Origin of the sequence: uncultured Streptomyces sp., from assembly GCF_947488945.1 — a bacterium.
GTDB lineage: Bacteria > Actinomycetota > Actinomycetes > Streptomycetales > Streptomycetaceae > Streptomyces.
In genome coordinates, this window is the sequence record NZ_CANLBS010000003.1 from 342,813 (window position 1) to 399,815 (window position 57,003).

48 protein-coding genes, 1 tRNA gene and 5 pseudogenes (2 of these 54 running past the window's edge) are annotated in these 57,003 nt (G+C 70.9%); 31 read left to right on the plus strand and 23 right to left on the minus strand.

The genetic code is table 11. The features are described from left to right. The 3 genes from Q0994_RS05935 to Q0994_RS05945 form a co-directional block, all read right to left on the minus strand. Window positions 1–663, minus strand: the start of a protein-coding gene (locus Q0994_RS05935; protein WP_299529937.1) for a DEAD/DEAH box helicase. 882 nt of this gene lie to the left of the window's left edge; 663 of the gene's 1,545 nt are visible here — the first part of the coding sequence; it begins with the start codon at window positions 661–663; the stop codon falls past the left edge of the window. 468 nt (window positions 664–1,131) lie between these two features. Continuing rightward, a complete protein-coding gene (locus tag Q0994_RS05940) occupies window positions 1,132–1,335 on the minus strand; it encodes a cold-shock protein (protein WP_014047008.1) in 204 nt (67 codons plus the stop codon). A gap of 419 nt (window positions 1,336–1,754) precedes the next feature. After that, window positions 1,755–2,873, minus strand: coding sequence for an NADH:flavin oxidoreductase (locus Q0994_RS05945; RefSeq protein WP_299529946.1), 1,119 nt, complete (start codon window positions 2,871–2,873; stop codon window positions 1,755–1,757). 287 nt (window positions 2,874–3,160) lie between these two features. On the opposite strand from Q0994_RS05945, the gene Q0994_RS05950 reads away from it, so the two are divergent. Then, entirely contained in the window at window positions 3,161–3,727 is a 567-nt protein-coding gene (locus Q0994_RS05950) for a hypothetical protein (RefSeq protein ID WP_299529948.1), read from the plus strand. A gap of 38 nt (window positions 3,728–3,765) precedes the next feature. On the opposite strand, the gene Q0994_RS05955 is transcribed toward Q0994_RS05950, so the two are convergent. Then, window positions 3,766–4,191, minus strand: coding sequence for a hypothetical protein (locus Q0994_RS05955; protein ID WP_299529950.1), 426 nt, complete (start codon window positions 4,189–4,191; stop codon window positions 3,766–3,768). A gap of 299 nt (window positions 4,192–4,490) precedes the next feature. Here Q0994_RS05955 and Q0994_RS05960 point away from each other — a divergent pair, with 299 nt between their 5' ends. The 4 genes and pseudogenes from Q0994_RS05960 (at window position 4,491) to Q0994_RS05975 (ending at window position 7,876) form a co-directional block, all read left to right on the plus strand. After that, complete coding sequence (locus Q0994_RS05960) at window positions 4,491–4,886, plus strand: hypothetical protein (RefSeq protein ID WP_299529952.1); 396 nt, start codon at window positions 4,491–4,493, stop codon at window positions 4,884–4,886. A gap of 235 nt (window positions 4,887–5,121) precedes the next feature. Further along, window positions 5,122–5,412 (plus strand): annotated as a pseudogene (locus Q0994_RS05965) (cellulose 1,4-beta-cellobiosidase); the annotation flags it as partial. 844 nt (window positions 5,413–6,256) lie between these two features. Then, a complete protein-coding gene (locus Q0994_RS05970) occupies window positions 6,257–6,856 on the plus strand; it encodes a hypothetical protein (protein ID WP_299529954.1) in 600 nt (199 codons plus the stop codon). A 258-nt stretch (window positions 6,857–7,114) separates the two neighbouring features. Then, the gene (locus Q0994_RS05975) at window positions 7,115–7,876 is read left to right on the plus strand and encodes a polysaccharide deacetylase family protein (protein ID WP_299529956.1); all 762 of its coding nucleotides are present in this window, start codon (window positions 7,115–7,117) and stop codon (window positions 7,874–7,876) included. 219 nt (window positions 7,877–8,095) lie between these two features. Here Q0994_RS05975 and Q0994_RS05980 read toward each other — a convergent pair whose 3' ends face one another. The 6 genes and pseudogenes from Q0994_RS05980 to Q0994_RS06005 all read right to left on the minus strand — a co-directional run bounded on the left by Q0994_RS05980 (window position 8,096) and on the right by Q0994_RS06005 (window position 11,631). Further along, window positions 8,096–8,929 carry a PIG-L family deacetylase gene (locus Q0994_RS05980; protein ID WP_299529958.1) on the minus strand — a complete coding sequence of 278 codons (834 nt, stop codon included), beginning with the start codon at window positions 8,927–8,929 and terminating at the stop codon, window positions 8,096–8,098. 388 nt (window positions 8,930–9,317) lie between these two features. Next, window positions 9,318–10,019 (minus strand): annotated as a pseudogene (locus Q0994_RS05985) (nucleotidyl transferase AbiEii/AbiGii toxin family protein). Next, the gene (locus tag Q0994_RS05990; RefSeq protein ID WP_299529960.1) at window positions 10,016–10,363 is read right to left on the minus strand and encodes a transcriptional regulator; all 348 of its coding nucleotides are present in this window, start codon (window positions 10,361–10,363) and stop codon (window positions 10,016–10,018) included. Before Q0994_RS05990 ends, Q0994_RS05985 begins: the two are co-directional and overlap by 4 nt. A gap of 358 nt (window positions 10,364–10,721) precedes the next feature. Then, window positions 10,722–11,045 carry a hypothetical protein gene (locus Q0994_RS05995; protein WP_363325532.1) on the minus strand — a complete coding sequence of 108 codons (324 nt, stop codon included), beginning with the start codon at window positions 11,043–11,045 and terminating at the stop codon, window positions 10,722–10,724. Next, window positions 11,042–11,407: a hypothetical protein gene (locus Q0994_RS06000; RefSeq protein WP_299529962.1), complete on the minus strand. Its 366-nt coding sequence runs from the start codon at window positions 11,405–11,407 to the stop codon at window positions 11,042–11,044. The genes Q0994_RS05995 and Q0994_RS06000 overlap by 4 nt, the downstream gene beginning before the upstream one ends. 29 nt (window positions 11,408–11,436) lie before the next feature. Beyond that, on the minus strand, window positions 11,437–11,631 hold the full coding sequence (locus tag Q0994_RS06005; RefSeq protein WP_299529964.1) for a type II toxin-antitoxin system Phd/YefM family antitoxin: 195 nt from the start codon (window positions 11,629–11,631) through the stop codon (window positions 11,437–11,439). A gap of 393 nt (window positions 11,632–12,024) precedes the next feature. Here Q0994_RS06005 and Q0994_RS06010 point away from each other — a divergent pair, with 393 nt between their 5' ends. Beyond that, on the plus strand, window positions 12,025–12,645 hold the full coding sequence (locus tag Q0994_RS06010; protein ID WP_299529966.1) for a hypothetical protein: 621 nt from the start codon (window positions 12,025–12,027) through the stop codon (window positions 12,643–12,645). A 1,206-nt stretch (window positions 12,646–13,851) separates the two neighbouring features. Here Q0994_RS06010 and Q0994_RS06015 read toward each other — a convergent pair. From Q0994_RS06015 to Q0994_RS34120, 6 genes and pseudogenes are all read right to left on the minus strand, one after another. Further along, window positions 13,852–14,073 carry a hypothetical protein gene (locus tag Q0994_RS06015; RefSeq protein ID WP_299529968.1) on the minus strand — a complete coding sequence of 74 codons (222 nt, stop codon included), beginning with the start codon at window positions 14,071–14,073 and terminating at the stop codon, window positions 13,852–13,854. A gap of 48 nt (window positions 14,074–14,121) precedes the next feature. Further along, complete coding sequence (locus Q0994_RS06020) at window positions 14,122–18,822, minus strand: putative T7SS-secreted protein (protein WP_299529970.1); 4,701 nt, start codon at window positions 18,820–18,822, stop codon at window positions 14,122–14,124. 3 nt (window positions 18,823–18,825) lie between these two features. Continuing rightward, window positions 18,826–19,473: a hypothetical protein gene (locus Q0994_RS06025; RefSeq protein WP_299529972.1), complete on the minus strand. Its 648-nt coding sequence runs from the start codon at window positions 19,471–19,473 to the stop codon at window positions 18,826–18,828. Then, window positions 19,470–19,928 (minus strand): hypothetical protein, encoded by a 459-nt coding sequence (locus Q0994_RS06030; protein ID WP_299529973.1) that lies wholly within the window; start codon window positions 19,926–19,928, stop codon window positions 19,470–19,472. The genes Q0994_RS06025 and Q0994_RS06030 overlap by 4 nt, the downstream gene beginning before the upstream one ends. A 795-nt stretch (window positions 19,929–20,723) precedes the next feature. Further along, complete coding sequence (locus Q0994_RS06035) at window positions 20,724–20,999, minus strand: hypothetical protein (RefSeq protein WP_299529975.1); 276 nt, start codon at window positions 20,997–20,999, stop codon at window positions 20,724–20,726. Window positions 21,000–21,312: 313 nt separating this feature from the next. Next, window positions 21,313–21,573: pseudogene (locus tag Q0994_RS34120) on the minus strand (FAD/NAD(P)-binding protein); the annotation flags it as partial. 77 nt (window positions 21,574–21,650) lie between these two features. Here Q0994_RS34120 and Q0994_RS06040 point away from each other — a divergent pair. Continuing rightward, window positions 21,651–21,917: pseudogene (locus tag Q0994_RS06040) on the plus strand (site-specific integrase); the annotation flags it as partial. A 299-nt stretch (window positions 21,918–22,216) separates the two neighbouring features. On the opposite strand, the gene Q0994_RS06045 reads toward Q0994_RS06040, so the two are convergent. Next, window positions 22,217–22,290: transfer RNA gene (locus tag Q0994_RS06045), tRNA-Gly, on the minus strand. Between the two features lie 833 nt (window positions 22,291–23,123). Between Q0994_RS06045 and dcd the strand changes: the two genes are divergently transcribed. Together dcd and Q0994_RS06055 are read left to right on the plus strand one after the other, a co-directional pair. Next, window positions 23,124–23,699, plus strand: coding sequence for a dCTP deaminase (gene dcd, locus Q0994_RS06050; RefSeq protein ID WP_299529977.1), 576 nt, complete (start codon window positions 23,124–23,126; stop codon window positions 23,697–23,699). 9 nt (window positions 23,700–23,708) lie between these two features. Then, window positions 23,709–24,215, plus strand: a complete 507-nt coding sequence (locus tag Q0994_RS06055) for a phosphoribosyltransferase (protein WP_299529979.1) — start codon at window positions 23,709–23,711, stop codon at window positions 24,213–24,215. A 129-nt stretch (window positions 24,216–24,344) separates the two neighbouring features. Here Q0994_RS06055 and Q0994_RS06060 read toward each other — a convergent pair whose 3' ends face one another. From Q0994_RS06060 to Q0994_RS06070, 3 genes are all read right to left on the minus strand, one after another. Further along, entirely contained in the window at window positions 24,345–25,295 is a 951-nt protein-coding gene (locus Q0994_RS06060) for a YIP1 family protein (RefSeq protein ID WP_299529981.1), read from the minus strand. A 587-nt stretch (window positions 25,296–25,882) separates the two neighbouring features. Beyond that, window positions 25,883–28,153: a (Fe-S)-binding protein gene (locus tag Q0994_RS06065; protein ID WP_299529983.1), complete on the minus strand. Its 2,271-nt coding sequence runs from the start codon at window positions 28,151–28,153 to the stop codon at window positions 25,883–25,885. 82 nt (window positions 28,154–28,235) lie between these two features. Beyond that, window positions 28,236–29,027: a sugar transferase gene (locus tag Q0994_RS06070; protein ID WP_299529985.1), complete on the minus strand. Its 792-nt coding sequence runs from the start codon at window positions 29,025–29,027 to the stop codon at window positions 28,236–28,238. Between the two features lie 280 nt (window positions 29,028–29,307). Here Q0994_RS06070 and dnaK point away from each other — a divergent pair, with 280 nt between their 5' ends. The 4 genes from dnaK to Q0994_RS06090 all read left to right on the plus strand — a co-directional run bounded on the left by dnaK (window position 29,308) and on the right by Q0994_RS06090 (window position 33,543). Then, window positions 29,308–31,161, plus strand: coding sequence for a molecular chaperone DnaK (gene dnaK, locus Q0994_RS06075; RefSeq protein WP_299529987.1), 1,854 nt, complete (start codon window positions 29,308–29,310; stop codon window positions 31,159–31,161). Next, window positions 31,158–31,811, plus strand: coding sequence for a nucleotide exchange factor GrpE (grpE, locus tag Q0994_RS06080; RefSeq protein ID WP_299529989.1), 654 nt, complete (start codon window positions 31,158–31,160; stop codon window positions 31,809–31,811). The genes dnaK and grpE overlap by 4 nt, the downstream gene beginning before the upstream one ends. A 93-nt stretch (window positions 31,812–31,904) precedes the next feature. Further along, window positions 31,905–33,095, plus strand: coding sequence for a molecular chaperone DnaJ (gene dnaJ, locus Q0994_RS06085; protein WP_299529991.1), 1,191 nt, complete (start codon window positions 31,905–31,907; stop codon window positions 33,093–33,095). Between the two features lies 1 nt (window position 33,096). Then, complete coding sequence (locus Q0994_RS06090; RefSeq protein WP_299529993.1) at window positions 33,097–33,543, plus strand: heat shock protein transcriptional repressor HspR; 447 nt, start codon at window positions 33,097–33,099, stop codon at window positions 33,541–33,543. 73 nt (window positions 33,544–33,616) lie between these two features. Here the strand turns inward: Q0994_RS06090 and Q0994_RS06095 are convergent, their stop codons facing one another. Further along, a complete protein-coding gene (locus Q0994_RS06095; RefSeq protein ID WP_299529995.1) occupies window positions 33,617–34,597 on the minus strand; it encodes a helix-turn-helix transcriptional regulator in 981 nt (326 codons plus the stop codon). Between the two features lie 152 nt (window positions 34,598–34,749). Between Q0994_RS06095 and Q0994_RS06100 the strand changes: the two genes are divergently transcribed. Beyond that, the gene (locus tag Q0994_RS06100) at window positions 34,750–35,145 is read left to right on the plus strand and encodes a 5'-nucleotidase (protein ID WP_299529997.1); all 396 of its coding nucleotides are present in this window, start codon (window positions 34,750–34,752) and stop codon (window positions 35,143–35,145) included. 1 nt (window position 35,146) lies between these two features. Next, window positions 35,147–35,467, plus strand: a complete 321-nt coding sequence (locus Q0994_RS06105; RefSeq protein WP_299529999.1) for a (2Fe-2S)-binding protein — start codon at window positions 35,147–35,149, stop codon at window positions 35,465–35,467. Between the two features lie 113 nt (window positions 35,468–35,580). Here the strand turns inward: Q0994_RS06105 and Q0994_RS06110 are convergent, their stop codons facing one another. Further along, window positions 35,581–35,982 carry a pyridoxamine 5'-phosphate oxidase family protein gene (locus Q0994_RS06110; protein WP_299530001.1) on the minus strand — a complete coding sequence of 134 codons (402 nt, stop codon included), beginning with the start codon at window positions 35,980–35,982 and terminating at the stop codon, window positions 35,581–35,583. Between the two features lie 285 nt (window positions 35,983–36,267). Between Q0994_RS06110 and clpB the strand changes: the two genes are divergently transcribed. Then, window positions 36,268–38,853 (plus strand): ATP-dependent chaperone ClpB, encoded by a 2,586-nt coding sequence (gene clpB, locus Q0994_RS06115; protein WP_299530003.1) that lies wholly within the window; start codon window positions 36,268–36,270, stop codon window positions 38,851–38,853. A 197-nt stretch (window positions 38,854–39,050) separates the two neighbouring features. After that, the gene (locus Q0994_RS06120) at window positions 39,051–39,596 is read left to right on the plus strand and encodes a YbjN domain-containing protein (RefSeq protein WP_299530005.1); all 546 of its coding nucleotides are present in this window, start codon (window positions 39,051–39,053) and stop codon (window positions 39,594–39,596) included. 92 nt (window positions 39,597–39,688) lie between these two features. Here the strand turns inward: Q0994_RS06120 and Q0994_RS06125 are convergent, their stop codons facing one another. Beyond that, window positions 39,689–40,864, minus strand: a complete 1,176-nt coding sequence (locus Q0994_RS06125; protein ID WP_299530007.1) for a pyridoxal phosphate-dependent aminotransferase — start codon at window positions 40,862–40,864, stop codon at window positions 39,689–39,691. Between the two features lie 138 nt (window positions 40,865–41,002). On the opposite strand from Q0994_RS06125, the gene Q0994_RS06130 reads away from it, so the two are divergent. The 14 genes and pseudogenes from Q0994_RS06130 to Q0994_RS06195 all read left to right on the plus strand — a co-directional run. Then, entirely contained in the window at window positions 41,003–41,371 is a 369-nt protein-coding gene (locus tag Q0994_RS06130) for a hypothetical protein (protein ID WP_299530009.1), read from the plus strand. A gap of 397 nt (window positions 41,372–41,768) precedes the next feature. Then, the gene (locus tag Q0994_RS06135) at window positions 41,769–42,296 is read left to right on the plus strand and encodes a DUF2617 family protein (RefSeq protein WP_299530011.1); all 528 of its coding nucleotides are present in this window, start codon (window positions 41,769–41,771) and stop codon (window positions 42,294–42,296) included. A 286-nt stretch (window positions 42,297–42,582) separates the two neighbouring features. Then, the gene (locus Q0994_RS06140) at window positions 42,583–44,187 is read left to right on the plus strand and encodes a polyamine aminopropyltransferase (protein ID WP_299530013.1); all 1,605 of its coding nucleotides are present in this window, start codon (window positions 42,583–42,585) and stop codon (window positions 44,185–44,187) included. 117 nt (window positions 44,188–44,304) lie between these two features. After that, a complete protein-coding gene (locus Q0994_RS06145; RefSeq protein ID WP_299530015.1) occupies window positions 44,305–45,306 on the plus strand; it encodes an SRPBCC domain-containing protein in 1,002 nt (333 codons plus the stop codon). A gap of 215 nt (window positions 45,307–45,521) precedes the next feature. Next, the gene (locus Q0994_RS06150; protein ID WP_299530017.1) at window positions 45,522–46,316 is read left to right on the plus strand and encodes an aldose 1-epimerase; all 795 of its coding nucleotides are present in this window, start codon (window positions 45,522–45,524) and stop codon (window positions 46,314–46,316) included. A 31-nt stretch (window positions 46,317–46,347) separates the two neighbouring features. After that, window positions 46,348–46,887, plus strand: a complete 540-nt coding sequence (gene pyrE, locus Q0994_RS06155) for an orotate phosphoribosyltransferase (RefSeq protein ID WP_299530020.1) — start codon at window positions 46,348–46,350, stop codon at window positions 46,885–46,887. Window positions 46,888–47,171: 284 nt separating this feature from the next. Then, window positions 47,172–48,194: a class II fructose-bisphosphate aldolase gene (fbaA, locus tag Q0994_RS06160; RefSeq protein WP_299530022.1), complete on the plus strand. Its 1,023-nt coding sequence runs from the start codon at window positions 47,172–47,174 to the stop codon at window positions 48,192–48,194. A 138-nt stretch (window positions 48,195–48,332) separates the two neighbouring features. Then, window positions 48,333–49,487, plus strand: a complete 1,155-nt coding sequence (locus Q0994_RS06165) for a MalY/PatB family protein (RefSeq protein WP_299530024.1) — start codon at window positions 48,333–48,335, stop codon at window positions 49,485–49,487. A 102-nt stretch (window positions 49,488–49,589) separates the two neighbouring features. Further along, on the plus strand, window positions 49,590–51,203 hold the full coding sequence (locus Q0994_RS06170; protein ID WP_299530026.1) for an MFS transporter: 1,614 nt from the start codon (window positions 49,590–49,592) through the stop codon (window positions 51,201–51,203). Window positions 51,204–51,241: 38 nt separating this feature from the next. Beyond that, window positions 51,242–51,655, plus strand: coding sequence for a DUF3151 domain-containing protein (locus Q0994_RS06175; protein ID WP_299530028.1), 414 nt, complete (start codon window positions 51,242–51,244; stop codon window positions 51,653–51,655). 330 nt (window positions 51,656–51,985) lie between these two features. Further along, the gene (locus Q0994_RS06180) at window positions 51,986–52,834 is read left to right on the plus strand and encodes a tryptophan 2,3-dioxygenase family protein (protein WP_299530030.1); all 849 of its coding nucleotides are present in this window, start codon (window positions 51,986–51,988) and stop codon (window positions 52,832–52,834) included. Then, complete coding sequence (kynU, locus tag Q0994_RS06185) at window positions 52,827–54,074, plus strand: kynureninase (protein ID WP_299530032.1); 1,248 nt, start codon at window positions 52,827–52,829, stop codon at window positions 54,072–54,074. Before Q0994_RS06180 ends, kynU begins: the two co-directional genes overlap by 8 nt. A gap of 622 nt (window positions 54,075–54,696) precedes the next feature. Continuing rightward, complete coding sequence (locus tag Q0994_RS06190; protein ID WP_299530034.1) at window positions 54,697–55,569, plus strand: alpha/beta hydrolase; 873 nt, start codon at window positions 54,697–54,699, stop codon at window positions 55,567–55,569. Window positions 55,570–55,951: 382 nt separating this feature from the next. After that, a pseudogene (locus Q0994_RS06195) lies at window positions 55,952–57,003 on the plus strand (histidine kinase) (its annotated part continues 214 nt past the right edge of the window); the annotation flags it as partial.

Here is a 57,003-nt window from a genome sequence, read left to right on the forward strand (position 1 = left end):
GATGAGGTCCTTGAGCCGGCCCGGCGTGGCGACGACGATCTCGGCGCCGCCGCGCAGCGCGGAGGCCTGCCGGCCGATCGACATCCCGCCGACGACCGTCGCCAGCCGAAGCTTCACCGACCGGGCGTACGGGGTGAGCGCGTCGGTCACCTGCTGCGCCAGCTCACGGGTGGGCACCAGCACCAGCGCCAGCGGCTGACGGGGCTCGGCGCGCTGACCCGCGGTACGGGCCAGCAGCGCCAGGCCGAAGGCCAGCGTCTTGCCGGAACCGGTCCGGCCGCGGCCCAGCGCGTCCCGGCCGGCCAGCGTGTTCGGCAGCGTCGCCGCCTGGATCGGGAACGGGACGCTCATGCCCTCGGACGTCAGTGCGGCGAGGAGTTCCTCGGGCATCACGAGATCGGCGAACGCCTCGACGGCGGGCAGCGCCGGAGTGATCGTCTCGGGCAGTGCGAACTCGCCCTGCACGGCGGAGGGACGCCGGCCGTAACCGCCCGGACGGGAGCCGCCGGACGGGCGGCTGCCGCCGCTGGAGCGGTACGGGGCACCGGAGCGGGACGGGGCGGACGAGCCGAAACGGCTGCCGCGACCGGCGCCCGAGCCTTCGCCGTAACCCGTGTTCGTACGGGTGCGGGGGGAACGGTCGTTCGTACGTGTGCGGTTCATGCGGAACCTTCCTCGATGCGGCGGCGCGTATCAAGGAATTCACGCAGCGAATGAGCAGCACGGTGAATCGCGAGAACGAGCCATATGTGAAAGCGACCTGGGATACCGCCGAAATGACGGGCGGTGGATCGGTCGCAGGAATTCGGGACCCGGGTCACCGTGACGGGTGCTGCCGTACGTGGATCCGCCGGGGGCGGACCGGTTCCAGCAGGTTTTCCGGGCGATCGTCGGTCGTCTTCCCGCCGGACGCCGAGAGGCTCTTCCGGTGGGGAATCCGGTGTACGGAACCAGCCGGATCCTCCGGCGACGGGTCGGTCGCGGAGGGGTGCGGTTCCGGGGAGCACGCCCGCGGCGGAACGCTGCGCGGGCTGCGGAGGGGAGGGCCCGCGGTGTGCGGCGGGCCGGAAAAACGCGAGCCGGGGCCCGCACCCCAAGGTGCGGGCCCCGGCTCGTGACTACGCGTCAGCGTCAGGCGGGAACGATGTTCTCGGCCGTCGGGCCCTTCTGGCCCTGCGCGATGTCGAAGTTGACCTTCTGGCCTTCCTGGAGTTCGCGGAAGCCCTGGGCGGCGATGTTCGAGTAGTGGGCGAAGACGTCAGCGCCGCCACCGTCCTGCTCGATGAAGCCGAAACCCTTTTCGGCGTTGAACCACTTCACGGTGCCAGATGCCATGTCATATCTCCTTCGGGGCAGTGCCCGGAATCCACACCGTGCGGATTCCGTGTCGCCGCGATGATCGCCCCGACCGGAAAAATACCGGCAAACGCAAAAGCATTCCCACCGGGTGTGAGCCCTGCGGGTCCGCTTGAAAATTTTTGGGAACCACAACTGCAACTGGATCGAGACTAGCACGGAAAATCGCTCCGGTGCGGCGGTCGAATTTCGCTCGGTCCGCCGCCCGGAAGAAACTCGTCGCGCTTCACGCCTTTATCTGTTCCCGCGACGACACATATGGACCTGCTCCGGACGGAGTGTTGTTCCGGCGCTCGGGGGTCCGGGGGTCGCCGAGGGCGGGGGCGGGGCCGCATGCGGGCGAAGGGTCCGGCGGGGAGGGGACGGGCCTGTGGCCCGGACCCTCCACCGGCCGCTGCCTATCGCAGGGACTTCAGCATCTCCGCACCGAACGGGGTGATGTCCTCGGTGCTCCCGCGCAGGGTCTTCGCCGCCCACTCCGGGTCGGCAATGAGGGCGCGGCCGACGGCGACCATGTCGAACTCGTCGCGTTCGATCCGTTCCAGCAACTGCTCGATGCCGGTGACCGAGGAACCGTTGCCCCGGAACGCGCTGAAGAAGTCTCCGTCCAGGCCGACCGAGCCCACGGTGATCGTCGGCCGCCCGCTGATCTTCTTCACCCAGCCGGCCAGGTTCAGGTCCGAGTCCGCGAACTCCGGCAACCAGTAGCGGCGCGTGGAGGCGTGGAAGACGTCGACCCCGGCCTCGGCGAGCGGGGTCAGCAGGGACTCCAGCTCCTCGGGGGTTTGCGCGAGCTTCGCCTCGTAGGCGCCCATCTTCCACTGGGACATGCGGAAGACGAGGGGGAAGTCGTCGGAGACGGCGGCCCGGCAGGCGGCGACGATCTCGGACGCGAAACGGGTGCGTGCGACGAGGTCGCCACCGTACGCGTCGGTGCGGCGGTTGGAGCCCGACCAGAGGAACTGATCGATCAAGTAGCCGTGCGCGCCGTGCAGTTCGGCACCGTCGAAGCCCAGCCGCTCGGCGGCGGCAGCGGCGTCGGCGAAGGCCGCGATCACGTCGTCGAGGTCCTGCTGCGTCATGGCCCGGCCCTTGGGTTCGCCCGCCAGGTCCACGCCCGAGGGGCCGACCGGCTCCGCGTCCACGACGGGCGGGGCGCCCACGGCGCGGGCGACGCCCACGTGCCACAGCTGCGGAACGATCGCCCCGCCCTCCCGGTGCACCGCGTCCACCACGCCCGACCAGCCCGCGAGGGCGTCCTCGCCGTGGAAGCGCGGGACGCGGCCGCTGGTGCCCGCGGAGTCGTGGCCGACGTAGGTGCCCTCGGTGATGATCAGACCCACCCCGCCGGCGGCCCGCCGGGCGTAGTAGTCCGCCACGTCCCGGCCGGGGACGCCTTCGGGGGAGAACTCCCTGGTCATCGGGGCCATGGCGATCCGGTTGCGGGAGGTGAGCCCGCGCACGGAGAAGGGGCGCGAGAGGGCGCCTGCGGCGCGGTCGGCGTCTGCGGCAGTCACATGCATGTCCGTTCGTCGGCGGTAGGGGCGAAGGGCTGTCCTCCCGAGGCCAACACCACCCCGCTCGCCCCGCTTCCCGTCGCCTGGGGCGATGTGGTGCGGATCTCCCCGTGCGGGCCCGTCGGAGGAGCCCGGCGGGGCGCCTCCGGGAAGGGTGTGACACGAGATATCGCCAACCTCCGCTTGTAGAAACGGACTTGGTGCCGTTACCGGGCGGGTGGCGGGGCACACGAACGGTCCGGGGGCAGCTGCCCCGTGTGGGCCCGCGGGCCGGGAGGGAGCCAGAGGTGGACAGGATCGACGACTTCGTGGCGGAGCGTCTGTGGCTCCAGGTGGTGCTGTCCGCACTGCTGGCCCCCGCTCTGATCATGGTGATCTCGCCGGGGGAGTCGCCCGCGGCCGTGCTGCTCCGGGTGGGAGCCGCCACGGTCACCGGGGCGTTCGTGGTGGCCGCCCGGCAGCGCAAGGAGCGGCGGGCGACGGGCGCCACGGCGACGGGGGTGCGGTCCCTGGAGCGCCGACTGCGCTCCGGCGAGCCGCCCACCGACCCCGCGGAGCGGTCGGCCATGCGCCGCCTGGTCGACGAGCGGCTCCACCGGACCCGTCACGCCGCCGCGGCACTGGTTGGTCTGAGCCTCATGTTCGCCGCGGTCGCCGTGCTCGCCGCCGTCACCGCGGGCGCGCGCCAGGGCTTCGGCTTCGCCGTCTTCACCGTGGTCTTCGTCGGCTGGCTCTCCCGCTACGGCTCCCTGCAGCGCCGCCGCCTGCGCGCCATGCGCGAGGCCCTGGGGCCGGCCGCCGGACCCGGACCGGACACGGAGGGCGGGGCGGGGCGAGCCGTACCGCCGGCCTGAGTACGGGGGTCTCCGCGTGTAGCGCGTCGTCGGCGCCGTCACTGCGCCGACGTGGGCGGCACCGAGGGCCGCGCGCCTCCCCAGGTGAACGCGAACCGGTCCCGCTCCCTGTCGTAGGTGACGCCGGCGCCCGAGGGAGGCAGGGCGAACCGTCGGCACAACCAACCGTCCATGGCCAGTGCCGACGCCTCGCACCGGTAGTCGCTCAGCGGGAAGTCGAGCGCGACGACCCGGACGACGAGCCCCTCGGGCAGCAGGTCGCTCAGCGCCTGCGCGTGGAGGCGGACGCCGAAGGCGAGCCAGGCGGCATCCTCCCAGTACAGGCCGGAGGCGGGCAGACCGAGCCAGATCTTCCGGTGGATCCGCAGAGCGTGCGGCGGGCCGCCGTTCTCGCTCACCTCGGCGTCCAGGTTCACCGCGAGCCCGCCCGCCGGCCCGCGGAAGCGGAACGCGAACACCGACATCGTGCGTCTCCCGTCGTCCCGCCCACCCTCGCACCTCCGGCCGTCGCAGGTCACCCGCGCCGGACGGAGTGGAGGCGCGCCGGCACGGGAACGCGCGGCGAACCGGCGTCCGTACGGCGGCCGGTGCGGCCGCGGAGGCCCGCAATCTCGTCTCCGGCCGTTCCATGCACGGAAGTTCGGGTACCCGAGTGCAACGAGCGCGACGGTACGCGCGGAGAACGCGACCGACGAACCTCATCGGTTCACCGGGCGAGACACGCGACCGACGTACAGACCGACGGACGAGTTCGGAGAGTGACATGGCGAAGACGAAGGCATCCGGAACCACTCACCCCAAGGCCGCCTCCGCGGCGGGCCGGGCGGCCAAGAGCGCCCGGACCAAGAGCAGCAGGAAGGCCGCCGCGAGCGCGCTGTCGCAGACCTCCGGGAAGGCGGGCAGCGCCTCCGCGAAGACGACCAAGTCCGGCCCGGCGTCGGCCGCGGGCAAGACCGTGGGGGCGAAGAAACGGCCGAAGTCCGAGAAGAAGGCCGCCGCCAGTGCCCTGTCCCAGACCCCGGGCACGCCGGCCCGCCGCCCCGGCAAGAAGGTGCTCACCGCCGCGGCCAAGGTGCTGGCGGACAAGAAGTCGACCAAGGCCGCGCGCTCCGACGCGGCGAGCACGCTCGCCCAGGCCGCGGCGCACGCGCTGAGGTAGGCGCCGGGCGGCTGGCCGCCGCCCTTCCGCGACCGGGTGCGCCGCGGAGCACGTACGACGCGAACGCGCAGCGCGGTCCGGACGGCCGGCCGCCGGTGCACCCACGCCGCGCATCCGGCGCGCCCCGCGGTCGGCGTGCCCTGCGGTCGGCGTGCCGTACAACCCATCGAAGCCGTCATCGGTCCTGTCCAGCGACGTTGATCACCGTCGTCGCTGGACAGGACCGATGGACTCGATGAAGACCGTCAGACCCACCGGACGTACCACCGCCGCGGCCCTGGTGCTGGTCGCGGCAACGGGGGCGCTCCATGCCTCCACCGCATCCGCCGCCGCGGCCGTGAGCTGCACGTCCCCCGTGTTCGCACGGCAGTTCTACGCGAACACCACGTTCTCGGGAACGCCGAAGAAGACGGACTGCGACTCCGCGATCGACCAGAACTGGGGTGCCAAGGCGCCCGTGTCCGGACTCCCGTCGAACAACTTCGGCGTGCGCTGGTCGGTGACCCGCGACTCCGGATCCGGTGGGCTCTCGTACGTCGGCTGCTCCGAGAGCAGCGGCCTCGGCGGCTGCTCCCGGTTCGCGAGCTACCGCGTGGAGCGCTGGGACCCCGCCGCGGCCGCGTACGTCACGCTGGCCGAGGGCGCGGCGGGCGACGCCGCCTTCCACATGGACACCACGGTGAACGGGGACGTGCGCGGCCTGTACTCCTACCGCGTCGTACGGCTGGACGCCTCGGGCGCCGAGGCCGACATCCGGTCGAAGGCGTACGGCATCTGGGACTCCTGGCTCTGAGCCCCGCGCAACAGGAAAAGGGGACCGGGAATTCTTCGGTCCCCTTTTCCTGTTGCACGCTTCAATGTGCGGGCGGGGGTGGACGGGGTGAACCGTCCTGCCGGCCCGGTAAACAATTGTCCAGCGGCTCGTGGCGGTGAATGCTTATTTCGTGTCGAATGAAGAAGGGGCACGAGCGGGCGGATATGCGGTGTTCGGCAGGTTTGCAGGAGTTTGGTGCCCGGTGCCTCTGGTCCGATGTCCCTGGTCCGGCTCTTCGCCGGGGCCGTTGGTGCGCGCTGCGCCGGCCCGTCGGGCCGACTCGCGGACGGGGCCTGCTCCGGAGCGTCCTTGACGTCGGGTCAGTGACGGCGTGGTGGCCTGCGCGCCGTGACCCTGGGGTCCGGACCCGGCGGGCCGATCGCCCTCACGCCCGGCGTGCGGTGCCTCACGGCGGGCGCTCGAAATAGGGCGCCTATTCCGCCGGTCCCGCCGCTCCCGCCGGAAGTGCGATAGTGCGCGGAGGGAAAGTCGGCACCCTTTTTCGTGATAAGCTCTTGAGGAATTGTCTGGACGCCGCGACTAAAAGGGGAATGGCGTGAACACCGAGAAGGTTACGGCTCGACGTCTTACGGCTGATGAGATTTCAGGCTTGGGTCCCCAGGACGCCATCTTCGTCTCGGCGGGAACGAGTGGCCTTCCTCTCGACTGCTACGCCCCGGCTCTCCTCACGGGGCCGGGCAAGAACTTCGAGGGTGGGTCCTTCGCCGCGAGGACGGTCTTCGGCGAGGAGATCCACGTCCTCGCGGACGACCCGGACGAGCCCGGCATCTGGATCGCCGACAAGGCGGGCCAGGAGATCGAGGTGCTGCAGAGCGCCGGCGTCCTCCTGAACCTCGCCCTCTTCGTGCCCGCGGGCGGAGCCGCCTCCCTGGAGTCGCTCTACTCCGCCGCGCGGGAGGCCTTCGGCGCGGGAGTGGTCCAGCGCTGGAGCGAGGAAGTCGTCGAGGTGCCCGACGTGAAGGTCGACCTGTACGAGGAGCCGGCGCGGGCGCGCAAGAACTCCAACGCCCAGAACCGCGACCGCCGCGCCCTGGACATCTACCCGACCCGCGTGCGCTTCCTGGAGCCCAGCGAGGGCTGGAAGTTCGTGGTCGAGCCGCACCAGGAGATCGTCGACGACACCCCGACGATCTGAGCCCGGCGCCACGGCGGTCGCCGTGGCCCGTTTCTCGCCGGAGCGCCCGGCCGGTTCCTTCCGGCCGGGCGTTCTGCATGCGTACGGCTCCGCGGCGGTGGGGTCGGTGCGTTCCCGCACGTCGCGGAACCTCTGCGTTTGTCCCTGACCTCCCGCAGGTTTGTCCGCGCTCGGTAACCGGGGGAGCCCGCGGGGCCGTTCGCATGTCCTGATGGGTGCGCACGGCATCGGTGGAGACGGCAAAAGGGGCGGGCGGACATGGCGAAGCACAAGGGCAGAGCGTGGCAAGGCCGCCTCCTCGCGGCGGCTCTCGGCGTCACGGCGCTGGCCGCCGCCACCTCGGTGTGGACCGCGCAGGCCGACTCCACCGGGGAACGCGAGCCGCAGGCGCGCGCCTCGGCGCCCGCCATCCGGCCCGTCGCGGTGGACATCGCGCACGCCTCGGACCAGGGTGCGCGGGGCGTCAACATCACCATCGACGACGGCCCCGACCCGGTCTGGACGCCGCAGGTGCTCCAACTTCTCCGGGAGCACGGGGTGAAGGCCACGTTCTGCATGGTGGGCACCCAGGCCCGGGCGTATCCGGACCTGGTCAAGGCCGTGGTGGCCGACGGACACCGGCTGTGCGACCACACCATCTCGCACGACACCGCCATGGACACCAAGTCCGAGAGCTACCAGTCCCAGCAGATCCTGGACGCGGAACGCATGATCACCGAGGCGTCCGGCGGCGTCCGGCCCCAGTACTACCGCGCCCCGGGCGGCGCGTTCACCCCGTACAGCCGCCAACTGGCGGCTTCGCGCGGGATGCGGCCGCTCGGCTGGAACGTCGACACCAAGGACTTCGAGCAGCCCGGCGTGGACGCCATGGTCGCCACCGTGCAGCGCGAGATCGCGGACGGCCCGACCGTCCTCTTCCACGACGCCGGCGGAGACCGTTCCCAGACCGTCGCCGCCTTGCGGGAGGTCCTCCCCTGGCTGAAGGAGCAGGGGTACGCCTTCGGGTTCCCGGTACGGTGACGGGCCTTCGCGGGCCTTCGCGGGCCTTCGACGCCGGTGATGCGGCGAGAGGCCCCGCCCGCCGCGCCCGGGGGCCGGGGCGGAGGGCGAGGGCAGAGGCCAGCTTGCGGGGCGTCCACCGGGTGCTCGGACTGCATCCAGGATCGCCCGGGCCGCCTCCGGGTCCTTCCGGGACCCTCCGGGGGCGGCAGGCCTACGCACCGCACTCCGGCCGACGGATCAGCGCAGTCCGGCGAAGAGATCGTCTTCGGGGAGGGGCGCACCGGTGGCGTCCTTGACCCGTAGGAACGTCTCGACCCCCATCCACTCGCGGAACCTCTCCTTGCCCATCTTGAGGAAGAAGATGTTCTCGCCCTGACTGGCGTGCGCGGCCAGCGCGTCGAACTTCTGGTCGCTGAACGCGGTGGCGTCGACCCAGGTGGAGATCTGGTCGTCGGGCAGGCCGATCTCGGCCATCGCCGCTTCCTCGGCGGGATCCGGCGCGGGAGCGTCCTCCTGGAACTCCTGCATGGTCTCGCCGAACCGCCGCATCATCGAGCGGGGCATCGTCGTCCAGTACACCTTGGGCGTCAGCCCGGTCATCTCCAGCGCCGCCATCGTGATGCGGTGGGCCTGGATGTGGTCGGGGTGGCCGTAGAAGCCGTTCTCGTCGTACGTGATGACGACGTCGGGCTCGTACCGCCGCATGAGCTCCGCGAGCCGTGCGGCGCCCTCCTCGACGGGGGTCCCCCAGAACGATCCGGGGGCGTCGTTGGTCGGCCAGCCCACCATCCCGGAGTCGGCGTAGTCCAGCGTCTCCAGGTCGCTGATCTTCAGGACGTCGCAGCTTGCCGCGAGTTCCCGCCGGCGCATCGCGGCGACGGCCGCGGGATCGTGTCCGGGCTCACCCGGTTTGACACCCCCGGGCCCGTCACCGCACCCGCCGTCCGTACAGGTCACCAGAACCGTGCGGACGCCTTCCGCCGCGTACCGCGCGAGGACCCCTCCGGTTCCGGTGGCCTCGTCGTCGGGGTGGGCGTGTACCGCCATGAGCGTCAAGGGCCGGTCGGTCATGAAAACGTCCTCCTGCAGTGCTGCTTCTCGGTCCGGACACGCGGGCGCGGTGGCCCGCGAGCCGGCCGCTGGGTACTCGCCGGTCGGGCGGACCCGGGCGACTCGTCACCTGCCTGCACTCCGGCCTGCGCGAGCCTGCCCGGTACGAAGCCGGTCCCGGGCCGACGGTCTCTGGCCAGCGGTCCAGTGTCTCCGGTTCGTCGCTCCGGCTCCGGATTCGGGACCCGGTCTCCGGTCATGGTCTCCGGGTGCAACCGCGCCGACCGCACCTGGTGTTCCCGGTCGAGCCACTGCTCTTGACCGCTGTTGTCCGCTCCGAAGGGCACGGATGGGGCACGGTCGCTGAGGTCTGAGCAGCCTGATGTGCATCCTGCTGAGCACCCGGTCTCTAGGCAGCCATCAGTCTTCGTGTGGAGCTTCCAGTTCCTGGAGTCGTCCGCGGATGTCGTCCGCCGATGTCGTCGGCCCGTGCGTGTGCCCACTGCCGTAGCCCGGTGATTGCTTGCTCGTCGAGGCCGTAGGCGGCGAATTCTGTGTCGTCGATCCAGTCGGATCCGCCCAGTCGGGCTTGCAACTCGCTCAGCTCGAAGGAGTCGCGTGCATGGCGCCGCCCGAGCCCTTCGAGTTCGACATGGCTCCAGCGGTTCGCAGCCGCCTGCACGTCGATCAGTTCTCTGGCGAGTCTGCGGTCGGCGAGTGTGCGGACCTTGGTCCCGACGACATCATCGAGGGACAGCACCAAGCCGTGCTCTGTGTGTACGGGTGGCCGCCAGAGTGCTTCCTTGAGGATGTCGTCGACCTCGTGCCTTCACGGCTGACGGGATCGGTGACGATCAGGCGTGCGGAGAGTGGGTCTGTTTCCAGAGCGTTGACCTGCCACCCGCGTTGTTCCAGGCCGGCGCGCACGGCAGCAGCGATGTCCTCCATGCGAGCGATCGGGGTTCTCAGTCGCGACGTCGAGGTCTTGGCTGAGCCGGTCGACCAGGCCGTGTGCCTGAACCGCGTAGCCGCCGGTAAGCGCCAGAAGGTATGCACCGCCTACGGCGAGCACATCTGCAAGCAAGCGACGGTGCAGGTCCGTGAGGTTCACGCAGCGGCCCGGGCGCTGGGAGCCAACTCGTCGAAGGAGCGTTCCCAGACTTCACGAACATCACGGCTGATCAGTGTGCGCAGTGTGGGCCACAAGCTGAGGAGGAGGCCGCGATTGAGATATCGGACCAGATCATCGTGCTGGCCCTCGGCCAGGACGATGCGGTAGTAGCTCATCCGCAGCCGGGGCTGGTCGAGGCCGAATGTGGTCAGTCCCGACCACGCCAGGTGAAGCGGCAGGCTTACTGTGCCGTGCTCGGGGCCGACAAGCTCGGACAGCGCTGCGGGCACACGCCGGGCGAACTTGTCACGGCGAAGATCGGAAAGACTGGGCCGTGATGCCACTCCTCGATTATCCAGGGAGAGGCCACCGGGCCGACCGGACGGTGACAAGGTGCGGCATACAAAGAGCCCCCGGCCGCTGGCTTGGGGCTTTTCATGGAGCGGGCGACGAGAATCGAACTCGCGCTCTGAGCTTGGGAATCAACGGTTCTCAAGTTGTTGCAGGGGCTCTGACCTGCGGTTTCGGGTTGGGCAGGTGGATGGCTCCCGGTCTCTGGGAGCCGCATCTGACCGCTGTTGTCCGCTCTGAAGGGCACGGATGGGGCACGCCGACGGCAGGTCAACAACCTGAGGTGACGTGCCGAAGCGGTGGCAGGAAGCGGAAGCCTCCCGTGGCGCAGACGCCGCGGTGACGCAGGCGTCAGGCCCAGAAGGCTTCGGTGACGACGATCTGTGGGTCGGCGTGGCGGCGCATGAAGGTGTAGATGAGCCAGCCGCGTCCGCCGGCAAGGTCCACGATGTGGGGGCCGCCGGGGTTCGTGGAAGCCAGTGGCCGGACGGTCATCCAATGCGGGAGCGAGACGTCGGCGTCGATTCCCCGGAAGTACGGATCTTCAGCGGTGATCAGTTCCGCACGAACACTCATGACCAGGTCACTGCCTTCGGCAGGCATGCTTTCGAAGTCGTGTTGTGCCTGCTTCGTCCAGTCCATCTGCCAGGGTGGCCGGAGTGGTTCGTCGATCACTCTCCGGGCTTCCTCTCGGCGGCTTCGTGCCGCAGACGGCTGTACTCCTCCAGGAGCCGGATGGACTCCTCGGGGTCGTCGGACTTGGCTGCGCGGGCTTCGAGGTCGCGAAGGTGCGAGTCGAGAACGGGATTTCGCGCGATGGCGTACTGCGTCCACCACAGGCGCATGAAGGCAGGCACGGGGGTGATGCTGAAGGCGTCACCAATGACGCGCTTCCAGTGGGCCTCGAAGTCCGGGAGGAGGTGCGGGGCGTGTTCCTGAATGGCCAACCTGAGTGCCTGCGGAGTGCGTTCGGGCATGGGCGGCAACCGCGGGGGTTCCCCCTCGTACCCATCGAAGTGGAGTGCATGGGCGGGCATGGTTCGGGCTCCTTGACGTGAAGGGTGGGTCAGGCCGCCTCGTGCCGGTCCTCGTGCGACTGGTGCCGACGGCTCATCTCCTCGAACCACTCGGCCGGCACCAGGTAGGCGACAGTCTTCCCCTTGCGGGTGATGGCGGCGGCCTCACCGGCGATCCGGGTCCGGTCCAGGATCTCGCCCATCCCCTTGCGCAGGTCGATGGTTGTGTAGGTCTTCGTCTCCATGCGCTGAAGCATATAACAACTATGCTAGTTGATATACCTGCTGGAGAGGTGCTGGCGGCTCGTAGGGGCTGACGGGCGCACTGGGTGGTAAACGCCGACCCGACCGATTTTCGTTGGAGCCCGCCAATGCCAGGTGGCGCCGGTGGAGGGACCGCCCCGCTTGCTCTTACGTAGCGCGGCCACGCCCAAGGTTACGGAGGAGCGAAGGGGCGCACCGCCAATGAGGGGGGCGCACCGGAGTGCGTACCGGCGCGTCCACTGCCACCCGTGATCACCGAGGACTCAGCCGCTTTTCGCAGGTGGGCGGCATCGCCGCAGATGTTGGGCTGATCGGATGGAAGTCTTGTCGGTCTCGGCAAGTGTCCGGTGGCGTGCTGGCTGCGTTGTCCAGGTATGAACAAGCAAGCGCGCTCCGGCGCAGCGGCCTCCGCTCAGCAGATCGCTACTGAGGCACGGACCGCATTGCTCCGCAGTGATTTCGTCGGAGCGTCAGCCCTCGTCGACGTCGCTCACGTCTACGCCCTCATCGCCTCCGGACAGCCGGTCGGTGCCGAGCGTGCGGACCCGGCACCTGTCGTGGCCCGCGTTCCCGCCCCGCCCGTGCCTGTGGACTTCCCAGCGCCTCAGCTCGCCCTGCGCATGGACACGGGCGCAGCGAGTGGCGAGCAGTTCGACGGATCGACCTCGGAGGCCCTGGTCGATGAGTCCGGGGAGGTCTCTGTACCGAGAGACCCGAATACAGGAGTTCCCACCCTTCTGGTCCGCGCCCATGAGGCCATCGTTCGTGCCGGCGGCAAGATGTACAGCGCCGACCTGGCGGCTCATCTGGGCATGGACACGCAGAAGCTCGGGACCGTGCTCACCAAACTTCTTCGCGAAGTGGGGGTCTCCCGCCCTGGGAACGGCATGGTCAGTATCGCCCGTGGCAAGCCATTTCGTACGGGCTTCATCGCCGACACACTTGCTACGGGGATCGCGGCGTACCGGGTCCGAGCCACCTCGGCTGCCGCATGAGACGTGGGGCCGACGCCGTCGTAGCCGTGGTCGCAGGTGCGATGCTCCTGACCGGGTGTGGTCGGGAGGCGGCCCCACCCGGGCACGCGGCACGGCTGTTGAAGGCCGCCAGCGCGACCAAGTTCCGGATCACCTGTGCCAAGGATCGCTGGGAGTCAACCAAGGCGTGACGCCCTCAGCGAAGCCCTGAGACAGCTTTCAGCGGATGGCTCACGCCCACCGGACGTGAGCCATCCTTCTCTCAACACGCGGCGGGCACGCCACCCTCAAAAGGTCGAGCCGACAAGAAAGGCCCCGGTCGTCGACCGGGGCCTTTATCAAAGAGCGGGTGACGAGAATCGAACTCGCGCTCTGAGCTTGGGAATCAGCGGTTCTTGGACCGGCACAGTCGTCCTGACCTGCATGTTTGCTCGGTTCGACCAAGGTTCGTGTGGTACATGGATGCCGCTCTTGACCGCTGTTGTTCGCTCCAAAGGGCACGGGTGGGGCACGAACGGCGGGTACTTGCGCATGTCTGCCGCAGTGCACGCTGATGGGCATGTGCCGGTGCTCGCTTACGCTCGTGACCGATGGGGCAGTCCTCCGCGGAGAACTCCGCGACCGCTGCGTCCGCCACTCCCTCGAGGTCCGGGATGTACGGGCGGACGTCGGGCAGTGGTGTGCAGAAGGTGACGTTGGAGGTCAGTAGCGCCTCGTCGGTGTCGGCGGAGAACGAGACGTAGGACTTCACCGCTGTGTCGCCGAACTGCTCCTGTGCGGCATGCAGACAGGCGGCGACATAGGCCAGGCACCTCCGCACGAGGAGCGGTGCGCGTTCGTCCGTCGCAGTGGGCAGGTCGTAGTCCGTCATTCCCCTGCCGTTGACCGTGATTTCCTCCGCGAGCCGGTCGCACTACTCCGACAGGCTCTCAGGGAGGAGGTCGGTCAGCACCCGCCCGCCGGCGGGTGTCAAAGGCATCCTCGCTCCAGGACTTCACGGAACATAGGAGAGATTTCCTGGTCGCTCAGTCCTGCGGTGTCCGTCTTCTGCAGGAGCGCCCTCATTCGAGCATTGCTTCACATGTCCAGCCAAGGTGGTCATTTGAAACGAGTAGAAATTTCGAGCACCACGTACTCACGTTCATGACTGAGGGCGGTGATTCTCTGTGAGATTTCGGGTCACCGGTGCTGCAGGTGTTCGCGCGGACGCGCTGGGTGGATGATTTCTCAATGATTGGCCCATTCGACTTCCCAATATGCTTCGGCAAAGAATTCTTCCAGCTCTTCGCGGTTCTCTACCCAGTAATCTCCGCACCCATTGAGGAACTCCGAGTCCTCGGCAAGGAGGATCAGATAGCTGGGCGGGTCGTCAGGGAGTTCGTCGATCCTGACGAATTTCCCGAATTCGTCTCCTGCTGCAATCTTGCCGACCTTGCCAATTTTGATCATCTTTTGTTCTCCCGGGAGCGTCCCCTTGCGTGGTGGTGCAGTGAAATCTTACTCGATCAGGGGGACATGGTTGTTTACCGCCGACTTTTTGGCGCCGGGCTCGGGAAAAATCTCGAAGTGTACATGTGGGATGTCAGGCCAATGTTTTCCCTGTATGGAATCAGGATCCATGCGGAATTGTCGTAGTCCGTCTGCGCTGCGGAACACGCCGCGATTCACTCCCTTTTCCACGTAGTCATCACCCAAGAACCTGTGAGCGGCGTCCAGCGCCTCATCGGCTGTCATCGGATGCTCGCTCACGATGCTTCCATCACCTATGCGACCACGTGTTTCGTCCACCGCGGGATGCTCAGGCGGACAGGTCCCTGTGGGGGCCAGTCCCAGAGGGTCGCACCAGGTGTGTGGGTTGTGTACGTACGTCGATGGGTTAGGTGCCGGGGCCAGTCCTAGCGGGTCCGGTGTCAGGTAGCGGGCGGTCTCGGGGTCGTAAAGACGGTGGTAATTGTGGTGGAGGCCGGTTTCGGGGTCGTAGTACTGGCCGGGGAAACGGAGAGGTGTGTACGCGGTGCTGCGTCTGGACCAGCTGGTGGTGCCCCAGAGAGTGGTTCGGGTGTGCCAGGCCAAGGAACCCGTTTCGTCCACGAGTTCGGAGGGCGCGCCGATCAGGTTGGTGACGATGGCGAAGAAGCGTTCATCCACCGCGTGTTGGGAGGAATCGGCGGAGAGGATTCGCTCTGTCTGGGCCAGGGGGCCGAGTCCTTGGTGATCCCAGGTGAGGACGATGGGCCGGGGCAGCGCGGTCGCGATGGTGACTTGTTCGCAGAGGGTGGTGCCGTCCCACGTAAAGCGGGTTTCCTCGACCACGGTCTGGTGGTCGCCACCGAGGCGCTCCTTGGCGATCCGGCGGCCGAGCGGGTCGTAGCGGTACCGCCACCGGGTGCCGTCCGGGGTGGTTGCCGCGGTCATACGGTCTTCCGCGTCCCATTCGTAGCGCCAGGTGTCGGGCTTGCGGGAGAGCCTGGTCTTTTGGCGCAGGGTGGTCCGGCCGGCGGCGTCGTGCTCGTACCGCATGTTCCCAGCACGGGTGATGGTGGTGCCGGTGTACGAACGGGGGCCGGTGGCGTCGTGTCCCGGGTGGGAGGAGGGCCACGTGGCAACGGTCTGATTCCCGGCGGCGTCGTAGGCGTACGACTCGTTCCAGTTGGCGGCCGTGACCCGGGTGACGCGGCCCGCGCCGTCCAGGTCGAAGCGGTGGGCCCCGTTCAGGCTGTCGTCCAGGCCGGTGAGATACCCGTCGGCGCGGTAGGTGTAGGCGCGCGTGCTCAGCGTGGTGTGGTCGCGGCCGACGAGGTGCTGGGTGCTGAGGCGGCCCGCCACGTCCCGGGTGGAGGCGAGGGTGAGGGCGTTACCGAAGGAGCGTTCCCGTTCCCGGCCCGCAGAGTCGTGGGCGAAGGTGATGCGCCGTTCACCGGCGGTCAGTTCAGCGGGCCGACCCGCTGCGTCGTATCCGTACGTGGTGCGTCGGCCGGTGGGGGTGATCCGGCGGGTGCGCCGACCGAGGGCGTCGTACGCGTACGTGGTGGTACGGCCATCCGCAAGCTCCGTCTTCACACGCCCGGCCCGGTCGTACTGGTAGATCAGTTCGGCGTCGGGACCGCTCGCCTGTATCAGCCGTCCAGCCGGGTCGTAAGCGAAGGTGGTCACCCGACCGACGGCGTCTTTGCGAATCACGCGGCCGAGGGCATCGTGAGCGTAGGAGACGGTCTCCCCGAGAGGGGTGACGGAGGCGGTTATTCTTCCGGCCGCGTCGACGGCGTAACCGACGGTGCGATCGTCGAAGTCGGTCTCGGAGACCAACCGGCCGGCCCGGTCGTAGGCGTAGGTCCAGGTGAGTCCCTGTGGGTTGGTTACCCGGGTGAGGCGCAAGTCCGCGTCGTGTGTGAACTCGTACCGTGACCCGTCGGGATCGGTCCGGACCGCCAGCAGGTCGAAATGGGTGTACTCGAAATGGCTTGTTCCGCCGACGGCGTCGGTGTGGGTGAGCCGGTTGCCCTCACCGTCGTAGGTCCACGACTCCGTGGCGCCGTCCGGGCCGGTGCGCTCCACGAGTTCACCGTCGAGGGACCAGCGCAGGAGGGTGACCGCTCCCATTGGGTCGGTGACGCGGACGGGGCGACCCAACGGGTCCCGGTCGTAACGGGTGGTGCCACCGAGCGGGTCGATGATCTCCACGGGCAATCCGGCAGGGTCGCAGCGGACTCTGGTCACGTTGCCCAGTGCGTCGGTAACCGAGGTGACCCGGCCCGCCGCGTCGTAGGTGTAGCGGGTGGTGCTGCCACCTGGCTCGATGACCGCCGTGCAATTGCCGTGGGCGTCGAACTTTTGCAGGCGGTGGGACCCGTCCGGCTCCACGAGCTCGGTCACGAGCCCCAGCCGGTTCCGCGCGACGAGCAGACGGGTGCCGTCCGCCTGCGTGACCCTGGAGACTCTGCCCTCATTGTTGTAGGAGAAGGCGGTGGTGTGTCCTAGCTCGTCTGTGTGCGTCAGCCGGTTCCCGTCGGCGTCGAAGGTGTCGCGGTTGGTGTTGCCCAACGGGTCGGTGGTGGCCAGGACCCGGCACCTGCCGTCGACGAGATGACGTGTGGAGCGACCGTCGGCGGTGGTGAGAGTGGTGGTTCGGTTGCCTGTGGACGGATCGGGTTCGCCATGAGTCAGGGTGACTTGGAAGTGGCCCGCCTCACCGCCTTCCGCGATGACGCGGTCCTGGCCGTCGTAGGAGTAGCTGTACCGGCTGTTGTTGGAATCCGTCCACGCCGTCATTCGGCGACGGTCGTCGTAGGCGAAGGTGAGGGCGGCCCCCGAGGGCTTGGTGACGGTGGTGAGGTTGCCGTCCGTGTAGCCGTAGGCACGCAGCGGAAGAGCCGCCCTCCGATCGGCGGCCGTGGGCGCCGCTCCGCTCGCTGCAAGGGTGAGCAGCGCTAGTCCTGTCACCAGTCCATCAGCCAGCGTCAGCCCCAGGTGGTGGCCGGCCGAGTGGTCCAAGGCCCTGGGTGTGCCGTCCTCAGTGCGGTCGAAGGTGATGGTGTTGCCGTTGCGGTCACTTATCTGTCCGAGCCAGGCGTCACCGTCGCTCCCTGGCTCCGCCCCGTCCGGTGCGTCGAAATGGCGCACGAGTCCGTCGTGGAGGTCGGTGAGCGTGTAGTCGCCTTTCTCGTCGCGGCTGAGGACCCTGCGTGACGTGCCGGATTCCGGGCGGGTCGGTGAGCCGGGGACGGGGTGGGGGTAGGTGATCAGGAGGCCGTCGTCGGTGACGTGGACGACCCCGTTGGCGTCGATCTCCAGGCGCTCGTCGACGGTGGAGGCCCAGGAGGGGCCGAAGAACCGGCCGGCGGTGTAGCCCGACTCCGCACGGCGGGCGAAGGCGAGGGGCAGCACCCCGGGGAGCACCACATCGGTCTGCGGAAGGAACATGCGGCCCGACGCCAGATCGACCGGGTCGGTGCCTTTGGTGGTGCGCTCGCCGTCGGGCCGGTTGTGGGTGCCTTCCGGGGCGTCGTCCACCAGGCGACGGGCCTTGTTCGCGTCCTGTGCGAGGTCCGCGAGCTCTTTCGCGGTCCGGGCTCCCTTGACTCCGGCTCCGGCGCCGCCGGTGGCTGCGGTGAGGACCAGGTCGGGTATGAGCCGGCCGAATCCCTCGGCCGGGTCCTTCATGAAGCTGGTGACCATCTGTTTGCCCGCGCCCCAGGGGTCGTTGGCGACCTGGACCAGCCCGGCAGCGGTGTTGTTCAGCGAGAGGGCGTACTCGGCGGGGTGGGTGAGGTTGTACGGGTCCATCGGGTTGACGCTGCGCGCGAAGGTGAGGAGACCCGCCGTGCCCTTGGCGATCCCGCCGCCGAAGTGGGTCTTCATCACGTCGTACTCGGCCAGCCCGTCTGCGGCCTGCTCGGCGTACTTGGGCTTCTGCGGCGCGGCGTCCCGTGCGGCAGCCACCGCCGTACGAGCAACCTCCGCCGCCGTGTTGCGTTGCTTGCGTGCCTCCGTCAGCAGCCGCTGCGCCTCCTCCATGCGCGCCTTGCCGGGATCCCTGAACGCCCCGGGCTTCGGCGGCAACGTGGACGGATCGCGTTCGTCGGCGGGCATGGCGTTGTACTTGTCAGCGGCCCGGTTGTAGGTGTCGCAACTCTCCTTGTGGGCGTCCATCGCCTCCTCGGAAGCCTTGGTGCCCGCCTTCCATGTGTCGATCGCCGTCTGAGCCTGCCCCTGCGCCCACTCGACCGTCCCGGCGAACGACTCCAGGGCGCCTGCGGCCTTCTCGAAGGCGTCCGCGGCCTTGAACCACTTGGGCGGCTCGACGGAGACCGAAGCCCGGAACGCGTCCGCCGCCTGGCCCTTCAGGGCGGAGGAGTCCAGGCCCCTCATGCCGCCGCCGACCTTGTCGAAAGCGCCCTGAAGGTCCTTGAGGTGGGACGCGGTGGAGCGGAGCTCGGAGGGACTTCCGTAGATGAGTTTCGTCTTGTCCTCGGTCTGTCCGAGGTCCATCTCGTCGACCTCGGCGCCCATCCGGTTCGCCAGCGAACGTGACTGTTCGCGCACCCAGTCGGCGCCGGAGTCCCAGCCCACGTCCTGCAGTCGGTCGGCCGTCCAGTTCCCGGCGTCCTCGACCCGGTCGCCGACCCATTCCGTGCCGTCCTCGATGGCGTCCTCGACGACGTCCGGAGTCAGATCGCTGACGAAATCCCCGAGCCCCATGGATCAGTTCCCCCCACCGTCATGCTGCTGCCGTGCCCGTTCCTCGGGCGACGGCCCGAACGTCTCGTCCACCGACCGGTCGAAGGCTTCCTGATCGACGCCGAGCAAGTCGTTCATCATCTCGCTCTGCCGCCCGCCGTTCCCCTCGGTCAGCAGCGCCCGCCCGGTGTCCTTCCAGGTCTGTCCGGCCTCGTCCGCCGTCCGTTCGAACGACTCCCGGCTGTAGTCCGGGCTGAGGTAGTCCGGAGTGAGCACGTCGCCCCAGTCCTGCTTGACGATCTCGTCCTCGGACGCGTGCGGGTTGCCCACACCGGCATTGACCACGATCTTCAGAGTGCCCTGGACGTACTGGTCCTCCTCCCACACGATCCCGGCGGCCAGGCCCAGTTTCGCCGCGATGGCGTTCGCGTCCTGGACCAAGGCCCGGACTCCCCACTCCCACCGCTCGCAGAAGTCCTCGAAGTCCACCGACAAACCGTGATGGCCCGCCTCCATGCCGGTCATCGACAGGTCCGACAGTCCTTTGCCGAGCACCGCCCCCGTGCCGGTGCCGAACTCCTTCAGCTCCGCCACCGCCGCCCGCAGACCGCTGGTGATCTGCTGGACGCTGACCGGGTCTACGTTCAGATCCCCCGCACCGTCGCCGCTCATCGGCCCCGCCCCCCCTCCTCGGTCCGTGCACCCGGTACGGCTTCCGCCTCCTGGGCGTCGACGGCGACCGCGTCGGGCACGATCCCGGTCACCGGGGGGAAGAGCATCGAACCGTCCGGGTCGGCGATGTTCACCGCGACCCCGGCCGGCGCCCCCATCGCGGGAATGATCTCGTCCAGCAGCCGCGCGCCCCGCAGCTCGGCGAACTCCCACGACCGTCCGACAGAGCCTGCGTCGTCCGCGGTGCTGCGTGCCCGGGCAAACCGGGCCAGCGCCTCCTCGTCGGTGAACCCGCACACCCAGCGGATCCCGCCGAACTCCGCGGTCCACAGGCCGCCACCGTCCACCGGCACGAGCAACAACCCCCGCCGCAACTCACCCAGCATGGCCCGCGGATCTCCGATGCCGGCCCGCCGCTCGGCGATCCGATCCGCCAGTGCTGTCCCCTCAACCATCGAGCCCCCGTCCTCGTGCCACGGTCCACTGGTCCCGGTGCCGGCCCCCGGGTTCGAACACCGTAGGACACCACGCTCAGCATGAACCAGCGGTTCCGCGACGCCGTCGCCCCTTGCGGCATCCCGCCGACCGGCGCTGTGCGACGTGAGACGTCACCCGCGACCTCGCGTCAGCTCACTCGGTGAAGGCCTCTGGTGACCGCTTTTTACTGCTCCTACTGGCACGTTGTGGCACGGCCTCAGCTGGGCTGGTGTCGCGCTCTCGGGGCCATCATGGCAGTCGCCAACGTGGTGGGCGGTGGCTCGGCGGCATTTGACCACCGCAGCCGGCCGCACCTGTTCTCACCGCGATCGCGCCCACGAGTGGCGTCATAGCGTCCAATCGGGATGACGGTTGATCTGCCCTGCCCGGGCACTGAGATGGGACGTCAGAGGGGCCGTTGCCCTGTCAGGACCTGTTGAGTGCCTGCGGTGGCAGGGCGCCTGGGCGGCGATGCCGGGGATGCTCAATGTGGTGAACGAGCCGCCGCCGGTCAGGTCTTCGACCCGTGGGCACGCGGGTGGCTGGGGAGCGGGCCGCCGGACGGGTGGAGTGTGGCCAGGCTGGCGCCCACCAGAGACCGGACCAGTCGCCGGGCGCCGGTGGGAACGCTTGCGGTGGCGGGTTGACCGCGTTGAAGACGGCCTCCGCAGTCTGCTCGCCGTTGTCGTCCCGGGCCCTGAACTGCCCGTTGACCGGCTCGATCGAGCGGACGCCGGAAGTGACGGTGAGCTGACCGGAATCCAGGAGCCGCATCAGGACGGTCGCGTTCGCCGGAACCATGGGAGAGGCGCGCTGGTGACCATGCGCAGGTGGCGCAGGAGCCACACCCGGTCGGATTTGGGCAGTAGCCGCCACGCGTACGGGCCGACGCTGTGGGCCGCCTGCTGAGTACGCGGCAGCCGATCACTGACGAAGTCTTCGAAGTCCTCCCCCACATCCGCCAACTCCATGCGCACAAACCCGATGAGTTCGTCGAGCGCGACGGTCCCCCTTGCTTCGTACAAAACCGACACCTGTTCGGCGGTCACGTGCTGCGGGTGCCGGTCGTCCGGGCGCCGCCAGACATGCGGCAGCACTCCGCTGCGCGAGAGGAGTGTGAGGCGCCCCTGGTGTCCGCGCGCGGCGTGCGACACGACCACGTCGATGGCGGCGAGACCGCAGCCGATGACCGCCGCATCGGCTCTGGCCGGACTTGGCGCAGCGTGTCGGCCAGCGGATAGGGGTCGCCGTGGAAGCCCGGATTGCCGGCGAGACCCTACAGATCCGGGGGCGCCCCTCGCGGACGCACAGCGCCACGCGCGTGGCCTCGTAGGCCTGCGCGTTCTGACTGCGCAGCGCAAGACGGGCTCCGTGGCGGACGACGTCGGTCACGCGGGCGGCCACGACGCGCACGAGCCAACCCCGCTCGCTCAGGGCGGCCGTGGTCTTCTCGGCGGGCTGCGACAGATACTCGCCGTAGAGCGCGCGGGGGACCAGCGGCTGACCCAGCAGCTCGTCGATCTGGTCGGTGGCTCGTTCTCCCAGCCAGGCCGCGTAGTGGACCGCCACATTGGGGCGATCTTCTAAGGTCAGGGCCCCAACGTCGTGCTTTGCCGGGGACATCCACGACCAGCCCGACGCGCCGGAAGCCTGCGGGGGCCGTGATCACTCGCCCCAAATTGGCTCCAGCTCAAAGCCGCGAGAGAGGAGCGGTGCTGCGCGGCACCACCTTCGGCCGCAAGTGGCGCAGGGCCCGGGATAAGGTCGGGCTGCCCGACGGCTTCCGCTTCTACGACCTGCGGCACACGGGCAATACGCTCGCGGCCGACACCGGCGCCAGGCTCAAGGACCTCCTGGTTCGCGCAGGGCAGTCGTCCGAGCGCGCGCAATTGATCTATCAGCACTCCACCAAGGAGCACCAGCGCAGGCTCGCCGCCAACATCGATCTCGATGTGCGCCGTCAGCAGTTGGCCACGGCCTCGGGGAGTGGTGGCGCGACCATGCACCCCGCTGGTGCCGCGTCCGCCCGGACCCTCTGCCCCACGGGCTGCGCGGCGTTGACCGCTGAGGGCCTGCCCCACACCACGAGTGTGGGGCAGGCCACTTCGGAGGGACGGATGATTGCGGGACTCAGAGGAAGGGGTCTCGTCATCAGGAGCATCATTGGCGCAGGTCATCAAGGCCCTTATGGCACGCGAATGGCACGCCCCGGGAAACTGGTCTAGACAACAAGAAAGGCCCCGGTCAATAACCTGGGCCTTCGTCGTGGAGCGGGTGACGAGAATCGAACTCGCGCTCTGAGCTTGGGAAGCTCATGTTCTACCATTAAACTACACCCGCGCAGCGCGCCGATGATCGGCGGAGCATGCTCGCACACTGTACCCCAAGTCAGGACTCCGGCGTATCGCCGTGGGTCCTGATCGTGTTCCGGCGGCGGTTTCGCGGGCGCGGGCGGGATGGTGCGAGGAGTGACGCGGGTGTGGGCGGCGGGAGTTGAGGGCGTAGCGTGTGGGGCGGAGTGCCGCCTGGAGTGACGTCCTGTTCATCCCCTAATGTGGCTTTCTCGTCCACGGTTGGTTGGGGAAGGGACTTGATGCAGTCGATGGAGCGCACCGTCGTTCGTTGTGCCGAGGGCCATGTTTTCGCCACGTCGTCGTTTCCGATGCAGCAGCTCGGGGCCGGCCGGATCGGGCCCGGGCGGCTCATCCGGTGCCCGCGCTGCGCGCGGTTGCGGCAGGCGGTTCCCGTGGCTTTCGAGAAGCGGTAGCCGGTAGCCGGTGAGGTGAGGGCGCGGCCCGGTCGGCCGGGCCGCGCCGGAATCTCCCGGTTCGCGCTGTCCCCGCCTCGCCCGGTCCCCGTGTCCCCGGCCCTCGGGTCGCAGGCTGGCCAGTCCCTGGACCCCGCCCCCCGAGATCCTCCCGAGATCGCCGCCCGAGATCGCCCCGAGATCGGTGCCGGAGACCGTCTCAGGACCGCCCCGGGCCCCACGCGCCCCGTTTCGCCGATCACACCCCGCCCCTCTCCCGCACCCTCCTGTCCTGCCCCCGGCTCCCCGACAGCCCTGTGCGCAGGCCGCTTTCGGGGAGCTGGGGGTGTTTGGGCAGGTGGTGGGGCGGGGGAGGGAGCGTGGTCCGGTTGGGGCGGGGTGGTGCATTCTGCGTATCCTCGGGACCGTGCTTCTCTCAGACAAGGACATCCGGGCCGAGATCGACGCCGGGCGAGTCCGCATCGATCCCTTCGATCCGTCGATGGTGCAACCCTCGAGCATCGACGTGCGGCTCGACCGCTACTTCCGGGTGTTCGAGAACCACCGGTACCCCCACATCGATCCCGCCGTCGAGCAGGCCGACCTGACGCGTCTGGTCGAGCCGGAGGGCGACGAGCCGTTCATCCTGCACCCGGGCGAGTTCGTGCTGGCCTCGACGTACGAGGTCGTCTCGCTGCCCGACGACCTCGCGTCGCGCCTGGAGGGCAAGAGCTCGCTCGGTCGCCTCGGGCTGGTCACGCACTCGACCGCCGGCTTCATCGACCCCGGCTTCTCGGGCCACGTGACGTTGGAACTGTCGAACCTCGCCACGCTGCCGATAAAGCTGTGGCCGGGGATGAAGATCGGGCAGCTGTGCCTGTTCCGGCTGACCTCGTCGGCCGAGTTCCCGTACGGCTCGGAGCGGTACGGATCGCGGTACCAGGGCCAGCGGGGGCCGACGGCCTCGCGGTCGTTCATGAATTTTCATCGGACCCAGGTGTGAGGCTCGGACATGACCAACGTCGGTGACGGACGCGAGAACCTGACCTACGAGGGGTTCGGGCACGCCGTGCGCGAGCTCGCGCAGACGGTCGCGGACGACGGCTACGAGCCCGACGTGGTGCTGAGCATCGCGCGCGGCGGCGTCTTCGTCGCGGGCGGTCTGGCGTACGCGCTGGACTGCAAGAACATCCACCTGGTCAACGTGGAGTTCTACACCGGGGTGGGCACCACCCTGGAGATGCCGGTGATGCTGGCGCCCGTCCCCAACGTGGTCGACTTCTCGCGGAAGAAGGTGCTGATCGCGGACGACGTGGCGGACACCGGCAAGACGCTGAAGCTGGTCCGCGACTTCTGCATGGACCATGTCGCCGAGGTGCGCAGCGCGGTCATCTACGAGAAGCCGCAGTCGCTCGTGAAGTGCGAGTACGTGTGGAAGAAGACCGATCGGTGGATCAACTTCCCCTGGAGCGTGGAGAAGCCGGTCGTGCGCCGGGAGAGCCAGGTGCTCGACTCTTGAGCCGTGCCGTGCCGGTCGTCCGGCGCGCGCGGTACGCCGAGAGGCCCCGGAGCACCTCAGGTGCTCCGGGGCCTCTCGCGTTCCGTCCGGGCGGGACCGGTCAAAGGGCGCCGGCCGGAGGGGGCCCGGTCAGAAGGTGCCCAGCTTGATGAGCGTCAGCAGTCCGACGAGCTGGATCGCCGACGCCCCGAGGGCCTTCGGCCACGGCAGGTCGTGCGATTTGCTGATCATCGAGGTGAAGAGCGCGCCGGCCGCGAGCCAGGTGATCCATCCGACGACCTGGACCAGGGAGTTCTCGCCGCCCAGGAAGAGGGCGAAGACCAGCCGGGGCGCGTCCGTGAGCGACATGATCAGCATGGACAGGCCCACCGTCGGCTGCCACGAGCCGTCACCGCCGAGCTGGCGGGCCACGGTGTGGGTGACCGCGCCGAGGACGAGCCCCCCGATGACGAACGCGACGCCCGTGAACAGCACGTACGGGACGGCCGTCGACAGGGTGGCGTTGATCGCGTCCTCGCGCGCCTCGTCGAAGCCGAACAGCGCGAGCAGGCCGTAGAGGAACGTGAGGATGAGCGCCGGGCCCCAGACCGCGTGGTCGCGCATCCGGAGGAAGGTCGGCGCCGGGCGCAGCACGATCCCCGACAGGAGCTGCTTCCAGTGCAGCCGCGGCCCGGCCGGCTGCGCGGCCTGGCCGGCACGGTAGGTGTTGCCGTCGCCGTACGGGTCGTCGATGGAGAACGCCGTCGTGTGGCCCGCGTTGTTCGCGTACGGGTCGTGGCGCGCCGGCTCCTGGTAGGGATCGCCGAAGTACTCGGGCTCCCCGTGCCCGCCCGCGGTGTTCCCGCCGTGCGCCGTACGGCCCTGCTGCCCCGGTCTGCCCCGGTCCGAGCCGTACGGGGGGCCCTGCGGTGCCCCGTAGGGGGGCGCCCCGTGCGGGCCGCCTCCCGTCTGCGGGGGCCACGGCTCCGCGCCGTACGGCGGCTGTGGAGCCTGTGCGCCGTACGGCTGCTGCCGCGGGGGTTGCTGCGGTGTCTGCGGGGTGCGGTTGCCCCGGCCGCGTCCGATCCTGAATCCAGCCACGGACCGAACGTACCTGGTCCCCTGGGGTGCGGTGAGAGGGCGAGGGAGCCCGGGGTGCCTTTGCGGCCGAGCTGTGACATCCCCTACGGGTGACCCGGAAGGGTTACGGCCCCGCAGGGCGGGGCGGAGGACCGCGGCGGCGGGCAACCAGCAGTGGGCAGGCGGCGGGCAACCAGTAATGGGCAGGCGGCGGGCAACCAGCAGCGGACGAGCGGCAGCGGGCAACCAGCGGTGGGCCGGCAGACGGAGGACGGCAGCAAGGGGCGGGGCACCAGCAGCGGGCCGGCGGAGCACCCGGGGAACGGGGACCTCCCCTGCCCGCCCTGCCCCCGCTCCGGCCTGCCCCTGCCTGCGGTCCCGCTCCCGCACCCGCCTACGACTGCCCCCGCCCCGCCCCCGCGCACGGAAAAGCGGCCGGTCCTGCCCCCGAGGCAGGTCCGGCCGCTTCGTTCTCCGTCGGTGTCCCGTCGGCACCCCCGCGGTCTCCGTCGGCCGCGCCACGGCCACGGTCCGCGGTGTCACGGACCAAGAGCCACGGTCCGAGGTGTCACGGGCCGAGAGTCACGGCCGTAGGTCACGCCCGCGGGTCACGCCGCCGGTTCGGGCTCCGGCTGCGGTTCGGGCTCCGGTTCGACGGGCTTCTTCACGGACTCCAGCAGCAGCTGCGAGACGTCGACGACCTGGGTCGACTCCTTCGCCTTGCCGTCGTTCTTCTTGCCGTTGACCGAGTCGGTCAGCATGACGAGGCAGAACGGGCAGGCCGTGGAGATGATGTCCGGCTCGAGGGAGAGGGCTTCGTCGACGCGCTCGTTGTTGATGCGCTTGCCGATCCGCTCCTCCATCCACATCCGGGCGCCGCCGGCCCCGCAGCAGAAGCCGCGTTCCTTGTGGCGGTGCATCTCCTCGTTCCGCAGCCCCGGCACGCTCTTGATGATCTCGCGCGGCGGTGTGTAGACCTTGTTGTGACGGCCCAGGTAGCACGGGTCGTGGTAGGTGATCAGGCCCTCGACCGGGGTCACCGGCACGAGCTTGCCCTCGTCCACCAGGTGCTGGAGCAGCTGGGTGTGGTGGATGACCTCGTACTCGCCGCCGAGCTGCGGGTACTCGTTGGCGATGGTGTTGAAGCAGTGCGGGCAGGTCGCGACGATCTTCTTCGAGGCCTTCGGCTTCTTCGTCGAGTCGTCCACCGCGCCCTCGTCGTCCAGGGACTCGCCGAACGCCATGTTCAGCATCGCGACGTTCTCCTGGCCGAGCTGCTGGAACAGCGGCTCGTTGCCGAGGCGGCGGGCCGAGTCACCGGTGCACTTCTCGTCGCCGCCCATGATCGCGAACTTGACGCCCGCCATGTGCAGCAGCTCCGCGAAGGCCTTGGTGGTCTTCTTCGCCCGGTCCTCCAGGGCGCCGGCGCAGCCGACCCAGTACAGGTAGTCGACCTCGGTGAGGTCCTCGACGTCCTTGCCGACGATCGGGACCTCGAAGTCGACCTCCTTGGTCCACTCGACGCGCTGCTTCTTGGCGAGCCCCCAGGGGTTGCCCTTCTTCTCCAGGTTCTTGAGCATCGTGCCCGCTTCGGACGGGAACGAGGACTCGATCATGACCTGGTAGCGGCGCATGTCGACGATGTGGTCGATGTGCTCGATGTCGACCGGGCACTGCTCGACGCAGGCACCGCAGGTGGTGCAGGACCACAGGACGTCCGGGTCGATGACGCCGTTCTCCTCGGCGGTGCCGACGAGGGGGCGCTCGGCCTCGGCGAGGGCCGCCGCGGGGACGTCCTTGAGCTGCTCCGCGGTCGCCTTCTCGTTGCCTTCCATGTCCTTGCCGCCGCCGGCCAGCAGGTACGGGGCCTTGGCGTGCGCGTGGTCGCGCAGGGACATGATGAGGAGCTTCGGCGAGAGGGGCTTGCCGGTGTTCCAGGCGGGGCACTGCGACTGGCAGCGTCCGCACTCCGTGCAGGTGGAGAAGTCGAGGATGCCCTTCCAGGAGAACTGCTCGACCTGGGAGACGCCGAAGACGTCGTCCTCGCCCGGGTCCTCGAAGTCGATCTCCTTGCCGCCCGAGGTCATCGGCTTCAGCTCGCCGAGGGCGACCGCGCCGTCCGCGTTCCGCTTGAACCAGATGTTCGGGAAGGCGAGGAAGCGGTGCCAGGCGACGCCCATGTTGGTGTTGAGCCCGACGGTGATCGCCCACGCCATGGTGGTGCCGAGCTTGATCATGGCGGTCAGGTAGACGAGGTTCTGCAGCGTCCCGGTGCTCAGCCCCTTGAACGCGGCGACCAGCGGGTACGAGGCGAAGTACGCGGCCTCGTAGCCGTCCACGTGGTGCAGCGCGCCCTCCAGGCCGCGCAGCGTCATGATGGCGAGGCCGATGATGAGGATGACGGCCTCGACGAAGTACGCCTGGCCCATCTTCGAGCCCGCGAAGCGCGACTTGCGGCCGGGGCGCGACGGCAGGTTGAGCTGGCGGATCACGATGAGGACGAGGATGCCCACCGTGGTGCCGAGGGCGATGAACTCGATGTACAGCTCGTACGGCAGCCAGCTGCCGATGAGCGGCAGGACCCAGTCGGCCTTGAAGAGCTGCCCGTACGCCTGGACGATGGTGAGGCCGAGGGTCAGGAAGCCCACGGCGACGAACCAGTGTGCGACGCCGACGATGCCCCACCGGTTCATCCGGGTGTGGCCGACGAACTCCTTGGCCAGGGTGATCGTGCGCTGCTTGGGGTCGTCGGTGCGGGTGCCTGCGGGGACCGGTTGTCCGAGTCGGACGAACCGGTAGATCTGCGCGACGGCTCGGGCGACGAGCGCAACGCCGACCACGGTCAGCACCAGCGACACGATGATCGCTGCGAGTTGCATTTGGGGGCTCCTCGGGCCTGCGAGGGTGGGATTCCGACACTACTAAGCAGTAACTTAATCAGTCTGTGCTGACACTATCCACTTATTCCGCCAGGGCGTAGCCGGGCGGCCGGTGATCTGTGTCGCTCAGGTCTGCCTTGGTTCCGCGGGCCCCGCGAGCCGCCCGCCGGAGGGCCGGGAGCAGGCCGGCCCGCGCCGCTCCGGCGAGGATCGCCAGGTCGAGCCCCATTGTGCGGTGTTCCGCATAGTGCTGTTCCAGCAGGGCCGGTTCGTCCCAGGACATCCCGGTCCGTACCCGCGTCCGCGCTGGGTCCGTCAGGCCCGGCCGCAGCTCCTGCCGCCAGGGCCGGGCCCCGGCCGGAGGGGTCGCGCGGGGGTGCCGCGGCGGCAGCGGCGCGGGCCCGACCAGTGACATCTCGCCCCGCACCACGTGCGGCAGCGCCGAGAGCACGTCGAGGCGGAAGCGGCGGGTCCGCAGCCTGCGCAGCAGGAAGGTCCGTCCGTGCAGGCCGACCCTGATCCGCCCGTCCCGTACGCCGCCCGGCGTCCGGCGCACGGCCAGGACGAGGGCGGCGCAGACGAGGGCGGGGGACGCCAGGAGCAGCAGCAGCGAGCCGAGGGCCAGGTCGAGCAGGCGTTTGGCGGTGGCGGAGCGGCGGTCGGGGCACAGGGCGGCGGCGACCGTGTCGCGTACGGCGTGCGCGGTGTGTACGAAGCCGCCCGGCGGGCAGGGGCGGGGCCGGAGGCGGTACCTGCCCCGGGTCACGTAGGGGCGCACCCGCGCGCCGGCCGGGCGCCACTCCCAGGCGTCGCCCGTCAGGTTGCGGTGCCGTACGACGCCGTTGTGTCGGTGGTGCCGCCTCGCGTTCTGCATCGCGCCCGCCCGGTTCGAGTCCGATGGTGATCGGTGCCGGAGCGATTTGACCGGCTCGCGGCATTTTGTGACAGAACGATCCCATGGTGGGAGGGTGGAGCGGGGGAGTCGGCGCGCCCGACGTGCGCGTGTGGCGTGGGGACGGCGGCGCGGCGAACGCGATGGCGCACGGGGATGGCACGTAAGTTGAGCGTCAGTGACTCATGTCTGTTGACGCGGGAGCGGCAGTCGTGCATCCTTGAGTCAGATCCACTCAATGTAGGTAGCAGGAGGAATCGAAATGGCACGTGCGGTCGGCATCGACCTGGGCACGACTAACTCCGTCGTCAGCGTTCTCGAAGGCGGCGAGCCCACCGTCATCACCAACGCCGAAGGCGCCAGGACCACGCCGTCCGTCGTCGCCTTCGCGAAGAACGGCGAGGTGCTCGTCGGCGAGGTGGCCAAGCGTCAGGCCGTCACCAACGTCGACAGGACCATCCGCTCCGTCAAGCGCCACATGGGCACGGACTGGAAGATCGACCTCGACGGCAAGAGCTTCAACCCGCAGCAGATGAGCGCCTTCATCCTGCAGAAGCTGAAGCGCGACGCCGAGGCGTACCTGGGCGAGAAGGTGACCGACGCGGTCATCACCGTCCCGGCGTACTTCAACGACTCCGAGCGCCAGGCGACGAAGGAGGCCGGCGAGATCGCGGGCCTCAACGTCCTGCGCATCGTCAACGAGCCGACCGCCGCCGCCCTCGCGTACGGCCTCGACAAGGACGACCAGACGATCCTCGTCTTCGACCTCGGTGGCGGCACCTTCGACGTGTCGCTCCTGGAGATCGGTGACGGCGTCGTCGAGGTGAAGGCCACCAACGGTGACAACCACCTCGGTGGTGACGACTGGGACCAGCGCGTCGTCGACCACCTGGTGAAGCAGTTCGCCAACGGCCACGGCGTGGACCTGTCCAAGGACAAGATGGCTCTCCAGCGTCTCCGCGAGGCCGCGGAGAAGGCGAAGATCGAGCTGTCGTCCTCGACCGAGACCACGATCAACCTGCCGTACATCACGGCGTCGGCCGAGGGCCCGCTGCACCTGGACGAGAAGCTCACGCGCTCGCAGTTCCAGCAGCTGACCGCCGACCTGCTGGACCGGTGCAAGAACCCGTTCCACAACGTCATCAAGGACGCGGGCATCCAGCTCGCCGAGATCGACCACGTCGTCCTCGTCGGCGGTTCCACCCGCATGCCGGCCGTCGCCGAGCTCGTCAAGGAGCTGACCGGTGGCCAGGACGCCAACAAGGGCGTGAACCCGGACGAGGTCGTCGCGATCGGCGCCTCGCTCCAGGCCGGTGTCCTCAAGGGCGAGGTCAAGGACGTCCTGCTGCTCGACGTCACCCCGCTGTCCCTGGGCATCGAGACCAAGGGCGGCATCATGACGAAGCTCATCGAGCGGAACACGACGATCCCGACCAAGCGCTCGGAGATCTTCACCACCGCCGAGGACAACCAGCCCTCCGTGCAGATCCAGGTCTACCAGGGCGAGCGCGAGATCGCGGCGTACAACAAGAAGCTCGGGATGTTCGAGCTGACCGGTCTGCCGCCGGCCCCGCGCGGCGTGCCGCAGATCGAGGTCGCCTTCGACATCGACGCCAACGGCATCATGCACGTGGCCGCGAAGGACCTCGGCACCGGCAAGGAGCAGAAGATGACCGTCACCGGTGGCTCCTCGCTGCCGAAGGACGAGGTCAACCGGATGCGCGAAGAGGCCGAGCAGTACGCCGACGAGGACCACCGTCGCCGTGAGGCCGCCGAGAGCCGCAACCAGGGCGAGCAGCTCGTCTACCAGACGGAGAAGTTCCTCAAGGACAACGAGGACAAGGTCCCCGCGGACGTCAAGACGGAGGTGGAGACCGCCGTCGGCGAGCTGAAGGAGAAGCTGAAGGGCGAGGACACCGCCGAGATCCGCACGGCCACCGAGAAGGTCGCCGCCGTCTCCCAGAAGCTGGGCCAGGCGATGTACGCCAACGCCCAGGCCGAGGGTGCGGAGGCCGGTCCGGGTGCTCCCGGCGCCGAGCAGGCCAAGGCCGACGACGACGTCGTCGACGCCGAGATCGTGGACGACGAGAAGGACACCAAGGGCGGTGCGGCGTGACCGAGGAGACTCCGGGCTTCGAGGAGAAGCCTGACGTCCCCTCCGGCGCCACCCCCGAAGACGCCGAGCCGACGGCCGCCACCCCCTCCGAGGAGGAGGCGGCGGCCCCGGCCGGGGACGTTGACCAGACCGCCGGCCTGACCGCGCAGCTGGACCAGGTCCGTACCGCGCTCGCCGAGCGCACCGCGGATCTCCAGCGGCTGCAGGCCGAGTACCAGAACTACCGCCGGCGCGTCGAGCGGGACCGGGTCACGGTCAAGGAGATCGCCTCGGCGAACCTGCTGACCGAACTGCTGCCCGTGCTCGACGACATCGGCCGTGCCCGCGAGCACGAGGAACTGGTCGGCGGATTCAAGTCCGTCGGCGAGTCCCTGGAGAACGTGGTCACCAAGCTGGGTCTCCAGCAGTTCGGCAAGGAGGGCGAGCCCTTCGACCCGACGATCCACGAGGCACTGATGCACAGCTACGCACCGGACGTCACCGAGACGACCTGCGTGGCGATCCTGCAGCCGGGGTACCGCTTCGGCGAGCGCACCATCCGCCCCGCGCGGGTGGCCGTGGCGGAACCGCAGCCGGGCGCCACGCCCGCCGCGGCGAAGGAAGAGAAGAAGGCAGACGACGAGGAGAGCGGTGGCACCGAGGAGGTCTGACGTCACGTCCGACCACCCCGCGGCACATCGCGCGGCCGGGCGGCCGGCTCCAGGGCCGGCCGCCCGGCCGACCGTCCGGAAGGAGGGACGCCGATGAACACGAAGGACTTCGTCGAGAAGGACTACTACAAGGTCCTCGGCGTCCCCAAGGACGCCACCGACGCCGAGATCAAGAAGGCCTACCGGAAGCTCGCCCGCGAGTTCCACCCGGACGCCAACAAGGGCGATTCGAAGGCCGAGGAGCGCTTCAAGGAGATCTCCGAGGCGAACGACATCCTCGGTGACCCCAAGCGCCGCAAGGAGTACGACGAGGCGCGCGCCCTCTTCGGCAACGGCGGTTTCCGGCCGGGTCCGGGCGCCGGTGGCGGATTCCCCGGCGGCTTCGACCTCGGTGACCTCTTCGGAGGCGCCCAGGGCGGCGGCGCGGGCCAGGGCGGTGGCGGATTCGGCGGCGGAGGCGGTCTGGGCGACGTCTTCGGCGGCCTGTTCAACCGCGGCGGGTCCTCCACCCGCGTGCAGCCCCGGCGGGGCCAGGACATCGAGTCCGAGGTGACGCTGAGCTTCGGCGAGGCGGTCGACGGGGCCACCGTCCCGCTCAGGATGTCGAGCCAGGCGCCCTGCAAGGCGTGCTCCGGCACCGGCGACAAGAACGGCACCCCGCGGGTCTGTCCGACCTGCGTGGGCACCGGACAGGTGTCGCGGGGCAGCGGCGGCGGCTTCTCGCTGACCGACCCCTGCGTGGACTGCAAGGGCCGGGGCCTCATCGCCCAGGACCCCTGCGACGTCTGCAAGGGCAGCGGACGGGCCAAGTCCGCCCGCACCATGCAGGTCCGGATCCCGGCGGGAGTCTCCGACGGCCAGCGGATCCGGCTGCGCGGCAAGGGCGGCCAGGGCGAGCGCGGCGGGCCGGCCGGCGACCTCTACGTCGTCGTCCACGTCGACGCGCACCCCGTCTTCGGCCGCAAGGGCGACAACCTCACCGTCACCGTGCCCGTCACCTTCCCGGAGGCGGCGCTCGGCGGCGAGGTGAAGGTGCCCACCCTCGGCGGTCCCGCGGTGACCCTGAAGATCCCCGCGGGCACCCCCAACGGGCGTACGATGCGCGCCCGCGGGAAGGGCGCCGTGCGCAAGGACGGCACGCGCGGGGACCTGCTGGTCACCGTGGAGGTGTCCGTCCCGGACGATCTGGCCCCCGAGGCGCGCGACGCCCTGGAGGCCTACCGCAAGGCGACCGCGGACCTGGACCCGCGGGCGGAGCTGTTCCAGGCAGCGAAGGGAGCTTGAGATGGACGGCCGGCGGCGTAATCCGTACGAGCTGACCGAGGAGACCCCGGTCTACGTGATCTCGGTCGCGGCCCAGCTCTCGGGTCTGCACCCGCAGACCCTGCGCCAGTACGACCGCCTCGGTCTGGTCTCCCCGGACCGCACGGCCGGGCGCGGTCGGCGCTACTCGGCCCGCGACATCGAACTGCTGCGCACCGTGCAGCAGTTGTCGCAGGACGAGGGCATCAACCTGGCCGGCATCAAGCGCATCATCGAGCTGGAGAACCAGGTGGCCGCGCTCCAGCAGCGCGTCGTCGAGCTCTCGGCCGCGGTCGACGGCGCGGCGTCCGCGATGCGGCAGCGCGAGGCTCAGGTGCACGCCTCCTACCGGCGCGACCTCGTGCCGTACCAGGACGTGCAGCAGGCCGGCGCGCTGGTCGTCTGGCGTCCGAAGCGCCCCAAGGACTGAACCGGACCTCCGAGCGGGGCCCGTCACCGGTGACCGGTGGCGGGCCCCGCCGTCGTGCGTGCGGCGGTCCGGTTCAGTTCTCGCGGTCGAGGATGCCCGAGCGGGCGATGAGGTAGCCGAGCTGGGCGCGGCTGGTGGAGCCGAGGGTCGCGTTGAGCTTGGCGATGTGGGCCCGGCAGGTGCGTACGTTCATCCCGAGGCGGCGGGCGATGGAGTCGTCCACGTGGCCTTCGACGAGGAGGTGCGCGATGGACCGCTGGATGGCGCTGATCCCGGCGGGGGTGGGCTCGTGCTGGACGTCCTCCAGCAGCGGGGTGGCGCGCTGCCAGAGCTGTTCGAAGACCCGGGCGAGGTAGGCGACGAGGCCGGGGTGGCGGAGTTCCAGCGCGACCTGCCGGTCGTCCTGGGCGGGGATGAAGGCGACCGTCCCGTCGAAGATGAGCAGCCGTTCCACCAGCTCCTCCAGGGTGCGGATCTCCACCCCTTCCGCCAGCCGCTCGGCGTAGGCGAAGGTGCCCTGGTGGTGGCGGACGGTGTGCTGGTAGAGCGTACGGATGCTGACGCCGCGGCGGTTGACGGCCTGGCCGCGCTCCAGTCCCTTGGAGAGGATGTGCTCGCTGCGGGTGCCGCCGGGCTGGACGGTGAGGACTTCCCTGCGGCACTCCGCGGTGGCCGCGTCGATCGCCGCGTTGATCCGGGTGCTGCCTTCCAGGACCGTGATGGCGTGGGTGGTCGGCGGGTCCAGGGCGCTGATGTCGAGGAACGGCTCGAAGGACTCGGCAAGTTCGAGGGAGTGGCGCCTTCTGTCCTGTATCTCCCGTTCTATGGGGTGGAGGCGTTGAGCGAGAGCCGCCGCGGCGGGAACCGGCCGCAGCCATGCGGCGTCGTCCGGATCCGGGTGCAGCAGGGCGAAATCGATCAGACAGGGGGCGGAATCGATTTCTTCACGGTTGACTCGTCCCGCGCGCAGCGCCGCCGCGTAGAGGCGCTGCCCTTCGGCGCACAGTTCGGTAATCCCATGAGGATGTGCCGTTTTTGTGTTTCTTGTGGTCATATCTCCACCCCCCATGTTCATGAACCTGCAGGAACATGATGCATCGGTCCTGTGGTGCCGGCGGGTCCGGGTGAGACATCGTCTTCATTGCGGGGAAGACGATCCCATCAAGTGAGGACGAAGCCGAAATGTATAAGCGAATGCTTCGCTCGGTGCTTGCCACTGCCGCCGTGGGGGCCCTGGCCTACGGCGTGCTCGGCGGTGGCGACATCACCTGGGATTCGCCCGGGGCGGACTCCGGTGTAGCGGTGCGGATCGCGAAGCCGGGGGACATCACCTGGGACACCGTGCCCGTCGGCGTGAACGGCGACATCACCTGGGACACTGCGCCCGCCGGTGTCAACGGCGACATCACCTGGGACAGCGTCCGGGCCTCCGCCGACTCGGGCGACATCACGTGGGACACCGTGCCCGCCGGTGTGAACCGCGACATCACCTGGGACACCGTGCCCGTCGGTGTCAACGGCGACATCACCTGGGACAGCGTCCCCGCGGCCGCCCCCGCCGGCCTCACGTGGGGTGTCGCTCCGACTGTCGCGAGCGTGTGACATGTCGGCCCCGCCGGACGACCGGATGTTCCGGCGTGAGATGGCCTCGGCCTACCGCTCGGGATGGCACTTCATCGATCTCCTCACGGCGCTCACGCGGCCGGGGGACTCGCTGATGGTCACCCTGCTCGGAGAGCCGATCGTCGTCACGCTGGAGGACGAGGACGACGTCCGCGCCTACCGCTGCCTCCGGCGGCCGCGGGGCGCCCCGCAGCCCGTCCGGTGCGCCGTGCGGTACGGAATGATCTTCGTCAACCTCGACCGCCGCGACCACCAGCTGTTCGACCCGCAGACCATTTCGGCCACCCCCCGCAGCGCCTGAGCGATACCCCCGTCGTTCCATATCGCTCAAGCGCTATCCCCCACACAGCGGCGCCACCGTGACCTGAACACGGTGGCGCCGCTGTGCTGTCCGGGCGGGGCCGCCGGACGGGCTCAGCCCCGGCCCAGCGCCCGGTCGACGGCGATCTCGATGACCACCCGGTCCGGGTTCGGCCGCGGCGTGCGCGCGTAGCGCTCCTCGTAACGGCGCTCGGCGTCCCGGACCGTCTCCCGCTCGGTGCGGATCACCGCGCGCCCCTCCAGCGTCGCCCAGCGCGCCCGGTGCATCTGGCAGACCGCGACCCGCGCCCCGTCCGGTCCGGCCGCCCGTACGTGAGCGACCTTCCGGCTGTTCCCGCTGGTGATCACCCGCGCCAGCCGGGTGTCCGGGTCGTACGTGACTCCGACCGGCACGACGTGCGGGGTGCCGTCGGCGCGCAGCGTGGTCAGGGTGCACAGGTGGTACTCGCGCCAGAAGGCGAGGTACTCGGGCGGAAGGTCATGGAGGTCGGCCATGACCGAAGCGTAGGCAGCCCTCCCGGGCCGGCGCCCGCCGGCCACCGCCGGGGCGCAGGTCAGCGGTGGCGGCGGGGCGGGTCGGGGCGTTGACTCGTAGAGGGCCGGGGCCGTGGGCCCGTCCGGGCCGGGAGAAGGACGTGCAGGGGTGCGCGCATACGTGCGCGAACCGGCTTGAGTGGAATAGACTCAAGTTTGTGCACGTTGGTCGAATCATGGGCCGGGTGCAGCGCCTGGGACGGACAAGCACCTGGGACGGACGAACGCGAGGAGGAAGAAGCGCACGTGGACGCCGAGCTGACCAACAAGAGCCGGGACGCCATCAACGCGGCCACCGGCAGGGCCGTGCAGGACGGACACCCCGACCTGACGCCCGCGCACCTGCTGCTCGCGCTGCTCGCGGGCCAGGACAACGAGAACATCGTCGATCTGCTGGCCGCCGTCGACGCGGACCAGGCCGTGGTGCGGTCGGAGACCGAGAAGTTGCTCGGCACGCTGCCCCGCGTCACCGGATCGACCGTCGCCCCGCCGCAGCCCGACCGCGAGCTGCTCGCCGTCATCAACGACGCCGCGCAGCGCGCGAAGGACCTGGGTGACGAGTACCTGTCGACCGAGCACCTGCTGATCGGCGTCGCCGCCCGGGGCGGCAGGAGCGGTGAGATTCTTTCCGCGCAGGGCGCCGGTGCGAAGAAACTGATGGACGCGTTCGAGAAGAGCAGGGGAGGGCGCCGGGTGACCACTCCGGACCCGGAGGGCCAGTACAAGGCCCTGGAGAAATTCGGCACGGACTTCACGGCGGCTGCCCGCGAGGGCAAGCTCGACCCGGTCATCGGCCGCGACCAGGAGATCCGCCGTGTCGTGCAGGTGCTCTCCCGCCGCACCAAGAACAACCCGGTGCTGATCGGCGAGCCGGGCGTCGGCAAGACCGCCGTCGTCGAAGGGCTGGCGCAGCGCATCGTGAAGGGCGACGTCCCGGAGTCGCTGCGCGACAAGCGGCTGGTCTCGCTCGACCTCGGCGCGATGGTCGCCGGCGCGAAGTACCGCGGCGAGTTCGAGGAGCGGCTGAAGACCGTGCTCTCCGAGATCAAGGAGAGCGACGGGCAGATCATCACCTTCATCGACGAACTGCACACGGTCGTGGGCGCCGGCGCGGGCGGGGACTCCGCCATGGACGCGGGCAACATGCTCAAGCCGATGCTGGCCCGCGGCGAGCTGCGGATGGTCGGCGCGACCACACTGGACGAGTACCGCGAGCGCATCGAGAAGGACCCCGCGCTGGAGCGGCGCTTCCAGCAGGTGCTGGTCGCCGAGCCGTCCGTCGAGGACACCATCGCGATCCTGCGCGGGCTCAAGGGCCGGTACGAGGCGCACCACAAGGTCTCCATCGCGGACTCCGCGCTGGTGGCCGCCGCGACCCTCTCCGACCGCTACATCACCTCCCGCTTCCTGCCGGACAAGGCGATCGACCTGGTCGACGAGTCCGCGTCCCGGCTGCGCATGGAGATCGACTCCTCTCCGCTGGAGATCGACGAGCTGCAGCGTTCCGTCGACCGCCTCCGGATGGAGGAGCTGGCGCTGAAGAACGAGACGGACGCCGCCTCCAAGCAGCGGCTGGAGAAGCTGCGCCGCGACCTCGCCGACAAGGAGGAGGAGCTGCGCGGCCTCAACGCCCGCTGGGAGAAGGAGAAGCAGGGCCTCAACCGGGTCGGTGAACTGAAGGAACGCCTCGACGACCTGCGCGGCCAGGCCGAACGCGCCCAGCGCGACGGTGACTTCGACACCGCTTCCAAGCTGCTCTACGGCGAGATCCCCGGCCTGGAGCGTGAGTTGGAGGAGGCCGCCGAGGCCGAGCAGGAGGCGTCCAAGGACACCATGGTCAAGGAGGAGGTCGGTCCCGACGACATCGCCGACGTGGTCGGCGCCTGGACCGGCATCCCCGCGGGCCGCCTGCTGGAGGGCGAGACGCAGAAGCTGCTGCGCATGGAGGACGAACTCGGCAAGCGCCTGATCGGGCAGTCCGAGGCGGTCCGCGCGGTCTCCGACGCGGTGCGGCGCACCCGCGCCGGGATCGCCGACCCGGACCGGCCCACCGGCTCGTTCCTCTTCCTCGGCCCGACCGGGGTCGGCAAGACCGAGCTGGCGAAGGCGCTGGCCGACTTCCTCTTCGACGACGAGCGGGCCATGGTCCGCATCGACATGAGCGAGTACGGCGAGAAGCACAGCGTGGCGCGGCTCGTCGGCGCCCCGCCCGGCTACGTCGGGTACGAGGAGGGCGGCCAGCTCACCGAGGCGGTCCGTCGCCGCCCGTACAGCGTGGTGCTGCTGGACGAGGTGGAGAAGGCCCACCCCGAGGTCTTCGACGTGCTGCTTCAGGTCCTCGACGACGGGCGGCTCACCGACGGCCAGGGCCGGACGGTGGACTTCCGCAACACCATCCTGATCCTGACCTCCAACCTCGGCAGCCAGTTCCTGGTGGACCCGCTGGTCAAGCCGGAGGTGAAGAAGGAGCAGGTGCTGGAGGTCGTACGGGCCTCTTTCAAGCCGGAGTTCCTGAACCGGCTGGACGACCTGGTGGTCTTCTCGGCGCTCTCCGGCGGCGAGCTCGCCCACATCGCCGAGCTCCAGGTCGGCCGGCTCGCCAAGCGCCTGGCCGACCGCAGGCTCACTCTGGACGTCACGCCGGAGGCCCTGGCCTGGCTGGCGGAGGAGGGCAACGACCCGGCGTACGGGGCGCGGCCGCTGCGCCGGCTGATCCAGACGGCGATCGGCGACCGGCTGGCCAAGGAGATCCTGGCCGGCGAGGTCCGCGACGGCGACACGGTCCGGGTGGACCGCGCCGAGAACGGCCTGATCGTGGGCCGAGCGACCTGACGGTCGCCGCCTCCGGACGGCGGCCTCCCCCCGGCGCCCCGCCGCGCGGGAAGGCCGCCGTCCGCCCGTACAGTGCCCCGGCGGGCCCCTTCCGCCACGGCCGCGTGTCAGCTCGTGGCGGATTGGAGCCGTCGGGGCTTGCCATGCCCCGCCCGGCATGGGGGAGGATGGCGACAACCGCACGAAGGGAAATAACGGTGAGCATCGATCCGTCCTCGATTCCTAATTTCGGGGGCCAGCCCGAACCGCAGGCGGCAGGACCGGAGGGCCCCGTCGTCCCTGACCAGGACCTCATCAAGCAGCTCCTCGAGCAGATGGAGCTGAAGTACGTCGTCGACGACGAGGGCGACCTCGCCGCGCCGTGGGAAGAGTTCCGCACGTACTTCATGTTCCGCGGCGAGGCCGAGCAGCAGGTGTTCTCGGTCCGCACCTTCTACGACCGCCCGCACGCCCTGGACCAGCGCCCGCTGCTCCTGGACGCGGTGGACGACTGGAACCGCCGCACCCTGTGGCCGAAGGTCTACACCCACGCCCACGAGGGCGAGGAGGGTGCGGCCGGCTCGGTCCGCCTGATCGGTGAGGCGCAGATGCTCATCGGCACCGGAGTCAACCTGGAGCACTTCGTGTCCTCCACGGTGAGCTGGATCCGCGCGTCGATCGAGTTCGACAAGTGGCTCGTCGAGCGCCTGGGCCTGGCCCCGGCCGAGGAGAAGTCCGAGGGCGACACGCCCGCCGAGGACTGAGTCCCGCTCCGCAGCACCGCACCGGCCGGTGCGACGGTCCCTCCGGGGACGCGTCGCACCGGCCGGTCGTGCGTGCGCGGGGGTGTGCCGGATCAGGCGGTGAGGGTCCGCAGGCGCTCCACCGCGTCCCGGAGGACCTCCTCGCGCTTGCAGAAGGCGAACCGGACGTACGGGGCTCCCTCCTCCCGGTGGTCGTAGAAGACGGCGTTCGGGACGGCGACGACGCCGCAGCGGGCGGGCAGGGAACGGCAGAACGCGAAGCCGTCCTTCTCGCCGAGCGGGGTGATGTCGGTGGTCACGAAGTACGTGCCCGCCGGGCGGTGCACCGTGAAGCCCGCGGCCGTCAGCCCCTCGGTGAGGATGTCCCGCTTGGCGCGGAGATCCTCCCGGAAGCCGGCGTAGTAGCTGTCGGGCAGGGCGAGCGCCTCGGCGACCGCGTACTGGAACGGGCCGCCGGAGACGTAGGTCAGGAACTGCTTGGCGGAACGGACCGCGGCGATCAGGTCCGGGCTCGCGGTGATCCAGCCGATCTTCCAGCCGGTGAGGGAGAAGGTCTTGCCGGCCGAGGAGATGGAGACGGTGCGGTCGCGCATGCCGGGGAACGAGGCGAGCGGCAGGTGTTCGCCCTCGAAGACCAGGTGCTCGTAGACCTCGTCGGTGACGACGAGCAGGTCGCGCTCGACGGCGAGTTCGGCCACGGCGGTCAGCTCCGCCCGGTTCAGGACGGTGCCCGTGGGGTTGTGGGGGGTGTTGAGCAGCAGGAGGCGGGTGCGGGGGGTGACCGCCGCCCGCAGCTCGTCGAGGTCCAGCCGGAAGGCGCCGTCGTGGGGGCGCAGGGTGACGGGCACCCGGGTGCCGCCCGCCATGGCGATGCAGGCGGCGTACGAGTCGTAGTAGGGCTCCAGGGCGACGACCTCGTCCCCCGGTTCCAGCAGGGCCAGCATCGAGGCGGCGACGGCCTCGGTGGCGCCCGCGGTGACCAGTACCTCGGCGTCGGGGTCGTACGCCAGGCCGTGGAAGCGCTCCTGGTGGGCGGCGACGGCGCGGCGCAGTTCGGGCACGCCGGGCCCCGGCGGGTACTGGTTGCCCCGACCCTCGCGCACCGCGCGGACGGCCGCCTCGCGGATCTCCTCGGGGCCGTCGGTGTCGGGGAAGCCCTGGCCCAGGTTGATCGCCCCGGTCGAGGCGGCCAGGGCCGACATCTCCGCGAAGATCGTGGTGCCGAACGCGGCCAGCCGGCGATTGAGCAGCGGTCGTTCCTGTGTCATGACGCCATCCTCCGGGGAAGCTCTGGAGTTGCTCAAGTCCGCTTTCGCGGCGCGCGGGCGGGGGCATCACCCTCACACCTCGGCAGAGGGCGGGGCGGCGGGGGCCGTTCCGGTACGGGACAGGGGAGGTGGGGGGCGATGACCATAGTCATCACCGTCGTCGTGCTGGTGCTGTTCGTGGGGCTGATCGTGGTCGGCGGGCGGGCGGAGAGGGCCCGGAAGGCCGCGCTCGCCGCGCGGCGGTCCGGGGCGTCCGCGGCGGGCGCGGGGCCGAGCTGGTGGGCGGACGGCGGGTCCGCGAAGTCGGGCGGGGCGAAGGGGAAGAGCGGCGGCTCCGGCAAGGGGCGGAAGGCCCGCCGGTCCGGGGACTCCGGCGCGTCCGGCAGTGCCGGGGCGGCCTGCGGATCCTCGTCGGGGCACTCCGGGCACGGTCACTCCTGCGGGGGCGGCCACTCGTGCGGCGGCGGGTCGTCGTGCGGCGGGGGCGGCTGCGGCGGAGGGAGCTGACCGGCGCGCGCCGGCGGAGGCGGCCGCCACGGGGCGGCCGGTCCGCCGGCGCGGTGCGCGCGGGGCGCGTGAGGCGTGGGACGTTGTGTGGTGCTCGGCGGGCAACTCCCGCCGGGCACCGTTTTGTTGGGGCTCGCACCCGGCCGGGCGGCGATGTCGTGCAGCCACGCGCGGAGTTTTTGGTTGAACAGTTGAACCGTGTTGCCCCCCAGGGGATGGAAACCCCGGCAAGTTGGGTAAAAACGCTGTGAGTGCGGCGTACTTCATGATTACCTCGCTGGAGAGAACATTTAGCCCTCGGACCCCTGTCGGGCCGGATCGGGCGCTCCCCACCTCCCACACGCAGTCGCCGGGGCGCCGCCTGCCCATGTGTCCCTGCGTATGCGGAGCCGACCCCATGCTCACGTCCCTCCAGACCTCCTATTCCGACACCCGCGCCGACGATCTGGCCTGGGCGCTCGGGCGGGAGCCGCTGCCCGCCCTCGCCGTCCTCGACCTCCGCCTCGACGGCGCCGCACTGCAACTGCGGCTGCTCGGCGCCTCCCACCAGGTGCTTCTCGAAGAGGGGGGCGACACCCTCTCGGAGACCGTCGCCTGCATCCCGGGCAGCAGCACCCCCCTGCCCCTCGGGGTCTCCAAGCGGCTCGGAGGCCGGGAGTACGAGTTCGCCGCGCGGGTGGAGCTACTGACGGAGTGTCAGTTTGCCGGGCGCGCGCAGGAGTTGCTTGCCCTGGTGGCCGAGCACCCGCACGGTCTCGCGGGCACCTTCCCGGGCAGTCCGTACGCGTTCACCGCGATGCTCGCGCAGCGGAGCGAGGGTCAGGTGCGGTGGCGTACCTGGCACGCGTATCCGCAGGAGGGGCAGCTCGTGGCGACCCGGACCAGGGTCGGCGTCCGGGTGCCCGCGTCGGCCGGGGCGCGTTGAGGCCGGGGCGTCCGGCGCGGGCGCGGCGCCTTCGAGGCGCGCCCGCCGGGCGTGGCCGGCGCAGGGATGGCGCGGGGCGGAGGCGCTCAGGGGTGTGTGCGGCGCCTCGGGGGCGTGCGCGGCGGCTCGGGGGCGTGCGGGGCGGGCGGCCCGCCGATGCCGCGCTCCGAGCGCCGTATCGGCGGAGCCACAGCGCACGCGGGGCGCGTACGGGTGCCGGTTCCGGGCCCCACTTGCACCCGTGTGGGTGACAAGGCAGGAACGGTGCGTGACGTAGCGTCGCTTCATGATCGACCAGCAGGCACCGGTGCGGGAGAGCGCGGCGCCCCTCCCCGTACGTCCGCGCACCGGCCGGTTCCTCGTCCTGGCCTGCGTCTTCGTCTGCGCCGCGTGCGGCCTGGTGTACGAACTCGAACTGGTCGCCCTCGCCTCGTACTTGATCGGCGACTCGGTCACCCAGGCGTCCGTGGTGCTCTCGGTGATGGTCTTCGCGATGGGCGTCGGCTCGCTCCTCGCGAAACGTTTACGCTGCCACGCCGCCGTGGGGTTCGTGGCCATCGAGATGGTGCTCGCGCTGGTGGGCGGTTCGTCGGCGCTGGTGCTCTACGCGTCCTTCGCGTGGCTCGGCGAGTCCCGGCACGCCCTGGTCGCCTTCTCGTTGGCGATCGGCGTCCTGATCGGAGCGGAGATCCCCCTCCTGATGACGTTGATCCAGCGGGTGGACCGGCAGGACGCCGGGGGCACGGTGGCCGATCTGTTCGCCGCCGACTACGTGGGCGCGCTGGTGGGCGGACTGGCCTTCCCCTTCCTGCTGCTGCCGGTGCTCGGCCAGCTCACCGGGGCGCTGGTCACCGGCGCGGTCAACGCGGCGGCCGGCGGGGCGCTGGTGCTGTGGCTGTTCCGGCGTGACCTCTCCGCCCGCGCCCGCGTCCTGCTGGTGCTCGCCTGCGGCCTGGTGATCGCGCTGCTGACCGGATCGACGCTGCTGGTCGACGACTTCGAGCGGGCGGCCCGCCGGGCGGTGTACGGGAAGGACGTCCGGGTCGCCGTGCAGAGCGAGGTGCAGGAGATCGTCCTGACGGGCTCCGGGCGCGACAGCCTCGACCTCGACCTCTATCTGGACGGGCGGCTGCGGGTCAGCGCCCGCGACGAGTACCGGTACCACGAGGCCCTTGTCCACCCGGCGATGCGCGGCCCGCACGCGCGGGTGCTCATTCTCGGCGGGGGCGACGGGCTGGCCGCCCGCGAGGCGCTCGCCTACCGGGACGTCCGCTCGGTCACCGTGGTCGAACTCGATCCCACCGTCGTCCGGCTGGCGCGCGAGGACCCCGCACTGTCCGCGCTCAACCGCCGCGCCTACCGCGACCCGCGGCTGAAGCCGGTCGGCGCGGACGCGTTCGCCTGGCTGCGCCGCGCGCACGGCCGGTACGACGTGATCGTCTCGGACCTGCCGGACCCGGGCATCACGGCCTCCACCAAGCTGTACTCGGCCGAGTTCTACCGGCTGATCGGGCGGGCCCTCGCCCCGGACGGCCGGTTCGTGGTGCACGGGGGGCCGCCCGGACTCCGCCCGCACACCTTCTGGACCGTGGAGGCGACGGTGCGCGCCGGCGGGCTGGCCCCCCGCCCGTACCGGGTCACCGGTCGCGCCACCGGGTTCGGGGCGGGGCCGGACCGGGTCGTCGGCGGCTCGGGGGCCCCGCAGGACTGGGGGTTCGTGCTGGCGGCGGTCCGTACCGCGCCGGAGCTGGGACTGGACCCGGCGGCTCCCCGGCTGCGCTCGGTGGGGGCGCGTGAGCTGACGGCCGCGGGGCGTGCCGCGGAGCACGTACGGCTGCGGGACCGGCGGCCGTCGACGCTGGTGCATCCGCGCTACCGGGAGGACGGGTAGAACGGGGCGCGCCGGGGCCGGTCGTCGGGTGCGGGCCGCGCGGAGGGGGTGTGGGGACCGCGGAACGGCGGCGTCGAAGCGCTGACGTGCCGCCCGTGCGTGAGTAGGCTCGGTTGTATGGAGCATGAGGTGTTCGTTCCGGTTCCGGCCCCGTCGCTGCGCCAGACGCTGGGGGACCCCGCCCGCGTGGCGCGCTGCCTTCCGGGCTTCCAGCAGGACGCCGACCCGGCGGGCGGCCCCCTCGTGGGGCGGCTGAAGGTGCGGGTGGGCGGCCACACGATCACGTACCGGGGGATCCTCTCGCTCACGCGTACCGACCTCGACACCTTCTCCGTCTCCGGTGAGGGCACGGAGGCGCGGGGCGCCGGTGCGGTGAAGCTGGCCCTGACGGTCGACCTCACGGAGAACGACGGCGGCACCACCATCGGCTTCACGGGCACGGTGGCGGGCGACGGCCGGCTCGTCGACCTGGGGCCCGAGGCGGCCCGGACGGCGGGCACCCGCCTGCTGGACCGGTTCACCCAGCAGCTCGTCACGGAGACCCTCGGCGGACACGCCGCGGACGCTCCGGGCGTGGTGGGCGGGACACCGGAGCCGGGCCCGGCCGGCACAGCGGCGTGCCCCGCGGGCGACGCAGGCCCCGCGGGCGCCGCCGGGGCCGCTGACGCACCCGGGTCCGCCGATGCGTCCGGAGCCGCCTCCGAGGCCGCCACCGGGGCGGGCGCGTCCGAGCCCGCGGAGTCCGGAGGGCCGCCGGCCGATCCGGCGGGGCCGCCGACCGCGGGGGAGCCCCCGGCGAAGCCGTCCGTGTTCGACACCGAGGTACCGCCGTCGTCGCTCGGCCCCGAGGACGGCTTCAACAGCGGCATCGAGGGCGGGATCGAGCTCGAGTTCACCGTTCCGGACGAGCCCCCGGCCGAGGCCGCGCACGCCCGGCGCACCATGATCGGGCGGAGTGCGGAAGAGGTGGACCACGCGCCGCCGCGCGGCCGGTACGCCCCGGTGCCGTCGGCGGACGCGGGCACGGTCGGTTCCACGCTGCGTTGGGTCGCCCCGGCGGCGGCCCTCGCGCTGGCTTCGGCCGTGGTCGTGGGCAGGGCGCTGCGCCGCCGCAGGTAGCGGCAGCCGCACGACGCGCTCCCACCGATGCGGGGCGATCCGGGCAGGTCGTGCGGCGTCCGGCGTGAGCGACGGTCCGGGCGCGGTACGGCACGGGAGACGGGCCCCGGTGCGCGTGAACGGCTGTCCGGGGACCGGGTACGGGGGACCACGGTCCGGGCCCGGTGCGGGGGGAACCACGGGACACCTCGGGGCCGTCCCAGTAGGGTCGTCGGGTGAGCAGCAGCGAAAAGAAGGTCCGGCTGTCGGCCGGCGACGTCGAGTTGACCATTGACCCCGTGAACGGCTGCCGGATCTCCGGTCTGTCGGTCGGCGGCACCGAACTGCTGCGCCAGGGGGACCGCTACGGCTGTTTCCCCATGGTGCCGTGGTGCGGCCGGACCGCCCACGGGAGGTTCCGTTCCGGCGGGACCGTCCACGAACTGCCGCTGAACTCGCCGCCGCACGCCATCCACGGGACCGGTCGTGACACGTCCTGGCGCACCGCCCGGCAGGAGACGGCGGAGGCCGCGTTCTACTACGACCTCGCCGACCCTTGGCCGTACGCGGGCCGGGTGACGCAGACTTTCGAGCTGACCGAGGACGGGCTCACGCTGAGCCTCGCGGTGGAGACGTACGGCGACTCGTTCCCCGCGCAGGCGGGCTGGCACCCCTGGTTCCGCCGTTCGCTCGACGGCCGGGACGTCGCGCTCTCCTTCGACGCCGCGTGGCAGGAGGAGCGCGGGGCGGACCATCTGCCGACCGGCAACCGGATCGACCCGCTGCCCGGTCCGTGGGACGACTGCTTCGGGATGCCCGAGGGCGTGGACGTCAAGCTCACCTGGCCGGAGCGGCTGGAGTTGACGGTCACCAGCCGGGACGAGTGGGTGGTGATCTACGACGAGCAGGAGGAGGCCGTCTGCGTGGAGCCGCAGTCGGGCCCGCCGAACGGTCTGAACACCGCTCCGCGCCTGGTCACGCCCATCGAGCCGCTGGAGATCTCGACCACCTGGAGCTGGGTCCGGCTCTGACCGCGAGCCGCGAGCGCTTACCCTCGACACCATGACTGACGTACGCGCTGAGCTGCTCCAGCAGATCAAGGACAAGGCCGTGGTGCACGGCAAGGTGACCCTCTCCTCGGGGCTGGAAGCCGACTGGTACATCGACCTGCGCCGGATCACGCTGGACGGCAAGGCCGCGCCGATGGTCGGTCAGGTCATGCTCGACTCGACCGCCGACCTGGACTACGACTGCGTCGGCGGTCTGACGCTGGGCGCCGACCCGGTCGCCACGTCGATGCTGCACGCCTCGGCCGCGCGCGGGCAGAGCCTGGACGCGTTCGTCGTCCGTAAGGCGCAGAAGGCGCACGGCATGCAGCGCCGCATCGAGGGCACCGACGTCAAGGGCCGCCGCTGCCTGGTCGTCGAGGACACCTCGACCACGGGCGGTTCGCCGCTGACCGCGGTCGAGGCGGTCCGTGAGGCCGGTGGCGAGGTCGTCGCCGTCGCCGTGATCGTGGAGCGGGGTGCCGCCCCGGCCGTCGCCGAGGCCGGCCTGCCGTACGTGAACGTCTACTCGGTCGCGGATCTCGGCCTCGCCTGACCGGGCCGAAGGGCCCGACCACGGGTGGGCGCCGCCCGGTCGCCCCGGGTGGCCGACCATGACGCCTCGTCCGAAAAGCCGCTGACCTGCGGTTTCTCCCTCCGTTTCGCGCGTACTCCGGCGGGGTGGGACGTTTCACGTGAAACGTCCCACCCTGCCGGACCGCGTGACGGGTCCGCCGGGGTGGAGTCCGCGCGAGAGTCTGGGAAGATGGGCTCGACGATGACGTCGCCCCCAGGTCAGGGACCAGCACTTCACACCCGCACATCCCAAGGAGCGGACAGATGCCCATCGCAACCCCCGAGGTCTACGCCGAGATGCTCGACCGGGCGAAGGCAGGGAAGTTCGCCTACCCGGCGATCAACGTGACGTCGACCCAGACCCTGCACGCCGCACTGCGGGGCTTCGCCGAGGCGGAGAGCGACGGCATCGTGCAGATCTCCACCGGTGGGGCGGAGTTCCTGGGCGGTCAGTACAACAAGGACATGGTGACCGGCGCCGTGGCCCTGGCCGAGTTCGCGCACGTCGTCGCCGCCAAGTACGACATCACCGTCGCGCTGCACACGGACCACTGCCCCAAGGACAAGCTGGACGGCTACGTCCGTCCGCTGCTCGACATCTCGGCGGAGCGGGTGGCCAAGGGCCTCAACCCGCTGTTCCAGTCCCACATGTGGGACGGTTCGGCCGAGACGCTGGCCGACAACCTGGCCATCGGTCAGGAGCTGCTCGCCAAGGCGGCCGCCGCCAAGATCATTCTTGAGGTCGAGATCACCCCGACCGGTGGCGAGGAAGACGGCGTCACGCACGAGATCAACGACGAGCTGTACACGACCGTCGACGACGCGCTGCGCACCGCCGAGGCGCTCGGCCTGGGCGAGAAGGGCCGCTACCTCCTGGCCGCCTCGTTCGGCAACGTCCACGGCGTCTACAAGCCGGGCAACGTCGTCCTGCGCCCGGAGCTGCTCAAGGACCTGCAGGAGGGCGTGGGCGCCAAGTACGGCAAGACGTCCCCGTTCGACTTCGTCTTCCACGGCGGTTCCGGCTCCACCGCGCAGGAGATCGCCACCGCGCTGGAGAACGGCGTCGTGAAGATGAACCTCGACACCGACACCCAGTACGCCTTCACCCGCCCGATCGCGGACCACATGTTCCGCAACTACGACGGCGTCCTGAAGGTCGACGGCGAGGTCGGCAACAAGAAGGTCTACGACCCGCGCACGTGGGGCAAGTCCGCCGAGGCCGGCATGGCCAAGCGTGTCACGGAGGCCTGCGGCAACCTGCGTTCCACGGGCACCAAGCTGAAGTGACACCGTCCGGGCTCCGGCCCGGCGGTGTGTCGTGGGCCCGGTACCCCGTCGGGGTGCCGGGCCCGTGCCGTGCGCGGACGCGGACCGTGTCCGCGCACGCCGCGCACGTGGAACAGAACCGAACCATGCGAGGAAGCTGTGAGTCCGTCCTACGACTTCGACACCGTCGTCGACCGCCGGGGCACCTGGTCCGTCCAGTGGGACGGGGTCGCCGACCGGTTCGGGGTGGCCGGGCTGCTCCCGTTCACCATCTCCGACATGGACTTCGCGACCGCGCCCGAGGTGCTCGCCGCCCTCCGCGACCGGCTCGGCCACGGGGTGTTCGGCTACACCGACTGGCAGCACGACGACTTCCGCTCGGCGATAGCCCACTGGTTCGCCACGCGGCACGACACCCGGATCGACACCGGGCAGCTCGTCTACGGCCCCTCCGTCCTCAACCAGCTCTCCCAACTGCTGCGCATGTGGACCCGGCCCGGTGACGGGGTCGTCGTCCACGTGCCCGTCTACGACGGGTTCCGCAAGGCGATCGGCGGGCTGGGGCGGGAGCTGCGCGGGGTGCCGGTCGGGGACGCCGACGCGCTGGAGCGGGAACTCGCCCGGCCCGACGCCAAGGTGCTGCTGCTCTGCTCGCCGCACAACCCGACCGGCCGGGTGTGGACCGAGGACGAGCTGACCGGCATGGCCGCCTCGGCCGCCCGGCACGGGGTCGCGGTGATCAGCGACGAAATCCATGCCGACTTCGTCCACGAGGGCCACCGGCACCTGCCCTGGACGCGGGTCGCGGGCCAGGCGCGGTGGGCGCTGATCACCTCGGGCTCGAAGGCGTTCAACTTTCCCGCGCTGACCGGCTCGTACGGTCTGATCGGAGATCCGGCGGACCGGGCCGAGTACCTGCGGCGCATGGCCACCGGCGAAGGGCTGGAGTCGCCGGCGGTGCTCTCGCTCACCGCGCACATCGCGGCCTACCGGGAGGGCGGCCCGTGGCTGGACGCCGCGCGCGGCTACATCGCGGGCAATCTGGACCTGGTCGCGGACCGTCTGGCGGCCGCCTTCCCCGAGCTGGGCTGGCGGCCGCCCCAGGCCGGTTACCTGGCCTGGATCGACCTGCGCCCGCTCGGCGTGGACGACGACGCGCTCCAGCGGGTGCTGATCGAGCGCGAGAAGGTCGCCGTCATGCCGGGTGCGGTGTACGGCTCCGACGGCTTCGTACGACTCAACGTCGGTTGCCCGCGCTCCAAGACGCAGGCCGGCGTCGACGCCCTGGTCCGGGGGATCCGGGCGGTCCGCTAGCGGCCGGCCGGCCGGGTGGGGCGGTCGGCGGCTTCCGTGCCGGGACCCACCGGCCGCCGGCAGGACTGGCCGGTCGTCCCGGCGACGGGGATGCTGCTGTCCATGGGTGAGACCTCCGGGAGTCCCGCGACCCCCGCAGCCGCCGGCCGGATCCGGGCCGCCTCGGCGTCCGGCCGCTGGATCGTGCTGACCACGGTCCTCGGTTCCGGCATGGCGATGCTCGACTCCACCGTCATCAATGTGGCCCTGCCCCGCATCGGCCGTGACCTCGGCACCGATCTGGCGGCGCTCCAGTGGACCGTCAACGCCTACATGCTGACCCTGGCCGGGCTGATCCTGCTGGGCGGCTCGCTCGGCGACCGGTACGGCCGGCGGCGGGTCTTCGTCGTCGGCGTGGTGTGGTTCGCCCTCGCCTCGCTGCTGTGCGCGCTGGCGCCCAACGCCGCCGTGCTGATCGGCGCACGCGCCCTCCAAGGCGTCGGCGGGGCTCTGCTGACGCCCGGGTCGCTCGCCCTGATCCAGGCGAGTTTCCATCCCGACGACCGGGCGCGGGCGGTGGGGCTCTGGTCCGGCTTCGGCGGGGTCGGGGCGGCGATCGGGCCGTTCGTCGGGGGCTGGCTGGTGGACGGGCCGGGCTGGCGGTGGGTGTTCCTGCTCAACCTGCCGATCGCCGCCCTCTGCGTGCCGGTCGCGCTCCGGCACGTACCGGAGTCGCGCGATCCACGCGCGCACGGCCGCTTCGACGTGCTCGGGGCCGTGCTGGGGGCTCTTTCACCCGCCCTGGTGACGTACGCGCTGATCGAGGCGCCGGGCCAGGGCGCCTCGCCGAGGGTGATCGGCGCGGCGGTGGCCGGGGTGGCGCTGGGGGCCGCGTTCGTGGTGGTGGAACGGCGGCGGCCGGAACCGATGCTGCCGACGTCGGTCTTCGCGTCGCGGCTCTTCACCTCCGTCAACATCGTGACGTTCTGCGTCTACGCGGCGCTCGGCGGCTACTTCTTCCTCTCCGCGATCCAGCTCCAGGTCGTCGCCGGGTACTCGGCGCTCGGCGCGGGCACCGCGCTGCTGCCGACGACGGTGCTGATGCTGCTGTTCTCCGCCTGGTCGGGCGGTCTGGCCCGGCGCATCGGACCGCGGCTCCCGCTCACCGTCGGACCGCTGCTCGCCGCCGCCGGGATGCTGCTGATGACGCGGGTGGGGCCCGGCAGCGCGAGCCTCTCCGGGTACGTCACCGAGGTGCTGCCCGCCGTCGTGGTGCTGGGCCTGGGCCTGGTCGCGCTCGTCGCGCCGCTCACCGCGACGGTGCTGGCGGCGGTCGACGAGAGCCGTGCGGGCATCGCCAGCGGGATCAACAACGCGGCGGCGCGTACCGCGGGCCTGATCGCGGTGGCGGCGCTGCCGCTGCTCTCCGGCATGGGACCGGAGGCGTACCGGGAGGCGGACGCGTTCGCCGCGGCCTTCCGGCGGGCCATGCCGATCTGTGCGGCGCTGCTGGTGCTGGGCGCCCTGATCGCCTGGTGGACGGTGCGCACCCCGACGGCGGAACCGGAACGCGCGCCCGTCTGCACGGTCCACTGCGGCGTCACCTCCCCGCCGCTGGAACCGTCCGGGCGGGCTGCCCCGGGCACCGTCGGCGAGGCCGGTACGGGCCCCGTACAGCCTCCGGGGGCGGGACCGGGCGGCGGGCCGGCCCGGGGGCCCCTGCGGCCTCCGGGGTGATGTCCCGGACGGGCGCCCGGCCAGGCACACTGGGACCCATGTCCATCCACGAGAACCTTCTCGGGGGCCCTGCCCCGACCCACCTGCCCGACGACCCGGAGCCGCGCGAGCTGCTCGCCGCCGGGACCGCGCCCGCCGATGTGGCGGCGAAGTACCCCACCTCCTCGCTGGCCTGGGCGCAGCTCGCCGACGAGGCGTTCGAGGCCGGCCGCGTCGTCGAGTCGTACGCGTACGCCCGTACGGGCTACCACCGCGGTCTCGACTCGCTGCGCCGTGCCGGGTGGAAGGGCCACGGCCCGGTCCCGTTCGAGCACGAGCCGAACCGGGGCTTCCTGCGGGCGCTGCACGCCCTCGCCCGCGCCGCGCAGTCGATCGGCGAGCAGGAGGAGTACGAGCGCTGCTCGACCTTCCTGCGCGACTCCTCGCCGACCGCGGCGGACATCCTGGGCTGACCGGACATCCTGAGCCGATCGGGCCCGACGCCCGAACTGCGGGGCACGGCCGGTGCGCGCGTTCGCCGCACCGGTGGTGCCCCGCGTCGCTGTTTCCGGGGCCGGGCCGGGGCCGGGGACGTGGGCGGTGAGCACGGGGCGGGACCGGGCCTACGGGGCCGGGGCGGGGTACGGGTGCGGGCCGCGTCCGATGAGCCCCCCCGCCGGGGAAGCCCGCCGTGAAGAGCCCTCCGCGAGCCGCCTCGATAGGATGCGGCGCAGGGGACCGGAGCCCACCAGCCCACGGACTGGGCGGACCGCTACCCGGAATCTCGTGTCGAGGAGACAGCGATGTCGGCGATACAGCCCGACCCCGTGGAGACCGGTGCGGACGCACCGCATCTCGATTTCGCAGGAACCACCCCGTACGAGGACTACGTCCACGCGGATGTCCTGACCCACCTCCAGCAGCTCCGTTCCGACGACCCCGGTGAGATGGTCTTCCTGGTGACCACCCAGGTCATGGAGCTGTGGTTCACCGTCATCGTCCATGAATGGGAGACCGCGGCGGCCGCGCTGCGGGAGGACCGTGTTCCGGACGCGCGCGACGCGCTGAAGCGCTCGCTGCGGGAGCTCGTGGCGCTCAACGACTCGTGGCGCCCGCTGGCCCACCTGACGCCCGCCCAGTTCAACTCCTACCGGGGCGCCCTCGGTGAGGGCTCCGGCTTCCAGTCCGCGATGTACCGCCGGATGGAGTTCCTGCTCGGCGACAAGTCCGCCTCCATGCTGGTCCCGCACCGCGGGGTGCCGCGGGTGCACGCCGAGCTGGAGAAGGCCCTGAGCGAGCCCAGCCTCTACGACGAGGTGCTGGCACTGCTCGCCCGGCGCGGCCACCCCGTCCCGCAGTCGGTGCTCGGCCGGGACCTGCGGCAGAAGTACGAGCCGTCGGAGGGCGTCGAGGCCGTCTGGGCGCGCATCTACGCCGACCCGGAGCGGTACGACGAACTGGTCAGGCTCGGCGAGCTGCTGACCGACGTCGGCGAGCTGGTGTGGCGCTGGCGCAACGACCATCTGGTCGCGACCCGCCGGGCCATGGGCTCGAAGACCGGTACCGGCGGTTCCGCCGGCGTGGCGTGGCTGGAGAAACGCGCCGCCAAGAACGTCTTCCCCGAGCTGTGGACGGCGCGCAGTCATGTCTGAGAACACCGGCACCCTGGCGGCGAAGGCCGCGGAGCTCGACGCCGCCGACGAACTGGCCGGTCGGCGTGGGCTCTTCACGCTGGACGACACCGTCTACCTCGACGGCAACTCGCTGGGCGCGCTGCCCCGGCACCTTCCCGGCAGGCTGCACGACGTCATCACCCGCGAGTGGGGCGAACTGCGCATCCGCTCCTGGGACGAGAGCGGCTGGTGGACGGCCCCGGAGCGGATCGGGGACCGGATCGCCCCGCTCGTCGGCGCCGCAGCCGGGCAACTGGTGGTCGGCGACTCCACCAGCGTCAACGTCTTCAAGGCCGTCGTCGCAGCGACGCGGCTGGCGCCGGGCGGGCGCGACGAGATCCTGGTCGACGCGACGACCTTCCCCACCGACGGCTATCTGGCGCAGTCGGCGGCCCGGCTGACCGGCCACCGGATCGTCGCGGTCGCACCCGCCGACGTGCCCGCCGCCCTCGGGCCGCGGACCGCCGCCGTACTGCTCAACCACGTCGACTTCCGCACCGGCCGGCTGCACGACCTGCCCGGCCTCACCGCCGCCGCGCACCGGGTGGGCGCCCCGGTCGTCTGGGACCTGTGCCACAGCGCGGGCGCGCTGCCGGTGGGACTGGACGAGCACGGGGTGGACCTCGCCGTCGGCTGCACCTACAAGTACCTGAACGGCGGACCCGGTTCGCCCGCCTTCCTGTACGTCGCGGAGCGCCATCAGGCGGCATTCGACTCGCCGTTGCCCGGCTGGACCTCGCACGCCGACCCCTTCGGGATGGCGGCCGAGTACGCGCCCGCCGACGGCGCGGTGCGCGGCCGGACCGGCACCCCGGACATCCTGTCGATGCTGGCTCTGGAGGCCTCGCTCGACGTGTGGGACGGGGTGCGGATCGAGGCGGTGCGGGCCAAGTCGCTGGCGCTGACCGACTTCTTCCTGGAGTGCGTCGAGGCCCATGTCCCGGCGGGCCGGGTCGAGTCGGTGACGCCGTCGGCGCACGCCGAACGCGGCAGCCAGGTCTCGCTGCGCTGCGCGGAGGCGGAGCCGGTGATGCGGGAACTGATCGCCCGGGGCGTCGTGGGCGACCTGCGCCGCCCTGACGTGCTGCGGTTCGGCTTCACCCCGCTGTACGTCGGGTTCGCGGATGCGGAACGCGCGGCGCGGGTGCTGGCCGAGGTGCTGGCCGAGATCCCGGCGGGGGAGCCGGGGGCGCGGGACGCGGTGCGGGTGGAGGCGTAGGGGCGGGAGCGGTGTGGGCGCGGGGGCGGGGCAGGTCGGAGCCGGATACTGCCGTGGGGACTGTGCCGGTGACGGTGACGGTGCCGGTACTGGTGCCGGGCCGGACGGGCGCGTCGGGGGGACTCGTACGGATTCCGTAGGGGGTGGCCCTGGGGAGACACCGGGGTGCACTCCCTCGGACGGGGGAAGCGCCGGGACGGGTCGAGCGAGGACTGTGGAGTCATGCGAATCCACCTCGTTCTTACCGTGTCCGGCGCCCTGTCCCTTCTCTCCGCCCCTGGCATCTCCGCCCCTCGCCTTTCGGCGCGCTGGTTCTCCGTCCGCTGGTTCTCCGTCCGCTGCCTTTCCGTCCGCTGGTTCGCGGTGCTTCCTGGCGCCGCGCGGCGCGCGGGCGGCGTCCGGCCCGCCTGCCGGTGCGTCGGCTTCGGCGGCATACCCCGCGAGAGCCGGACTTACCGTCCACCCCCGTCCCCCGGTCGGGCACCTCCCCGTCCGCGTGGCGCTCTTGTCCGTGTGCCGTCCCGGTTCCGCCGGGGGCCGCCCGCCGTGCGGGCACGTGCCGTACTGGTACGGTCCCCGCAGGTCGGGCCGGTTCGTGAGGCCCAGGGACGGTTGGAGCAGCATGTCGGATTCTGCCGCGCGTGATCGTGACGCCGCCGAAACGGAGTCGGCGTTGGCCCATCCTCCGGTCGCCGCCGACCGGACCGCCGCGTACGGGAGCCATCCCGACCAGGTGATCGACTTCTACCTTCCGGGTGACGGGCGGACCGGAGCGCCGCTGGTGGTCCTGCTGCACGGTGGGGCATGGCGCGACAGGTACGACCGGCAGCACGTGTCGCCGATGGCCGGCTTTCTGGCCCGGCGGGGGTTCGCCGTCGCCAGCGTCGAGTACCGGCGGGGCGGCGATCCCTCGCGGCAGGACGGCGGGGAGGTGGCCGGTCGGTGGCCCGAGACGTTCGACGACGTCGCGGCCGCGTTGGACGCCCTTCCCGAACTGGCGGCGCGGGAGGTGCCGGAGGCGGATCTGCGGCGCACCGTGGTGACGGGTCACTCGGCAGGCGGTCACCTCGCGCTGTGGGCCGCCGCCCGGCACGTGCTTCCCGAGGGTTCCCCGTGGCGGCTGCCGGCTCCCCCGCCGCTGCGCGGCGTGGTCGCGCTGGCGCCCATCGCGGACCTCGCGGTCGCCGTGGAGCTGGATGTGTGCGAGGGGGCGGTGAGCCAACTGCTCGGCGAGGGAGCTGAGTTCGAGGAGCGGTGCGCGCATGTGGATCCGGCGCTGCTGCTGCCGACAGGGGTGGCGACGGTGATCGTCCAGGGAACCACCGACCTCGATGTGCCGAGGGCGGTGTCCGAGGCGTTCGTCGACGCGGCGGCCAAAGCCGGCGAGACGGTGGGGCTGACCTTGCTGCCCGGGGTAGGTCACTTCCCGCTGATCGACCCGTCGGCCGACGCGTGCGCCGTGGTGGCGGAGGAACTGGAGCAACTCGCCTGGTGACAGGGCGACACGGGCGAAGGAGGTGCGAAGCCTGCGGGGAGCGACCGGTGGGCCGAGTGCGCGGTGAGTCCGTGGACCTGTGGTCGGCCCGGCGCGTGCGGTCGGCCCGATACGCGTCCGTGAAGGCTCGGGAAGAGCCCGGGCAGGGCTGAGAGAGGGCTCGGGACGAGTTCGGGGGTTCCCCGCGAGTGGCCGGGCCCGTGAGCGGCTGTGGGGCCGGCCGTACAGGGGCCGGATGAGGGCTCGGGGCGACAGGTGCACAGGGAGTTCGTGGGGGTTCGCGGGCCGTACGCCGGTGGGGCGCGTAGTCCTTGCGACGGACGGCCGGGAATCCGCTTCGGTGCGGACGACCGGTGGGTGGGCGCCCACCTACCGTGAACCCGTGACCGCGAACCGGACGAAGACGAAGGGCCCTGAGCTTCGGGCCGCCGCAGGGGCGATAGGCAGCCTGCGGCAGGAACTCCTGGACGACGTGCGGGCCTACCGTCCGCTGCCGCCGTTGGCCGGCGACGGTCCGGTGACCCGGCGACTGCCCGTGAGGCTGCGGACGTCGGCGGTGTGGGCCCCGCACGCTCTGGTGCTCTTCGCCGCGTTCATCACGGTCTGCCTCGGCCTGGGCGAATCCCACGGAGCCCTGGTCGAGGGGGTGCTGTGGATGCTGCCGGCCGTTCCGGTGGGCATGACGCTGATCCGCCCCGTCGCAGCGTTCTGGGCATCGCTCGCGGCGTCCGTGCTGGTCGCGATGGCCGGGGACGGCTGGCCGTGGAGCCCCGCCAGCCTCTTCGGCCACCTCGTGGTGATGACCGTCGTCGCCGCCCGCACCCGCCCACGGGCGGCGCTCTGGATGTGGACGATCACGCTGGTCTTCAGCCTGCTGCTTCGGGAGTGGGCCCCCGGCTCGACAGCTGACACGCCCGTGCTGGCGGTGGTCTCGGCGTTCGCCCTGCTGATCGTCGCGCTGTTCCAGGTCCGCCGGGAGGCGGAGCGGGAGGTGACCGTGCAGCGGACGGTCACCGCCGTGGAGCGCGACCGGCGCACCTTGCTGGAGGAGCGCACCACCATCGCCCGCGAACTGCACGACGTGGTCGCCCACCACATGTCGGTCGTCGCGATCCAGGCGGAGGCGGCGCCGTACCGGGTGGAAAACCCGCCGCCCGAGCTGGAGCAGGTGTTCGTGACGATCCGGGAGAACGCGGTGGCCGCGCTCACCGAACTGCGCAGGGTGCTCGGCGTGGTGCGTGCGGAGGACGACGGCGCGCCGGAGGCGCCGCAGCCGACGCTGGCGCGGCTCGACGGATTGCTCGACAACGTGAGGGAGGCAGGACTGGAAACCGAGAAGACCGTGACCGGAGCGGTGCGCGAACTGCCGCAAGGCGTCGAACTGTCGGCGTACCGGATCGTGCAGGAGGCGCTGAGCAACACGTTGCGGCACGC

Excerpts from the sequence above, each read along its gene's own strand:
- Q0994_RS06005 (WP_299529964.1), bottom strand. The coding sequence starts at position 11,631 with ATGGAGACGAAGACCTACACAACCATCGACCTGCGCAAGGGGATGGGC.
- Q0994_RS06140 (WP_299530013.1), top strand. The coding sequence starts at position 42,583 with ATGATCGACCAGCAGGCACCGGTGCGGGAGAGCGCGGCGCCCCTCCCC.
- Q0994_RS05955 (WP_299529950.1), bottom strand. The coding sequence starts at position 4,191 with ATGTCGGTGTTCGCGTTCCGCTTCCGCGGGCCGGCGGGCGGGCTCGCG.
- Q0994_RS06020 (WP_299529970.1), bottom strand. The coding sequence starts at position 18,822 with ATGGGGCTCGGGGATTTCGTCAGCGATCTGACTCCGGACGTCGTCGAG.
- dnaK (WP_299529987.1), top strand. The coding sequence starts at position 29,308 with ATGGCACGTGCGGTCGGCATCGACCTGGGCACGACTAACTCCGTCGTC.
- Q0994_RS06015 (WP_299529968.1), bottom strand. The coding sequence starts at position 14,073 with ATGATCAAAATTGGCAAGGTCGGCAAGATTGCAGCAGGAGACGAATTC.
- Q0994_RS06105 (WP_299529999.1), top strand. The coding sequence starts at position 35,147 with ATGTCGGCCCCGCCGGACGACCGGATGTTCCGGCGTGAGATGGCCTCG.
- Q0994_RS06000 (WP_299529962.1), bottom strand. The coding sequence starts at position 11,407 with ATGCCCGCCCATGCACTCCACTTCGATGGGTACGAGGGGGAACCCCCG.
- Q0994_RS06170 (WP_299530026.1), top strand. The coding sequence starts at position 49,590 with ATGGGTGAGACCTCCGGGAGTCCCGCGACCCCCGCAGCCGCCGGCCGG.
- Q0994_RS05980 (WP_299529958.1), bottom strand. The coding sequence starts at position 8,929 with ATGACCGACCGGCCCTTGACGCTCATGGCGGTACACGCCCACCCCGAC.
- Q0994_RS06125 (WP_299530007.1), bottom strand. The coding sequence starts at position 40,864 with ATGACACAGGAACGACCGCTGCTCAATCGCCGGCTGGCCGCGTTCGGC.
- Q0994_RS06180 (WP_299530030.1), top strand. The coding sequence starts at position 51,986 with ATGTCGGCGATACAGCCCGACCCCGTGGAGACCGGTGCGGACGCACCG.
- kynU (WP_299530032.1), top strand. The coding sequence starts at position 52,827 with ATGTCTGAGAACACCGGCACCCTGGCGGCGAAGGCCGCGGAGCTCGAC.
- Q0994_RS06030 (WP_299529973.1), bottom strand. The coding sequence starts at position 19,928 with ATGGTTGAGGGGACAGCACTGGCGGATCGGATCGCCGAGCGGCGGGCC.
- Q0994_RS06010 (WP_299529966.1), top strand. The coding sequence starts at position 12,025 with ATGAACAAGCAAGCGCGCTCCGGCGCAGCGGCCTCCGCTCAGCAGATC.
- Q0994_RS06145 (WP_299530015.1), top strand. The coding sequence starts at position 44,305 with ATGGAGCATGAGGTGTTCGTTCCGGTTCCGGCCCCGTCGCTGCGCCAG.
- dnaJ (WP_299529991.1), top strand. The coding sequence starts at position 31,905 with ATGAACACGAAGGACTTCGTCGAGAAGGACTACTACAAGGTCCTCGGC.
- Q0994_RS06175 (WP_299530028.1), top strand. The coding sequence starts at position 51,242 with ATGTCCATCCACGAGAACCTTCTCGGGGGCCCTGCCCCGACCCACCTG.
- Q0994_RS05940 (WP_014047008.1), bottom strand. The coding sequence starts at position 1,335 with ATGGCATCTGGCACCGTGAAGTGGTTCAACGCCGAAAAGGGTTTCGGC.
- Q0994_RS06070 (WP_299529985.1), bottom strand. The coding sequence starts at position 29,027 with ATGCAGAACGCGAGGCGGCACCACCGACACAACGGCGTCGTACGGCAC.
- pyrE (WP_299530020.1), top strand. The coding sequence starts at position 46,348 with ATGACTGACGTACGCGCTGAGCTGCTCCAGCAGATCAAGGACAAGGCC.
- Q0994_RS06110 (WP_299530001.1), bottom strand. The coding sequence starts at position 35,982 with ATGGCCGACCTCCATGACCTTCCGCCCGAGTACCTCGCCTTCTGGCGC.
- Q0994_RS06090 (WP_299529993.1), top strand. The coding sequence starts at position 33,097 with ATGGACGGCCGGCGGCGTAATCCGTACGAGCTGACCGAGGAGACCCCG.
- Q0994_RS06135 (WP_299530011.1), top strand. The coding sequence starts at position 41,769 with ATGCTCACGTCCCTCCAGACCTCCTATTCCGACACCCGCGCCGACGAT.
- Q0994_RS06095 (WP_299529995.1), bottom strand. The coding sequence starts at position 34,597 with ATGACCACAAGAAACACAAAAACGGCACATCCTCATGGGATTACCGAA.
- Q0994_RS06025 (WP_299529972.1), bottom strand. The coding sequence starts at position 19,473 with ATGAGCGGCGACGGTGCGGGGGATCTGAACGTAGACCCGGTCAGCGTC.
- Q0994_RS06065 (WP_299529983.1), bottom strand. The coding sequence starts at position 28,153 with ATGCAACTCGCAGCGATCATCGTGTCGCTGGTGCTGACCGTGGTCGGC.
- Q0994_RS05960 (WP_299529952.1), top strand. The coding sequence starts at position 4,491 with ATGGCGAAGACGAAGGCATCCGGAACCACTCACCCCAAGGCCGCCTCC.
- Q0994_RS06055 (WP_299529979.1), top strand. The coding sequence starts at position 23,709 with ATGACCAACGTCGGTGACGGACGCGAGAACCTGACCTACGAGGGGTTC.
- Q0994_RS06130 (WP_299530009.1), top strand. The coding sequence starts at position 41,003 with ATGACCATAGTCATCACCGTCGTCGTGCTGGTGCTGTTCGTGGGGCTG.
- fbaA (WP_299530022.1), top strand. The coding sequence starts at position 47,172 with ATGCCCATCGCAACCCCCGAGGTCTACGCCGAGATGCTCGACCGGGCG.
- Q0994_RS05975 (WP_299529956.1), top strand. The coding sequence starts at position 7,115 with ATGGCGAAGCACAAGGGCAGAGCGTGGCAAGGCCGCCTCCTCGCGGCG.
- Q0994_RS06190 (WP_299530034.1), top strand. The coding sequence starts at position 54,697 with ATGTCGGATTCTGCCGCGCGTGATCGTGACGCCGCCGAAACGGAGTCG.